Below are 56,027 nucleotides of genomic sequence, written 5' to 3'. Positions count from 1 at the left end.
GGGGACGCTGATCGCCCATTGCGGGTTCAACCGCAGCTACTATCTGGCGTCCGCGATCTTCGCCGCTGGCTGCGTCGGCTTGGGGCTCACCCTGGGATTCTGGAGCTGGCTGGCATGGCGATTCGTCGCAGGGATCGGCTGCGCCATGATCTGGGTGGTGGTGGAGAGTGCGCTCATGTGCAGCGGCAACGCGCGCAACCGGGGGCGCCTGCTCGCCGCCTATATGATGGTCTATTACGTGGGCACAGTGCTCGGGCAACTTCTGGTCAGCAAGGTGCCGACGGCGCTGATGGCGGTGCTGCCCTGGGTGACCGCTCTGGTGCTGGCGGCCATCTTGCCCCTGCTGTTCACCCGCATCGTCAACGCCCCCGGCGGGCATCAGGCAACGACCCAGGTCTGGCCCATGCTGCGCCTGCGTCAGGCGCGTCTGGGGGTGAGCGGCTGCATCATCTCCGGCATCGTATTGGGGTCGCTCTACGGCTTGATGCCGCTCTATCTGAATCATAGGGGGGTGAGCGATGCCGGCATCGGCTTCTGGATGGCGGTGCTGGTGAGTGCCGGCATCCTGGGGCAGTGGCCTGCCGGTCGCCTGGCGGATCGCTTCGGGCGCATGCAGGTGCTGCGGGTACAGGTGCTGGTGGTCATCCTGGGCTCAGTGGCAATGCTCGGCAGTGCGGCCATGGGGCCGACGCTGTTCATCCTGGGGGCTGCGGGTTTTACCCTCTATCCGGTGGCCATGGCCTGGGCCTGCGAGCAGGTCGAGCAGCATCAGCTGGTGGCCATGAACCAGGCGCTGCTGCTGAGCTACACCATCGGCAGCCTGCTCGGCCCGACCCTGACAGCGCTCCTGATGCAGCACTGTTCGGATCAGCAGCTGTTCATGGTGATCGCCGGGGTCTCCCTCGTCTATCTGCTGATGCTGCTGCGCAAGATGGGCGAACACCCGACGCCGATGGCCCATGCCTGAGACGGGCCTGTCCCGTGACCAAAGAGCGGTGCCATCTGTTGGCCGCTCTTGTCCACGAAGCGCGGGCTGGCCATCACTGTTGTGCCTTATATAAGGAAGAGGCGACCCCGGGGTCGCCTCTTGCATGTCCTGGGCCGGGGGGCGCCGCTCAACCAAAGCGGCGCCGCGCCTCCTCGAACAGGGAGAGGTGCAGCGGGATCAACTGTTGCCAGTCTCGCCGGTAACCGCCTCCCGGTACGGCTGCGATGGGCAGTCCGTTGCGAACGGCATAGTCAAAGACCATGGCATCGCGCTGGCGCACGCCGGCGTCGGTCAGGGAGAGGTAGCCGAGCTCGTCGTCCCGGTGCACATCCACCCCGGCCTGATAGAGGATGAGGTCGGGGGCGTGGAGCCTCAGCGCCAGGCTCAGCGCCTGGGCCAGGGTTTCGAGGTAGGCGTCGTCCCCCATGCCGCTTGGCAGGGCGAAATCCAGGTGGGAGGCTGGCTTGTGGCGTGGGAAGTTGTGCTCCCCGTGCAATGAGAGGGTGATGATGTCGCGGCTGCCTGCGCACAGCGTCGCACTGCCATCCCCCTGATGGACGTCGAGATCGACGATCAGCACCCGCTCGCAGCGTCCCTCGTCCAGGCAGGTCCGGGCCGCGATCACCAGATCGTTGAACAGGCAGAAACCGCTGCCAAAGTCCCGATGGGCGTGGTGGTAGCCGCCGGAGATCTGCAAGCCGCAACCCTGTTCGAGGGCGTGGCGGCTGGCGGCCAGGGTTGCGCCCACCGAGCGCAGGGTGCGTTCGATCAGCAGGGGTGACCAGGGAAAGCCGAGCCGACGGATGGCGGCTTGGTCGAGGCGCCCCTGGAGGGCGGCATCCACGTAGTCGGCATCATGAACCCGTGCTATCTGATCGCGGCTCGCGGGCGGAGCCTCTGCCAGCGGATAGCCGAGGTCGCCGAGTCGTTCAAACAGCGCCTGGTATTTGGCCAGGGGAAAGCGGTGGCGCTCGGGCAGCACCAGGGCGGAGTAGTGGGGGTGATAGAAGATGCGCAGTGACATGCAGCGTCGGCCTGAACGGATATGAAAAAGGGGAGCCAGGCTCCCCTTCATGCAGGCGTGCGAGGCGCCATTACTGCTGCTGGATCACCCAGATCTGGAAGGCCTTGCGGGTCTCTGCATCGGCCTTGTTGTACCAGCTCTGCAGCTGGGTCAGGGCTTCCGGATTGCTCTGGGCCTTGCTCGGGGCCACTTCGACCGGTGCGCTGGCGGCAGCCATGACGGCGGCACTGGAGACGGCGACCGTCTTGGGCTGGTTGAAGGCCTTGCCCATCTTGATCAGCTCCTGCTGATAGTCGCGGGTCAGCTGGAAGCCGCCCACTTTCGGCATGACGAACTGCTCGGTCTCGACGGCCTGGCCGCTGACCTTGTCCTTGAGGACGACTTTTTGCTCCTTGATAAAGGCCTTGGCTTCGTCTTCGTTGCGGGGCTTCTTGTAGTCCAGCACCAGGGTCTGGTTGTCACCAGCGGTGAAGTTAATCACCAGGGGCTCGGCGGTCACCAGCTTGATCTCGCTGCGATTGGAGTAGTTGCCCTCGAAGGCCACCACCACCTGGTGCTTGCCGGCGCTGATGGGGAAGCTGCTGGTCTTGTCGAGCAGCTTGGGGTTGATGGACTCGCCATCGATGAGCTGCACCACGTAGGGATTGGTTATTTCCAGTTGGCTATCAGCCAGGGCGCTACCTGCCCACAACAGACCAGCCAGGGCCGGCACCAGAACAGTCAGTTTCATTTCATCTCCTTGAACAGTCAGGCGATTGCCCACTGAAAAATAGGGGCTCATTTTTACAGGTTTGCCCTGGAGCGGCAATAGCCGTTTATGACACCGTCCGCCGTGAGGGGGAGGGAATCCTCCGCCAGCGAGTGGGTGGGCAGCCGCTTGCTCTCTCTTGCTCTTGCCTCCCGGGATCCCGCTCGGTTCGTCGGCCTGAGAGCCCCGAACCTTACTCGATGCGCCGGGTGAAGGGGGGCAGGGCGTCCAGCAGTCCCTTGCCGTAGCGTTTGGTCAGCAGGCGGCGGTCGAGTATGGTCACCCGGCCCCGGTCCGCCTCTTTGCGGATGAGGCGGCCACAGGCCTGGATAAGCTTGCGGGAGGCTTCAGGCACCGTCAGTTGCAGGAAGGGATTGCCGCCGCGCTGCTCTATCCACTCGGCGGTCGCCTCCTCCACGGGGGAATTCGGCACCGCGAAAGGCAGCTTGGTGATCACCAGGTTGGTAAGGTAGTGGCCGGGCAGATCCAGCCCCTCGGAGAAGCTGCCAGTGCCGAACAGGATGCTGGCCTGGCCGCCGTCACACTTCTGCTTGTGCAGGGTGAGCAGGGCGCTGCGGGACGCCTCCCCCTGCACCAGCAGCGACATGCCCTTGGCCCGCAGTCCCAGCGCTACCTCGTTCATCTGCCGGTAGGAGGAGAAAAGCACCAGGCTCGCCTCCTTGCCTGCCAGCAGGCGGGGTAGGGTGTCGATCAGTTCCTGGGTGAAGGCGGGGGCGCTGGGCTCATGGACCATTTTTGGTAGATAGAGTTCGGCCTTGTGATAGTCGAAGGGGGAGCGAAGGCGCAGATAGCGGGTGCCGTCGTGTTCTTTCAGCCCTACCTGATGGCGGAAATAATTGAAGGAGGAGAGGGCGGTGAGGGTGGCCGAGACCAGCACGGCGCCAAGGCACCTGGACCAGAGCCACTCCTCCAGCAGATAGCCCACCTCGATGGGGGAGGCGTGCAGCCAGATGTCCCCATCCTCGCTCCTGACCATCCAGCGGGCGAGGGGCGTCTTGCCGGTGGGCACATGGCGGCTCAGCATCTCCCACAGCGCGCAGAAGCTCTCCAGCCGTTGCAGGTGAAAACCGCTCTCCGCCAGCAGGGGCTCGGCTTCCTTGCGACGGATTTCGCCGTCTTTCAGGGCCTCGCCGATGGCGCCCTGCATTCTGTCCAGCGCCCGCAGCGCCTTCTTGCTCGCCTCTTTCAGGTTCTCCGCCAGCATGGGCAGGGGGTCGGGCAGGACGCCGTCGGCAAACCTGTGGTGTTGCTCGCTGCCAAACAGGTGCTCGTGGCTGGAGAGCCACTGCTCTAGCGCCTTGAGATCCGGCTGCAGGGAGGCGAGGGCATCCTGCAGCTTCAGCTGGGGGTCGAGTAGGCTCTCCTTGTTCAGCGTCCTGGCCAGCTTGCCCGCGCTCTGCGCCAGTTTCTCCAGCCAGCGGCGGGATCCCTTGATGCTGGCGCTGGCGGCGCCGTGGTCGCGGGCTATGGTGGGCAGGTGGTGGGCTTCGTCCAGCACATAGATGCACTCGTCCGGCGGCGGCAGAATGATGCCGCCCCCCATGGTGAGGTCGGAGAGCAGCAGGGCATGGTTGACCACCAGCACGTCGGCGGCATCCATGTCGTTTCTTGCCCGGTGGAAGGGGCAGTGCTGGTGGTGGCTGAGCGCCTTGTTGCAGGTGTGGCGATCGGCGGCGATGGGATCCCAGCTGGTGTCCGGGATGGGTTTGGGCCAGTTGTCCCGATCGCCGTCCCACTTGCCCTCGGTATAGGCCTGCCACAGAGCCTGGTAGCACGCCTTGTCGGCATCCGACGGCTTGTGTTTGCTCAGGGCGTCAAAGTCGAGCTCGAAGTTGGCCATGTCGCTGCCCTGGGCGGCCTGTTCCAGCAGATGCTCACAGCAGTAGCGCTGGCGGCCCTTGACCAGCATGAAGCGAAACGGCAGCTCGCTGTGGCGATGGTAGAACGGCAGGTCCTTGTGGATCAGCTGCTCCTGCAGGGCGACGGTGGCGGTGGAGATCACCAGCTTCTTCTGGGTCAGTCGTGCCACCGGGATGGCGCCCTGGGCATAGGAGAGGGATTTGCCGATGCCGGTGCCCGCCTCGGCCACCAGGATGCGGCGGCTTTTGTCATATTCACCGGTGAGGGTCTTGGCGATCTCGGCCACCAGAAAATTCTGCTCCTTGCGCGGCACAAAACCGGGTAAACCATCGGCAATCTGGCGATAGGTATTGCGGATGGTGGCTTTGAGACGAGTCGATAGCATAAAGGCGGTGTAACCCTGTGGGAGGTGAATCAGCACAGGATACCCGCAAGAGGTGACTCGGGTCGAGGCATAGGGGGAAGCAGTCGTCATGGAAGGGGGGCCGCACTTATGTCATGGGGTGGATGGCACGTGCAATAAACCACCAAAAAAGCGTGATTCAGGCAGAGAGTATCGCTGTAAACGTTTTCCCTGATGGTGCAAACATTGTGAGATTCAGCTCACAATTTTTTCCCTACGACTATGGTTTTCATAAAAAGTTCCAAGTTTTTTCATTGCGGATCGGAAAACCCGGTGATAGTCTCGGCGGCATAGTGATGCAAAGAACATCGCTAACACAGGGAATAACAAGGACTTAGTGTTTAATTACAGTAGGCATTGGAAACAACTATGAAAAAGACAATTCTGGCTATTGCTATCCCGGCTCTGTTCGCTTCCGCAGCCAACGCTGCTGTCGTTTACGACAAAGATGGCACCTCCTTTGATATCTATGGCCGTGTTCAGGCTAACTACTATGTTGACGCTGACGACGCCAGCCCCATCACTGCCAGCAACGCTGGTGATGCCGAGCTGATCGGTTCCTCCCGTCTGGGCTGGTCCGGCAAAGTTGCCCTGAACAACACCTGGTCCGGTATTGCCAAGACCGAGTGGCAGGTTGCTTCCGAGAACTCCAACAACAACGACTCCGACAGCGACACCTTCAAGGCTCGTCACGTTTATGTCGGTTTCGACGGTACCCAGTACGGCAAGATCATCTTCGGCCAGACCGACACCGCGTTCTACGACGTGCTGGAGCCGACCGACATCTTCAACGAGTGGGGCGATTACGGTAACTTCTACGACGGTCGTCAAGAAGGCCAGATCATCTACTCCAACACCTACGGTGGCTTCAAGGGCAAGCTGTCCTACCAGACCAACGATGATGAGGCTGTTGCCGTATCCGATGTTGGCAGTGACACCAACGTGACTATCTTCCCCAACACCAAGCGTAAATACGGCTATGCTGCTGCTGCCGGTTACGACTTCGACTTCGGTCTGGGCCTGAACGCCGGTTACGCTTACTCCGACCTGGAAAACACTGTCACTGGCGACAGCGGTGAGAAGTCCGAGTGGGCTCTGGGCGCGCACTACGCCATCAACGGCTTCTACTTTGCCGGTGTGTACACCGAAGGCGACCTGAAGAACGACGCCACCGGTAACAAGGGTGAAGGCCGTGGCTACGAGCTGGCTGCTTCCTACAACGTAGACGCCTGGACCTTCCTGGCTGGCTACAACTTCAAGGAAGCCAAGAACAACGTCACCAACACCGGTTATGCTGACCAAGTTGACGAAACCCTGCTGGGCGTTCAGTACAACTTCACTTCCAAGCTGAAGGCGTACACCGAGTACAAGATCCAGGGGATCGACGATCTGGACGACGAGTTCACTGTTGCCCTGCAATACAACTTCTAATCCAGTCTTAATCCGGATTTAGTTGATAAACGGCCAAGCTTGCTTGGCCGTTTTGTTTTGTTTGCCTTTCACCTCCTTCGCTTCCTTTTGACGTCTGGTGCTGCGCCAGGTCACGTTGTCTTCCTTGCCCCCTTGGCTCTCTTCTCGTAAATCGCTAGATTATTCAATTTGTTGAAACAGGGCAGGCCGGCAGGGAAGGATACCTTTTGATCGATTTCACCCACCCCGAGTGGCGCGCGCTGGCGCAGCAGTTGTTGAGCGGGGCCCCCCAGGTTATCCGCGGTCGCCAGTGGCAGCCCCTTGTCGGCATGCTGAGGGACAACCAGCTGCTACTCACCCTCGGCAACCATCGCTATGAGCTGACCCCGGCCGGACGGCGCTATCTCACCCGCGAGCTGATGCTGGCGGAGATGGCGTGCGCCCCCCCGGAGCCGGAGGAGTGGCTGCAGTCCCACGGCTGGCAGCTGGGGGAGAAGGTCAACGATCGGGTGCTGGCGGCCCTCTACCGCAAGGGGGAGGCGAGTTTCAGCCCCATCGAACAGATCGACTTCGAAGACAAGGGGATCCGGTTGTGCCGCGATCTGCCGCTTCGCCTGCGCTCTGCACGCCCGTTCAGCCTCTTCTTCAGCGGCGGCACCCTGCTCGATGCCACCCCCTGGCTCCAGACCCTGGGGGAGGTGGCGCTGCCGGCCCGCACCCTGACGGGGCTTGGCAAGATCCTCTGGGGGGAGGGGGAGATCCAGCGGGTGATCAGCACGGATTGCGTCGGCGCCTTTGCCGAACTGCGCCTGCCCGCAGACGCCCTGCTGGTCTGGCATCCCGCCGAGGATCCCGGCGCCCTGCAACCCCTGATTGCCGCCTTGCCTCCCCATACGCTCTGGAGTCACCTCACCGCCCTGGATCCGACCGGCGTCGACAGGGTGCTGATGCTGGCCCAGCGGCTGGGGCGCCCGGCGAGCTGGTGGCTGCCGCGGGATCTCGTGCCCATCAAGGCGGCCTACGGTGAGCCTCTGCAGGACAGCCGCCCGTGGGAGCCGAGCCGTCTCCCTCGCCCGCTGCTGGCGCTGTGCGCCGATCTGGTGGAGTCCAACCAGGGGCTCTCGGCCGAGGTGTGCGCCCTGGCGCCCGACTGGCACGCCGTTGGCTGACGGGCTGCCAACGGCATCGAGAAAGCGGTTTTCCCCTCTGGAAGGCGGTGGTATAAAGAGTTGACGGAGCGCTCGCCAGACGGGCGCTTTTGTTTGCCAACCTACTTTGCCAGCCAACGAACTCAACGGAATACAGGGAATACCATGTTTGAAAAGGTTGTTGCCGCCCCAGCGGATCCGATCCTGGGCCTGACCGAAGCCTTCCGTGCCGACTCTCGCAGCCACAAGATCAACCTGGGGGTCGGGATCTACAAGGACGAGACCGGTGCCACTCCTATCCTTCATTGCGTCAAGAAAGCCGAACAGAAGCTCTTGACCGACGAGAAGACCAAGAACTATCTCGGTATCGAAGGCAATATCGAATACGGCCGCATCGTGCAGCAACTGCTGTTCGGCCGTGACTCGGCGCTGGTGACCAGCGGTCGCGCCAAGACGGCGCAGGCGCCGGGTGGTACCGGTGCCCTGCGCATCGCCGCCGAGTTCGTGGTGCGCAACGGCCTGGCCAAGACCGTCTGGATCTCCGATCCCACCTGGGCCAACCACGTCAGCGTGTTCCAGGCGGCCGGTCTGACCGTCAAGTGGTACAAGTACTACGATGCCGCGACCAAGGGGCTCGACTTTGCGGCCATGCAGGCGTCACTCTCCGAGGCACAGGCCGGCGATCTGGTGCTGCTGCACGGCTGCTGCCACAATCCGACCGGCATAGACCCCACCAGCGATCAGTGGCGCGCCCTGGCCGAGCAGAGCGCCGCCGCCGGCTGGCTGCCGCTGTTTGACTTCGCCTATCAGGGCTTTGCCCGCGGTATCGAGGAAGATGCCGAAGGCCTGCGCATCTTCGCCGAGTGCCACGACGAGCTGCTGGTGGCGAGCTCCTTCTCCAAGAACTTCGGCCTCTACAACGAGCGGGTCGGTGCCTTTACCCTGGTCTGCGCGACCAAGGACGTTGCCGACGTCGCCTTCACCCAGGTGAAGACCGTCATCCGTGCCAACTACTCCAACCCGCCGTCCCACGGCGCCGCCGTCGTCACCGCCGTGGTGAGCGATCCGGCCCTCTATGCCGAGTGGGTGGAAGAAGTGGCTGCCATGCGGGTGCGCATTCGCGAGATGCGCGAGCTGCTGGTGGCGAAACTGGCGGAACGCGGCGTGAGCCAGGACTTCGGTTTCATCCGCGAGCAGAACGGCATGTTCTCCTTCTCCGGCCTCTCCAAGGATCAGGTGGAGCGCCTCAAGAGCGAGTTCGCCATCTACATCGTCGGCTCCGGCCGGATCAGCGTGGCCGGGATCACCCGAGCCAACATAGATCCGCTCTGCGACGCCATTGCCAAGGTGTTGTAAAGGAGGCGAACAGGCTGCGGATTGCATCACCCGCGTCAATATATAACTCCGCTCTGCGACGCCATCGCCAGGGTGCGGTAAGCGAGCCATGGGTATCCGTTCAATAAAAAGCCCGCCGGGGAGACTCGGCGGGCTTTTTCGTTCCTGCGGTTTTTACCTCAGCGGCGACGCTTGCCGCCCCCCAGCAGGGAGCCGAGCACCCCCCGTACCAGCTGGCGCCCCACCTCGTTGCCCAGGGTGCGGGCCACGCTCTTGGCGGCGGTCTGCACCACGCCGTCGTGCTGGCCACCGCGCGGGCCGGTGCGACCGAACAGGATGCCGTTGAGGGCATCGAGCAGACCGCCTTCCCCGTTGGATGGCTGCTCGCTGCCTTGCTCGCTTGTGGGGGTCACCTTGCCCCCATTGAGCCGCTCGAAGGCGGACTCCCTATCTTCCGGCGTCTCGTAGTGGCCGTAGAGCAATGAGCCCTGGATCAGGGCTTGCCGTTCGGGGTCGCTCAGGGGGCCGATGCGGCTGGCCGGGGGGGCGATGAAGGCGCGCTCCACCACGCCGGGGCGCCCCTTCTCGTCGAGCAGGGAGACCAGGGCTTCTCCGACCCCCAGCTCGGTGATGACGCCGGCGGCATCGAAGGCCGGGTTGGCGCGCAGGGTGTTGGCGGCGATGCGTACCGCCTTCTGATCGCTCGGGGTAAAGGCGCGCAGGGCGTGCTGGACCCGGTTGCCGAGCTGCCCCAGCACGCTGTCGGGAATGTCGGCCGGGCTCTGGGTCACGAAGTAGACACCCACCCCTTTCGAGCGGATGAGCCGCACCATCAGCTCTATCTTCTCCAGCAGCGCCTTGGGCGCGTCGTTGAACAGGAGGTGCGCCTCGTCGAAGAAGAAGACCAGCACGGGTTTCTCCGGATCCCCCACCTCAGGCAACTGTTCGAACAGCTCGGAGAGCAGCCAGAGCAGGAAGCAGGCATAGAGCCGGCTGGACTGGGTCAGCTTGCTCGCGGCCAGCACGTTGATATGGCCGTGACTGGCCTCGTCGGTCTGCAGCAGGTCCTGAATGTCCAGCATGGGCTCGCCGAAGAAGTGATCGCCCCCCGCGCTCTCCAGGGTGAGCAGGTTGCGCAGGATGGCGCCGATGGAGGCGGTGGACACGTTGCCGTAGCGGGTGGTGAGGGTCTTGGCGTTGTCCCCCGCGAACTGCACCATGGCGCGCAGGTCTTTCAGATCGAGCAGCAGCAGCCCCTCGTCGTCCGCCACCTTGAACACCAGTTCCAACACGCCGCTCTGGGTGTCGTTGAGGCCGAGCAGGCGGGCGAGCAGCAGGGGCCCCATATCGGAGACGGTGGCCCGCACCGGATGGCCTTGCAGGGCAAAGAGATCCCAGAACAGGGTGGGGCTGGCGGCAAAGGCGGGGGCGGGGATGCCGAGCTGGGCCAGGCGGGCGTTCAGCTTGGGGGATGGCATGCCGGCGGCGCCCAGGCCGCTCAGATCCCCTTTCACGTCCGCCAGAAAGACGGGAACCCCGAGGCGGGAAAAGCCCTCCGCCAGCACCTGCAGGGTGACCGTCTTGCCGGTTCCGGTGGCGCCCGTGATGAGGCCGTGGCGATTGGCCATGGTGGGCAGCAGGGAGAGGGGGTGGCCATTGGCATAGGCCAGCGTGAGCGGTTCGGCCATGGGGGGCTCCTTGTCTCGCATGAGGGACGACAAACAACGGGTTACAAGGAGTGTGGTGGCAGAGCCAAATGATGGCAAGCCGCGCCCGGTGGACGCGGCGTGACGGTGGGGATCCTCAGGAGGCGCGGATCCGTCTGCCCAGTTGCAGTGTCAGCAGGGTGAGCAGGGCGCCTGTGGTGGCGGTCAATATCGCCAGCAGCAGGCTGCCCAGCAGGAAGGGGGGCACCAGGGTGGCGGCCTCGTGCTCCAGCCAGTGCAGGGACCAGGTGAGGTGAAAGGGCTCCGGCGTCTCATGCAGCACCAGGCAGCCGGTACGATAGGCATAGAGGTACATGAAGGGGAGCGTCAGCGGGTTGTTGAACCAGACCGCCAGCAGGGCCAGCGGCAGGTTGAGGCCAAACGCCAGCGCCAGGGCGACGGCCACCAGGGAGTGCATGGGCACCGGGATCCAGCTGGCGAAGAGGCCGGCCGCCACGGCGCCGCAGAGGGCCCGGGGGGTGCTCTGCCAGAGGTCGGGGGTCAGCAGGCGCTCCCCAAACAGGGCGAACCACTTCTGCTGGCGCAGGGTGTCCGGGTCCATCTTGAAGCGGGCAAACCAGCGGCTCAGCATGCGCGTACCACCTTGCGTCTGTGCCACTGACGAACGGTGCTGATGCGCCAGCAGGTGCGAATGAGGGTGTAGCCGATCAGCGAGCTCAACAGGGCGAGCACCAGGGAGCCCAGCAAGAGCGGCGGGGCCACCGTCTCGAACACCGACACCAGCCAGGCCCAGGTGAACTCGATCTCGATGTGCCGGGAGGGTTGCCCCAGCAACTGGCAGCCGGTCAGATAGGCACCATAGAACATGGGCGGCATGGTGAAGGGGTTGGAGAGCCAGACCAGGGCCACGGAGAGGGGCAGGTTGACCCGGCAGGCGATGGCGCCGCCGGCCGCCAGCAACATCTGGCAGGGGAGGGGGATCCAGGCCATGAAGAGGCCGACCGCACAGGCGCCGGCGGCGGAGCGCCGGTTGAGATGCCACAGGTTGGCATCGAGCAGCAGCCTGCCGAACAGCCGCAGGTGCTTGTGCTCCTTGAGCTTATCCTGGTCGGGTAGCCAGCGTTTTATGATTCGTTTGGGCATGTTTTAAACCTTGCTAGATACTTGCTCCATGGATCTGCGTCTGCTGTCGTTTGCCCTAGGGGCAAGCTCCTCACTGCTCTGGCCATGGCTGCCTTCATGGGAATGGGGGGGCCTGGCGCTGCTGCTCGCGCTCCCCCTCGCCGGTTGTCGCTGCTGGCGGCTGCTGTTTCTGCTGCTCGGCATCCTCTGGATGCAGGGGAATATGCACCACCGGCTGGCCTGGCTGGATCAGCTGGGCAAAAAAACGAGCCACATCATAACCGCACAAGTGCAAAGTACGGAGCCCTCTGGCGATAAAGATCAGGATAAATTCGTGCGCCTGCTGCTGCGCCTCGAGACCCTGGACGATCGCCCCCTTGCCCCGTCGCCCCTGGTGCGGGTCAATGCCTACCAGGTGTTGCCGCCGCTGCCCGCCGGCAGTCGCGTCACCCTGGCGACCTCCCTCAAGCCCGCCCATGGTCTGGCCAACGAAGCGGGGATGGACGGGCGGCGCCTGCTGCTCGGCAAGGGGGTCACGGCCACCGGCAACCTGCGGCGGGTCATCGCCCTGGATGCCGTCCCCCCGGGCTTGCGCGAACGCTGGCTGGCAACGGCAAGCCGCGCCTGGGAGGGGCTGGCGCAGGCTCCCCTGCTGGCGGCGCTCACCTTCGGGGAGCAGGGGGGGATCACGGACGCCCAGTGGGAGCTCTTTCGCGGCAGCGGCCTGACCCACATCATCGCGATCTCCGGTCAGCATATCGCCCTGGTGGCGGTGCTCGGCTGGTGGCTTGGCCGGCTGTTCGGGCTGCGCGGGGCTATCGGCGTGTCGCTCCTGTTCGCGGCCACCTACAGCTGGCTGGCGGGGTTTGCGGTGGCCACCGAGCGGGCCCTCATCATGGTGCTGGTGTGGAGCCTGCTGCGCTGGCTGAAACGGGACTGGCCCAGCCACCGCATCTGGCTGTGGGCCTTCGTGGTATTGATCCTGTGGGACCCCTTCGCCCTCTACTCGGCGGGGTTCTGGCTCTCCTTTATGGCGGTGGCCCTGCTGTTGCTGGCGAGCCTGCTGCACGCGCGTCCCGGCCTGGTGCGGCTGCAACTCTTGCTGCTGCTCGGGTTGCTGCCATTGCAACTGCTGCTGTTCGAGGGGATGGCGCCCCTGGCGCTCCTGCTCAACCTGCTGGCGTTGCCGCTGTTCTGCCTCGGCATCATTCCGCTGGCGCTCATCGGCGTGCTGATGGCCCCGATCGCCAGCCCCCTGGCCCATGGCCTGTTCTGGCTGTCCGATCTGGGGCTGGAGTGGGTGCTCCGGGGGCTGGGATGGCTGGCTGACCACCTGCAGCTCTGGTGGCCTGTCCCCGGCTGGATGATGCCTGCCAGCGTCCTGCTGATCCTGCTGTGGGGGGCCTGGCATCTGCCGGGGGGCCGATTCCTGCTGCTTCCTGTGGTGGCGGCCCTGCTGCTGGCCGTCTGGCCCAGGCCCACCCCCTGGCAGGTGCGGGTGCTGGACGTGGGACAGGGGCTATCGGTACTTATCACCCGGGGGGAGCGAGCCATCCTGTTCGATACGGGGGATCGCTACCCCGGGGGCTACAACATGGCGGATGCGGCCATCCTGCCCCTGCTCAGCCGGCTCGGCGTCAGGGTGCTCGATACCCTGATCATCAGCCACAGGGACAGGGATCACGCGGGCAACCGGCAGGCGGTGCTGCAGAACATGCCGGTGCGCCGCGAGCTCTCCTCCTTCCCGTTTGCGCCGAGCACCCAGGCCTGTCGTCGTGGCCAGCAGTGGCGCTGGCAGGGGCTGAATCTTAGGGTGCTCTGGCCCCCGGGGCCCGGGGCGGGGCGCAACAACGACAGCTGCGTCCTGCAGTTGAGTGACGGACGCCATCGGCTGCTGCTCAGCGGTGACATCGAACAGCAGGCGGAACGGCGCCTGCTGGCCCTGGAAAGCGAGGAGGGCGGGGGAGAGGGGCTGGCCAGCACCCTGCTGGTGAGCCCTCACCACGGCAGCCGCACCTCCTCGACCCCGGCTTTTGTCGCCGCCGTGCAGCCGGCCTTAGTGGTGCACAGCGCGGGCTTCATGAACCAGTGGGGCTTTCCTCGCCCCGAGGTGGTGGCGCGTTACCAAGGGGCGCGGCAGTGGGTGACCGGCGAGGATGGCGCCATCCTGATCGAGCCGGTGGACGCGGGGCTCAGGATCCGGGCCGAGCGGGAGCAGGGTCCCTGGTACAGGCGCGGCGGAGCCTGGTGGCGACCCCAGGCATGGCGGGAGGAGTGAGCGGCCGGCAAGCCGCCCCTTGCCAGGAGGCCCCCCTTTGTGACCCGGGTTCGGCCCATCGCGCCGGCGGCGCTTGGTGAAGCTTCAAGGTTTGGCTAGAATAGCCCGTCATTTCCCTTATTAACGGCTATTCATGCAACAAGAAACCTCACAAGAGAGCTGGACCGTCTTCAAGCGCCTGCTCGGTTATGTCCGGGATCGCAAGCTGGGACTGGTTGGCGGCATCATCGGCATGCTGGGTTATGCGGCCGTGGATACCACCTTCGTCTACTCCATCAAGCCGCTCATCGATCAGGGGCTCAACGGCAACGACAGCAGCGTGCTGAAGTGGATGCCCTTCTTCGTGCTCGGCATCGTGGCCCTGCGCGGCTGCGCCGCCTTCCTCTCCAACTACTGCATGGCCTGGGTCGGCAACCACGTGGTGATGCGCCTGCAGCAGCAGGTGTTCAGCCACCTGATGGCGATGCCCATGAGCTTCTTCGATCGTCAGAACACCGGCAACCTGCTCTCCAAGGTGACCTATGACGCCGGCCAGGTGTCGTCTGCCGCCAGCTCCACCCTGGTCTCCCTGGTGCGGGAAGGGGCCACCGTCATCGGCCTGCTCGGCCTGATGTTTTGGCACTCCTGGCAGTTGTCGGTGATCTTCCTGGTGGTGGGTCCCCTGGTCGGGATCCTCATCAGCATCATCAGCCGACGTTTTCGCAAGATCAGCCGCCACATCCAGCAGGCGGTGGGTGACATTACTACCTCCACCGAGCAGATGCTCAAGGGGCACAAGGAGGTGCTGATGTTCGGTGGCCAGGAGGTGGAGGACAAGCGCTTCTACCAGGTGAGCAACCGGATGCGCCAGCAGACCATGAAGATGGTCGCCGCCGACGCCATCGGCAGTCCCATCGTCCAGATGGTGGCCTCCATCGCCCTGGCGGTCTTCCTCTATGTGGCCACCATCGACAGCGTCAAGGCGACCCTGACCGCGGGCACCTTCACCGTCATGGTCACCTCCATGATGATGCTGCTCAAGCCGCTCAAAAGCCTGACCGACGTGAACAACCAGTTCCAGCGCGGCATCACCGCCTGCCAGAGCCTGTTCGGCCTGCTGGACTCCACCCCGGAGCAGGACACCGGCACCCGCACCCTGGAGCGTGCCCGCGGCGAAATTGAATTCCGCAACGTCACCTTCACCTACCCGACCAAGGACACCCCGGCGCTGCACAACATCAGCTTCAAGGTGGAGGCGGGCAGGTCCGTGGCCCTGGTGGGCCGTTCCGGCTCCGGCAAGAGCACCATCGCGAGCCTATTGACCCGCTTCTATGACATCGAAGAGGGGGAGATCCTGCTGGATGGCGTCAACATACGCGAATACCGCTTGAGCGAGCTGCGCAAGCAGTACGCCCTGGTCTCCCAGCACGTGCACCTCTTCAACGACTCCGTGGCCAACAACATCGCCTACGCGGCGGAAGAGCGCTACAGCCTGGAGGAGATCCAGCAGGCGGCCCGCATCGCCCATGCGGACGACTTCGTGCGCAAGATGCCGGACGGCTATGACACCGTCATCGGCGAGAACGGCGCCTCCCTCTCCGGTGGCCAGCGCCAGCGTATCGCCATCGCCCGTGCCCTGCTGCGGGACTCCCCCGTGCTGCTGCTGGACGAGGCCACCTCGGCCCTGGACACCGAGTCCGAGCGCCACATCCAGGCGGCCATCGACGAGCTGTGCAAGGCGCGCACTTCGCTGGTGATCGCGCACCGCCTCTCCACCATCGAGAAGGCGGACGAGATCCTGGTGATCGACGAGGGTCACATCGTCGAGCGTGGCAACCACCAGGCGCTGATGGCCCGGCAGGGTACCTATGCCCAGCTGCGCGCCATCCAGTTCGGCCATGCGACGGCCGGCGCTGCCGTGGATAGCCAGGCCTGATGCTGGCGCGGCTCTGGTACGGAAACAGCGGCTGGCGCTGGTGGCTGGCCCCCTTCGCCCTGCTGTTTGCCCTGGTCAGCGGCGCACGCCGCCTGGGGTATCGCCGGGGCTGGCTCGCGAGCTATCGCGCCAGCCTGCCGGTCATCGTGGTGGGCAACCTGTCGGTGGGGGGCAACGGCAAGACCCCGGTGGTGGTCTGGCTGGTGGAGCAACTGCAGGCCCGCGGCTGGCGCCCCGGCGTGGTGAGCCGCGGCTATGGCGGCAAGGCCCCCTATTATCCCTATCGGCTCGATGAGACCAGCACCCCGACCGAGGCGGGGGATGAGCCCGTGCTCATCGCCAGACGTTGCGGCTGCCCCGTGGCGGTGGCCCCCAAACGGGCCGACGCGGTGCGCCTGCTGGAGCATAGCGGCGAGGTGGACATCATAGTCACCGACGACGGTCTGCAGCACTATGCCCTGGCCCGCGACATCGAGCTGGTGGTGGTGGATGGTGCGCGCCGCTTCGGCAATGGCTGCCTGCTGCCCATGGGGCCCCTGCGCGAGCCGATCACCCGCTTGAAGCGGGTGGATGCCATCCTCTGCAACGGCGGCGAGCCCGCGCCGGGCGAGTACGCCATGGGCCTGATCCCGGGCACCCCTCGCCGGGTGTGCGACGACGCGCCGCTCGAGGCACCTCTTTCGGGGCCTGTGGACGCCCTGGCGGGCATCGGCCATCCCCCCCGCTTCTTCGCGACCCTGACGTCCCTCGGCTACGAGCTGGAGCAGAGCGTCGGCTACGGGGATCACCAGGCGTTCGACGCCGCCGAACTGCTCGCCCGCTTCGGCCAGCGCCCCTTGCTGATGACGGAGAAGGATGCGGTCAAGTGCCGCCCCTTCGCGCCGCCCCACTGGTGGTACCTGCCGGTCAGCGCCGAGCTGCCGGATGCCCTGGGGGAGGCGCTGCTGCGTACCCTGCAGGGGGCGGGTGTGTCGGCCCCGACCGGCAACCGGAAAACATAGAGAGGGCGCACGGCCTGACCCCGCGCCCACGCACTGGAGCGGGCCCGGCAGCGGGCCCGGCACAGCATATCAATGGCCAGGCATCATCGCCTGCCCGACATCGTTAAAGGAGTTTGGTTGTGGCACTGGATATTAAACTGCTCGACATCATCGCCTGCCCGGTCTGCAAGGGTAAGCTGCACTATCAGGCTCACGCCGGTACCCAGGAGCTCATCTGCCGCTTCGACAGACTGGCCTATCCGCTGGAAGAGGGGATCCCGGTGCTGCTGGAGAACCGGGCCCGCCACCTGCCGCTGGAAGAGCTGAAGCCATGAGTTTCGTCGTCGTCATTCCGGCCCGTTACGCCTCCACCCGGCTGCCGGGCAAGCCGCTGGCCGACATCCACGGCAAGCCCATGGTGCAGCACGTGGTGGAGAAGGCCCTGCAATCGGGCGCCGATCGGGTGATCGTCGCCACCGATGACGAGCGGGTGCAGCAGGCCCTGGCCCCCTTTGCCGCCGCTGCCGGGGTCGAGGTGTGCATGACCTCACCGGATCACCAGTCCGGCACCGAGCGTCTGGCGGAGGTGTGCCGTCACTACGGCTTTGCCGCCGACACTATCGTGGTCAACGTGCAGGGGGATGAGCCCCTCATTCCCCCCGCCATCATCCGCCAGGTGGCGGACAACCTGGCCGTCGCCACGGCGCCCATGGCGACCCTGTCGGTGCCGATCCACGATGCCGAAGAGGTGTTCAACCCCAATGCCGTCAAGGTGGTGACCGACCGGGAGGGGTATGCCCTCTGCTTCAGCCGCGCCCCCATTCCCTGGGATCGGGATCGCTTTGCGGGGAGCCACGAGCAGATTGGCGCGCACTACCAGCGCCATATCGGCATCTACGCCTATCGCGCCGGCTTCATCCAGCGTTACGTGGACTGGGCGCCGAGCGCGCTCGAGCAGGTCGAGGCGCTGGAGCAACTGCGGGTGCTCTGGTACGGGGAGAAGATCCACGTGGCCCAGGCGCTCGAGGCCCCGCCGGTGGGGGTGGATACCCAGCAGGATCTGGACAAGGTGCGCGCGCTGCTGGCCGGATGAGGCCGGCTGAACGGGTTTGATGCATTACGGCGCCTCAAGGCGCCGTTTTTCTGTTGATTCTTTATATAGTAATTTGATTTAAAACGGATTTTACGAGCAGTTTCAAACTTTTCCCGGCCATGGTTTGCCAAATCGGCGAGTTTGGTTATGATGCAAGACGCCGTGTTAACCCTAACTGGCATATAACGAGATAAAAAACGGGGTGTTTGGGTGATTAATGTATTCCTGGTCGATGATCATGAGTTGGTGCGTACAGGGATAAGACGCATTTTGGAAGACGTCCGCGGGATCAAGGTGGTGGGCGAGGCGCAGAGCGGGGAGACCGCGGTGGCCTTCTGTCGGCAACATCACCCCGACGTGATCCTGATGGACATGAACATGCCGGGCATCGGCGGTCTGGAAGCGACCCGCAAGATCCTGCGGATCCGCCCCGATGTGCGCATCATAGTGCTGACCATTCATTCAGAAAATCCGTTCCCCACCAAGGTGATGCAGGCGGGCGCCGCCGGGTATCTCACCAAGGGGGCCGCGCCGGACGAGATGATCCACGCCATTCGCCTGGTGCACTCCGGCCAGCGTTACATCTCCCCTGAGATCGCCCAGCAGATGGCCCTGAGCCAGTTTGCCTCCGCCGACGAGAACCCCTTCAAGTCCCTCTCCGAGCGCGAGCTGCAGATCATGATGATGATCACCAAGGGGCAGAAGGTGACCGACATCTCCGAGCAGCTCAACCTGAGCCCGAAGACGGTCAACAGCTACCGCTACCGCCTGTTCAGCAAGCTGGGCATCAACGGCGATGTGGAGCTGACCCATCTGGCCATTCGCTATGGCATGCTGGATGCCGACACCCTGTAAGGGGGCGTGTGGACACCAAAGGCGGCCTGTGCCGCCTTTTTGCTTTTTGCCGCCCCGGCGCAGTATGCTCTGTGCCGTCTTCTGCTTTCACCCGTGAGCCGAGTTGCCGATGAGCCTCTTTTCCTATCCCTGTTTGCCGCAGGCGCTGACCCAGTCCCTTGCCCGTTGCCGGAGCCAGCATGGCCTCATCTGAACCTCTCTTCGACAGCAAGGCGTTTCTCGGCGCCGTTACCCACCAGAGCGGCGTCTACCGCATGTACGACAGCGGCGGCACCGTCATCTACGTGGGCAAGGCCAAGGATCTGAAAAAACGGCTCGCCTCCTATTTTCGGGCCAACGTCGACAGCATCAAGACCCGCACCCTGGTGCGCCAGATCGCCGACGTGCAGGTAACGGTCACCCACACCGAGACCGAGGCGCTGATCCTCGAGCACAACCTCATCAAGCAGTACCAGCCTCGCTACAACGTGCTGCTGCGGGACGACAAGTCCTACCCCTGGATCATCATCACCGACCATCAGCACCCGCGTATCGGTGTCCATCGCGGTGCCCGCAAGGTGAAGGGGGAGTATTTCGGTCCGTATCCTTCCGGCGGCGCGGTGCGCGAGAGCCTGCACCTGATGCAGAAGATCTTCCCGGTGCGCCAGTGCGAGGACGCCGTCTATGCCAACCGCACCCGCCCCTGCCTGCTCTACCAGCTCAAGCGCTGCGCCGGCCCCTGCGTGGCGGGGCTGGTGAGCGAGGTCGAGTATGCCCAGCAGGTGGCACTGGCCAAGCTGTTCCTCGCGGGCAAGAACCAGCAGGTGATAGGGGAACTGGTGGGCAAGATGGAGTCCGCCAGCGGCGATCTGCGCTTCGAGGAGGCGGCCCGCTATCGGGATCAGATCCAGGCCCTGCGTCGGGTCACCGAGCAGCAGTCGGTGAGCGGCAACGTGCTGGACGAGCTGGACGTGGTGGGGGTCGCCTTCGAGCAGGGGACCGCCTGCATCCACGTGCTCTTCATCCGCCAGGGCAAGGTGCTGGGCTCGCGCAGCTACTTCCCCAAGGTGCCGGCCGACACGCCGCTGGAGGAGGTGGTGCAATCCTTCCTGCTGCAGTTCTACCTGTCGGGGCAGGGGGGGCGGCAGATCCCGAGCGAGGTGCTGCTGGACGTGGCGCTCGAAGACGAGAACGTCATCGCCGACACCCTGAGCCAGACCGCCGGCTACAGGGTGCGGGTGGTGAGCCGGACGCGCAGCGAACGGGCGCGTTTCATCAAGCTCGCCGCCATCAACGCCCAGACCGCGCTGCGCTCGCGCCTCGCCCACAAGAGCACCATCACCGCCCGTTACGATCAGCTGGAGGAGCTGCTGGAGCTCGAGACCCCCATCGCCCGCATGGAGTGTTTCGACATCTCCCACACCATGGGGGAGCGCACCGTGGCCTCCTGCGTGGTGTTCAACCGGGAGGGGCCGCTCTCCTCGGAATACCGCCGCTTCAATATCGACGGCATCACAGGCGGCGATGACTACGCCGCCATGGAGCAGGCGCTGGAGCGCCGCTTTGGCAAGCAGCAGGAGCCGGACAAGGTGCCGGACGTGCTCTTCATCGACGGCGGTCTCGGCCAGTTGCGCCGCGCCGAGGAGATCCTGGCCCGCCAGTTGGAGTTTCTCGGCGGCAAGTATCCGCTCCTGGTGGGCATCGCCAAGGGGGTGACCCGCAAGGCGGGGCTGGAGACCCTGATCCTGGGGGACAGTCACGAAGAGCTGCACCTGCCGGCGGACATGCCCGCCCTGCACCTCATCCAGCACATTCGCGATGAATCCCACCGCTTCGCCATCACCGGCCACCGCGCCCGCCGTGCCAAGGCCCGCACCACCAGTACCCTGGAAGACATTCCTGGGGTGGGACCGAAACGGAGGCAGGCGCTGCTCAAATACCTGGGTGGCCTGCAGGAGGTGAAAAAAGCCGGGGTGGACGAGCTTGCCAAGGTGCCCGGCATCAGCCAGGAGTTGGCCCAGTCCATCCACGACGCCCTGCACTCGCTCTAGCTGTGATCTCTCTGTCGGTTGTTTACCCGGGGCATTCCCGGAGAGTGGGAGGCGCCCAACCAAGCATCCGAGGTGCCCGAGTGAACGACCATAGAGTGCGGTTTCGCCCAGGTTTGGATAGATAGCCGCCATGCCGGCGCGGGATGAGCCTGGCGATTCACGATCCGTCCCTCGTTTTGGTGCTCAGGCCTCGCACCAGACGCACAAGGGCCGTGACGCAGGGGGGCCGCAAATGCCATAATGGCCCGCATCCTGAGGTTATTGATGGATTAATAGACCAAGGCGGGCACCTGTCCGGTTGCATCGGCGATCGGCTTGGGGCTACCATGTAGCGGCATACAAGAAGTGGCTGAAAATAATGACAAATATTCCTAACCTGCTGACGTTCTTTCGGATTTTGCTCATCCCCGTCTTCGTCATCCTGTTCTACCTTCCCTACCAGTGGTCCTACATGGCGGCGGCCATCGTCTTCATCCTGGCGGCGGCGACCGACTGGTTCGACGGCTACCTCGCCCGCAAGCTGAATCAGTCCACCGCCTTTGGGGCCTTCCTCGATCCGGTGGCGGACAAGATCATGGTGGCGGCGGCCCTGGTGGTCATCGTCGAGCACTACAACACCATCTGGGTCACCATCCCCGCCATGACCATGATCGGCCGCGAGATCATCATCTCCGCCCTGCGCGAATGGATGGCGGAGCTCGGCAAGCGCTCCTCGGTGGCGGTCAGCTGGATCGGCAAGTGGAAGACCATGATCCAGATGGTGTCGCTCACCGGCCTCATCTGGCAATACGACATCTGGATGGTGTGGCTCGCCTATGTGCTGCTCTATGTGGCCACCGTGCTTACCTTCTGGTCCATGTTCCAGTACATGAAGGCGGCCTGGGGCGATCTGACCTACCACTCCCGCTTCTAGTCGCCGATGGGAAAATGGTCGTTTCTTTGCCACTGGGGCCGAGAAACGGCCATGAGTGCTGAAAGTGCGGGACAAGGGTAAAAAACACCCGAACGATCAGCGTATTAAATGTTTTTGGTTGACTGGACGAGGAACATCGCTAGAATGCGTTCTCACAGTCAGGCAGTCAGCCGGACCGATGCGGGAATAGCTCAGTTGGTAGAGCACGACCTTGCCAAGGTCGGGGTCGCGAGTTCGAGTCTCGTTTCCCGCTCCAAATTCAGACAATAGAGAGTTTCTCTCTTTTGCATGGCGCGTTAGCAAAGCGGTTATGCAGCGGATTGCAAATCCGTTTAGTCCGGTTCGACTCCGGAACGTGCCTCCATATTGACAAGCCCGCCGCGCGGACTTGATACCGATTGCGGTGCCTGAGTGGTGAAATCGGTAGACACAAGGGATTTAAAATCCCTCGACGTTCGCGTCGTGCCGGTTCGATTCCGGCCTCAGGCACCATTAAGATTAAAGAAAAATTTCTGACAGATTAAACAGATACGACGCCTCATGGCGTCGTTTTTGTTTCTGCTCCCCAGCGTTTCCCCTCTCTCACTTTTCTTTTTTGTTCATTTCTTGTCTACACAACTTGCAACTGGCGACACAGATCCCACCCGCTTTCCCCACATCGCTAGGGAGATGAGGCAATCCCACCTTAAGAGTGTGGGAATCACCGTTAGGCCACTACACTTGGAATCCAGGTGCAGCCTTCCAATGGTTGACGGGAAGTGCCATCAGACTCGCCAGTGCGCAATGGGAATCGCGCGGAGCAGGATACCTGATTGGAAAGAAGGAGACGGTGATGACTGAGATCAGACCACGCTGGGAGTGGCGTTCATTTGGAAGGCGCTTCGGGGCTGCAGAGGAGCGGCTGGCTCGGCTCGCTCCTAGCGGAGTCCAGGAAAGCGACGAGATCTACCTGCTATCCGGCGCTGGCGAGAACGTGAAAGTACGAGATGCGTTGATGGATATCAAGGTGTTGCGGGAGGTTAACGCCGATGGCCTGGAGCAGTGGACGCCCGTCATGAAGGCCGGTTTCCCGCTTCCTGGGGTTGAGGCCGTGAAAGTACTTGAGGCCCTCCGGCTGCCGGTGCCGACGTCGGTGCGTGAGAGCTATACGCTCGATGAATTCATTGGGCAGTTTGCCGCGCCGGGTGGGACAGTCCGAGCCGTGAGGGTGCACAAGCGACGAGTTCGCTATACGGTCGATGGCTGCATGGCAGAGCTCTCAGAGGTGGTGGCGGACGGCAAGTCGACCCGAACCCTTGCGGTCGAATCGGAGGACGCTGCCGGCGTAATGCGGGCTGTGCGGGGGCTTGGCCTGGAGGGTTACACGAACACCAGCTATCCCCGGGGTCTGGCCGCCCTGATAGACGATGTTAACGAACGCTACGCCGTGATAGACGCCGGCACCAACTCCATCAAGTTTCACGTCGGCGAGCGCAGCATCGACGGAAAATGGCGGACCGTCGTCGATCGGGCTGAGATGACCCGCTTGGGTGAAGGCCTTTCACAAGGGGGCAGAATCATCGAAGCGGCCATCGAGCGGACGATTGCAGCGATAGCAAGCATGGTTGGCGAAGCCAACCAGCATGGCGTACGGGCCATCGCCGCCGTCGGTACCGCCGGGCTGAGAATTGCATCAAATGGAGGTGACGTTGTAGATGCCATTCGAGCGCGTACCGGCATTCATATCGAAGTCATTTCGGGTGAAGAGGAAAGCCGGATGGCCTATCTGGCTGCCAAGGTCGGCCTGGGTCTGAACCGGGGTTCGCTGGTCGTCTTCGACACAGGCGGTGGCAGTTCCCAGTTCACCTTCGGGCACGATGCCGTGGTCGACACGCGTTTCAGCGTCAACGTCGGAGCGGTGAGTTACACCGAGCGTTTCGGGCTCGACCGTGCCGTCTCGCCCGAGGTGCTGCGCGAGGTCATGGCGGCCATTTCGGCCGACCTCTCGCGCCTTGACGGGCACCTGGTACCGGACGCGCTGGCCGGGATGGGCGGTGCGGTAACCAATATCACGGCCGTGATGCATCGTCTCGCGACCTATGACCCGGTAGTTGTTCAGGGCAGCATCGTCGATCGTGGGGAGCTTGACCGTCAGATCGAGCTCTACCGGTCGAGGGATGCGGATGCCCGTCGAGCCATCGTCGGCCTGCAGCCGAAGCGTGCGGAGGTGATCCTCGCCGGAGCCTGCGTGGTGCGAACGATAATGGAGAAACTGGGCAAGGACAGTTTCACCGTCAGCGATCGCGGTCTGCGTCACGGCGTGCTGGCCGAGCGTTTCGGAGACTGAATGTTGCTCTACTTGCAATGAGATAGGTTTTGGCGATCGAGCCGAATGGTTTGCTGAATGCAGCGAAGGGGATGTCATCATGATGAGCAAGGCGACCACAACACCCACACTGAGCGCGAAGCCTGTAAGTACCACCAAGGCCGTCGCTCCCCAGCAACAAGCACCAGCGCCCCACAAGACGGTGAAGCCAGCACTGGCCAAGCCCCTTACGAGCGAGCAGATAATCGAAATGTTCAGGCTCGTGAAGGGGTCTACCAGTGTTGAACTCAAGTTGTCGGTTCCCCTCACCAGCGCCCGTGCGACGATCAAGAGCATAGGGCTCGATCCGGTCGAGGCCCAGCCGCGACAGGCTTTCTTCTTCGATACACCCGATCTGGCCCTGTATAAGGCCGGCATCGTCGTCCGGGCGCGGCGCATCCAGGGGGGGGATGGAGACACTGTCATCAAGCTTCGCCCGGTAGATCCCTCCACCATAGATGCTGAGCTGCGCCGCGTGGCAGCGTTCAAAATCGAGGTGGATGCGATGCCGGGTGGATTCGTCTGCTCGGCTTCGTTCAAGGGGGTCTGTACCGGTCAGGAGGTGCTTGACGTGGCCTCGGGCGAGATGCCTTTGCGTAAGCTGTTCTCCAAGGAACAACGTGCCTTCTATGATGCCCATGCTCCTGCGGATATCCCGATGGACCAGTTGGTCCTCCTCGGACCCGCCTTCCTGCTCAAGGCCAAGCACACGCCGAAAACGACGGTGTTCGATCGCCCCATCGTCACCGAGGTCTGGCTCTATCCTGATGGCTCACACATCATGGAGCTGTCCGTCAAGAGCCTGCCGAAAGAGGCCTTCCAGGTCGCGGCCGATTTCAAGGCTTACCTGGCCAGCCACGGGATCGCCCTCGGCGCGGACCAGTCAGCAAAGACCCAGACAGCGCTGAAGTTTTTCAGCGCCAGACTCAAGAAGGAGGGATTAGCCGGCTGAGAAGCTGCGTGACAGGTTGACGGGCCTGTATTCAAAATCGGTCTGCCAAAGGCTGTTGGGGTCTTGATCGTGCCTGTGATGAGACTCAAGGACGCATTTTTCTGTAGACGACCCTGAACAGCCAGCTGGCACGAGGACTCGGGGGAGATTCGGTCACCGCCGCCTTGTTCTCCTTCGCGGCCGGGGCATTCAGCCTTGGGATCTTCTCGCTGCTGCGCGGCGGATTATTCACCTCCCTTGCGGCTATTCCGTCACAGCCTCTGTGGAGTCTGGCTGGCGGCCTGATCGGTGCATGCGCCCTGTTCAGCTATGTCGTGCTGGCACCGAAAGTCGGGTTTTCGGCCCTGTTTGGGCTGGCCATCGTCGGACAGCTGCTGTCATCCCAGGCCATCGACCATTTTGGTCTGCTGGGCATTATCCAGCGGCCGGTATCTGTGATAAGGCTGGGGGGAATGCTGGTCATGCTGACCGGGCTCGTCGTCATGCTGTTCGGTGATCGGCTAGCAGATCGTTTTCTGCACTGACGAAATGGCATTCCGGCTCGGTTGCCATGGCCTGAATAAGCCTGGCCACAGAGAGGATCGCCTGACCTGGTCAGGCGATCCGGCTCATATCGCGTCAGTCATCACCCCTGGACATTGACCAGGATCCGGCCGCGCACCTGGCCTGCCAGGAAGGCATCCCCCAGGGCCACGACCTGGGAGAGGGGCACTTCCCGGGTGAGGAGATGGAGGCGGGTCAGGTCGAGGTCTTCGGCCAGCCGGGCCCAGGCCTGCTGGCGCAGCGGACGCGGCGCCATCACGCTGTCTATGCCATAGAGGGTGACGCCGCGCAGGATGAAGGGCATGACGGTGGAGGGGAAGTCCATCCCCCCTGCCAGGCCGCAGGCGGCCACGGCGCCGCCGTAGCGGGTAGTGGCGCAGGCGTTGGCCAGGGTATGGCTGCCGACGGTGTCGATGACGCCGGCCCAGCGCTCCTTGCCCAGAGGCCGCCCCGGCGCGGCCAGCTCGGCACGATCGATCACCTCGGCGGCGCCGAGGGACTGGAGATAATCCGCCTCGTTCAGACGTCCGGTGGCGGCCACGACCCGATAGCCCAGCTTGGCCAGGAGGGCGATCGCCACGCTGCCCACGCCGCCGTTGGCGCCGGTCACCAGAATGTCACCGTCCCCGGGGGCCACGCCGTGCTTCTCCAGCGCCATCACGCAGAGCATGGCGGTGTACCCTGCGGTGCCGATGGCCATGGCATCCCGGGGGCTCAAGCCAGAGGGCAGAGGCACCAGCCAGTCGCCCTGGACCCGTGCCCGCTCCGCCAGCCCGCCGCTGTGGGTCTCACCCACGCCCCATCCGTTCAGCACCACCTTGTCGCCGGGGCGCCAGTCGGGGTGCTGGCTCTCCAGCACGGTACCGGCAAGGTCGATGCCGGGGATCAGGGGGAAGCGGCGCACCACGGGGGCGGCACCGGTGAGGGCCAGGCCGTCCTTGTAGTTGAGGGAAGACCACTCCACCGCCACGGTCACATCCCCGGCAGGCAGCACCTCCTCGGGAATGCTCTGGTAACTGGCGCGATAACCCGCCTCGTCTTTCTCGATCAGAATACCCTTGAACATCTTGTTTCCTCGCATTAATTGGACTGCGTGACTATTAATGAACGTTAAAAAATTTACTTGGCTAACTTCATGAAAAAATTGAGAAAAGAGAGCATCGGCTCGGTATTGCCCACCAGGCGTGCGCGCAGTACGGCGCCTTCCCAGCCGATCCAGAACTGATGGGCGAGGGCGGGGCAGTCGCTGTCGTGAGGCAGATCCCCCGTCGTCACCGCCTCCCTCAGGCACTGGGCGAGCAGCGCCTCCCAGTCGAGCAGGATCTGCTCGAGGCGAAGGCGCAGCTCGGGGGAGAGTTGCACCACCTCCTGGCCCAGGTTGCCCACGAGGCAGCCACGCTGGAACGCGAAGCGGGTCATGCCCAGGCAGGCGCTGTCGACGAAGGCGCCAAGGCGCGCCAGGGGGGGCAGGCTCGCATCCCCCAGATAGCGCGTCAGCTTGCGGCAGAAGTAGTGGTGATAGGCATCCATGACCGCCAGGGTGAAGTCGTGCTTGGTGGCGAAGTAGTGATAGAAGGAGCCCTTGGGGATCCGGGTCGACTGCAACACCCGCTCGATGGAGGTGGCGGCGATGCCCTGCTCGGTCAGCAGCTCCATGCCCCGGCGGATCAGCAGATCCCGGGTGTCGGCATAGGTGTGTCCGTGCTGGGCAGGGCGGCCGCGGGGGCGGCGGGGCAGGGCGTCATTGGGTTGCATGGGGTTATTAGACGCCACGTCTAGAAATAATGCAAGCCAGGGGCTGAAGGGATGGGGCGGGGCGAAAAACAGCGAGGGCGCCAGTGGCGCCCTCGCATCGATGTGTAGCTGCGTCTTAACTGCGCAGCTTGTTGTAGACAAACAGCACTATCAAGGCGCCGACGGTGGCGATGATGATGCTCGGCAGGTTGAAGCCGGTGACGGTTCCCATGCCGAGCAGGGTGCTGACATAGCCTCCCACCATGGCACCGACCACCCCCAGGATCACCGTCATGAAGAAACCGCCGCCATCCTTGCCCGGCATGATCCACTTGGCCAGGATGCCGACGATCAATCCCAATACCACCCAGGTAAGAAATCCCATGGTCATCTCCTCGTTGTGTGCAAAGAACCAGAGTATACGCAGGGATCCGGGTTGTATCCCGCCGCGGGTCGGCGTGAGTCAGAAATGGTCATATGAGGCTCTCACTCTGCCCCTTCCCGGCAGGAGACCTCAGCCCAGGGTGCGGGTGTCGAGGCGCTGCCCGGCGGGGGAGCACACCAGCACCGAGCCCTGCTCGAACCAGTCTCCCAGCACGATGCGCCGCGCCGGTCGACCGTCCAGGGGGAAGTCGTGGATGGCGGGCCTGTGGGTGTGGCCGTGGATCATCAGGCGGCAGCCGTGCCGGCGCAGCATTTCGTCCACCGCTTCCGGGGTCACGTCCATGATGGTCTGGCTCTTGTGAGCATTTTCCATCTGGCTCTGGCCGCGCATCTTGTGGGCGATGGCCTGTCGGCGTGCCAGCGGCAGGCGCAGGAAGAGCCAGCGCAGCCATTTCTGCTGGGTGATGCGGCGAAACTTCTGATAGCCCTCATCCCGGGTGCAGAGCAGATCGCCGTGACTCAGCAGCACCCGCTCGCCATAGAGCTCGATGACGCAGGGGTCGCCGAGCAGGGTCATGCCGGCCCGCCTGGCAAACTGGCGCCCCAGCAGGAAGTCGCGGTTGCCGTGGATAAAGTAGACAGGCACGTTCTGCTTGCTCAGGGCGAGGAAGGCATCGGCCACCTCGCGGTGGAGCGGGTTGGGGTCGTCGTCGCCAATCCAGAATTCGAACAGATCCCCCAGCACATAGAGGGCGTCGGCACCTGGCGCCTCCTCGGCGAGAAAGCGCACCAGGGCGGCGGTCATGTCGGGCCTGCCTTGGCTGAGGTGAATGTCACTGATAAAGAGGGTGCTCATGAGGTCCTGGGCATCATGGTAAGAGAGTCCCGCCGAGGCGAATCGCAGGGGCCGTTGGCCGGGTGGATGAGGGGAGACCAGCAAAGCCCCGCGAGAGTGCGTCCCTCCAGGGCCAGCAGCGCCTCGTAGGGGTCGCCGGACAGGCCCAGCAGGCGGCACATGGCCGCTTCCCCCTTGAGCCCTTCATCAAAGCGAAGACGCACTACCTCGGCATGGAAGGGGGCGCCGAAGTGCGCCAGCAGGGCGGCCATCAGGCTGAGGTGGCGCCAGCCGTTGAGGTGCTCGAGGGGATCTGGGGTGATATAGAGCTCAAGGGACCAGCACTGGCCATCGGGCCCGCGACGGCTCTGCTCGGCGATCCAGACCTGCTCGCCCTTGCTTCGTACCTGCCAGCCTTGGGTTGCCAGCGTCGCGGCAAGAGAGGCCGGGTCCGGGTGCTGGCAGAGGATGTCGAGATCGCTGCCGGGCCGGTCGAGCCCGATGGCGACCGTGCTCACCAGGGCCATATCGTCGCACAGGCGGCCAAGCTCATCCCACAGGCCGGCACTCAGCAGGGCATGGGCCGAGCGCTGGCGTGCGTTGCCACGGGCCAGATAGTCGAGGCGGCGCCAGTTCGGGGCGGCAGATGGAAAAACTGCGGCCGGGGCCGCAGTGGTATCAGAGCCTGGCCGGCAGGGATTACTCGGCAAGGGTCACCTTGGTGATCACCACGTCTTCGGTCGGGACGTCCTGGTGCATGCGGCCGTAGTTGCCGGTCTTCACGCCCTTGATCTTGTTGACCACGTCCATGCCGGCGGTCACTTCACCGAACACGCAGTAGCCGAAGCCCTGGGTGGTGGCGGACTTGAAGTCCAGGAAGTCGTTGTTGTTCACGTTGATGAAGAACTGGGCGCTGGCGGAGTGCGGCTCCATGGTGCGGGCCATGGCGATGGTGCCGACCTTGTTGGACAGGCCGTTGGCCGCCTCGTTCTTGATGGGGGCGCGGGTCTCTTTCTCTTCGAAGCCCGGGGCATAGCCGCCGCCCTGGATCATGAAGCCGTCGATGACGCGGTGGAAGATGGTGTTGTCGTAGTGGCCGTCACGGCAGTATTGCAGGAAGTTGGCCACGGTTTCCGGGGCTTTTTCCGCGTTCAGGGTGAGGGTGATGTCGCCGTGGTTGGTGTGCAGAGTGACCATGAGTTGTCCTTTCATTTTGACGCGAGCGGCAAGGTGCTCGCAGGTGTATGGCATAAAGTGGTGGCAATTCTAGCCCATCAGGGCCCTGCGGCATAGATGGCAGGGGGGAGAGTCGGCTTTTGCGCCTCGTTTTCTATACCGGATGCGGGTAGAATGGCAGGCCATTTTACTCACAGGCAGTGGTCATAAGATGCTGAAGATATACAACACACTCACTCGTCAAAAAGAAGAATTCAAACCTATCCACCCGGGCAAGGTGGGCATGTATGTGTGTGGCGTCACTATCTATGATCACTGTCATATCGGCCACGGTCGCACCTTCGTCGCCTTCGACGTCGTCGCTCGCTACCTGCGCTACAGCGGCTACGAGCTGAACTATGTGCGCAACGTCACCGACGTGGACGACAAGATCATCAAGCGCGCCGCCGAAACGCACGTGACCTGTGACGATCTCACCGAGCGCCTCATCGGCGACATGCACCAGGATTTCGACGCCCTCGGCATGGTGCGCCCTGACATCGAACCCCGCGCCACCCAGCACATCCATGAAATCATCGCCCTGGTCGAAATCCTGCTGGAAAAAGGGCACGCCTACGTGGCGGACAACGGCGACGTCATGTTCATCGTCGACTCCTACGCCGACTACGGCAAGCTCTCCGGCCAGGATCTGGAGCAGCTGCAGGCCGGCGCCCGGGTCGACGTGGTGGATGCCAAGAGGAACCCGCTGGACTTCGTGCTGTGGAAGATGTCCAAGCCCGGCGAGCCGACCTGGGACAGCCCCTGGGGCCCGGGTCGCCCCGGCTGGCACATCGAGTGCTCCGCCATGAACTCCAAGCACCTTGGCAACCACTTCGACATCCACGGCGGCGGCTCCGATCTGCAGTTCCCCCACCACGAGAACGAAATAGCCCAGTCCTGCTGCGCCCACGGCGGCGACTACGTCAACACCTGGATGCACAGCGGCATGGTGATGGTGGATAAAGAGAAGATGTCCAAGTCCCTCGGCAACTTCTTCACCATTCGCGACGTCCTGGCCCACTACGACCCGGAGACCGTGCGCTACTTCCTGATGTCCGGCCACTACCGCAGCCAGCTCAACTACTCGGAAGACAACCTGAAGCAGGCCCGCGCCGCCCTGGAGCGCATGTACACCGCTCTGCGGGATCTGCCGGTGGCTCCCGCCGCCGGTGGCGAGGAGCAGGTGGCCCGCTTCAAGGAGGCCATGGACGATGACTTCAACACCCCGGAAGCCTACTCCGCCCTGTTCGACCTGGTGCGCGAGATCAACCGCCAGAAGGGTGAAGACATGGCCGTGGCCGCCGGCCTCGGTGCCCGTCTGCGCGAGCTCGGCGCCGTGCTCGGCATCCTGCAACAGGATCCGGATGCCTTCCTGAAGGGCAACGAAGCGGACGAAGAGGTCGCCGAGATCGAGCGCCTGATTGCCGAGCGCAACCAGGCCCGCGCCGACAAGAACTGGGCCGCGGCGGATGCCGCTAGAGCCCGTCTCACCGAGATGGGCATAGTGCTGGAAGACAGCGCCGGCAAGACCAGCTGGCGCCGTGCCTAAGGCCGGTGGCGCTGCTCGCGCCAACCGGTTAAGCAAATAAAAAACCGCAGCCCTAGGGCTGCGGTTTTTGTTTCAGGATACTAATTTATGCCAACTGTTTTATATCTGAATATAAATTCTTTAGATGCAAAATTCCCAAATCCAAAATTGGCTCATACATGAATGAATTTAGGTGGATGTTTTCTGGGGTCATTAAATTCACTTGTTCAAGAAGCAAAACATCTTGCGCTGTGCCCAAACCCAATCTTTTATACTCTTGTAACAATTTAATAGTCTGGTTCTCTTTTATTGCGTCTACAAATGCTGGGTTGTTAATGTTTTTAATCAGGAACCTTTCTGCCAAAAGTCTTATGGCAATAGATAACACAATCTTGCCTTCGAGTTCGATACTCTCTTCTTGAGCGTTGAAGACGGCCTCAGCTTCTTCATTTATTACATCTATAACTAGCTTTGTTGCTGGAATTAATGATAAGTTCTGCTTATCAACTAATACTTTCTTAAAGGTCACGGCTAAATCATCAAGCGTTACGGCATCTGTATCATCTTTAATGTGCAGCAAGGAGGTCAGCTTCAAAAATTCTGCATGTAGACCGCAATATTCTGCTAGGTTTCTGACAAATGGGATTGCTGAAATGCAAAAGGCTGGTGTCGTCAGATTGTCTTTCCAGTGATTGAATGGGTTTTTTTGATACTTCTCTTGAGTAAGCTTCAATTTTCTACCTGACTTTGTTGCCAAAAGCTTACACTCCCTTTTTAAACCTAGTCTCCCACTTATGCTTCTATAGAAATCGAAATTATGGGAAAGGAATAGACAACGAAACTGACCAGAAGTACATATGTCTTTTAGGTATTCTATGATTGCATATTTATTTTTGTAATCAAATGAATCTGCAATATCATCTACTACCAAGATGGTATTGACTCCTTGCCTAACCCTAGTCTGAATTTCGAACAATACGTTCAATATATAAAGTGCTCTTCTCTCACCTTGGCTTAAAACTTTAAGCAAGGAGTCTTTTGCCACATCACCTTCACTCTCACCATCTGCGAATTTGAATGTAATGCTTGGTTGAGAACCTTTCAAAATTACATCATCTTGATTTGATACACTCATTTTGAATGGGACTGAAAAACGTTGATTGAATATATCAACAACTGCTTCCCATTCCGTTCGTTCACTCTTTGCTTGCTGAATAGCTCCTTCTATGGTGACCTTACTGCTTCTGTACGCATCAAGATATTGACTGTAGAGTTCATTCTGATCAACAAGATAGGCTAACCACAAATTCCTTTGCAGCAGCTTAAAGTCTTTTAAGAAAGGAAGAATATGCTGGTTATCAAATAGATAGTCGCGGAAATTTCTTAATTCAGCATTTTGTATTTTCTTATCAATAGCATCAAACTTTGAAGCAAGGTCTTTGTCTGTAAGAATTCTTTTTCTTTCCTCCTCGATTTTACCAGAAAGCTCATCAAAAGAAGTTATTTCTTGCATCCCTTTTTTTGTTTTCAAGTTCACAGTGTGTTTAGCCTCAAAAAAGCCGTTATCTTTAAGCTGTTTATTGATGGTGTTCGCACTGTAATGATTGAACTGCTTACTAAGGACATCAGATTTGGAAACCAGTTCATTGTATTTTTGAATGTACTCTTCTAACTGATCTTTGATTGATCCTGATTCCAATAAACCAACAGTTTTTTCATTGAATACTTCTGCATAAACCACGGATGAAAGCTGGCTTTGACTACCCAATTTTACCTGTTCTTCCAACGACTCCATTAGTTCTGAAAGTGACTCCATACCGAAGCATTTCAAAATCTCTTTATCAGGGGTAACTGTTCTACCCGTCAATCCAGATAACTGCTTAAGTTTTCCAAAAAGATCGGACTGTTTATCTACAATTTTTTTCAGAGCATCATCATATTTCTGTTTAACATCTCTATTTACTAGAAGTAGCGATGTTTTCTCAGAAGAAAAATCTTGGTTATAAGGTTCAACAACAAAAACTGTTTCAGAAGCAATGCTGTTACCAGCCTCATCTCTAATGACTCTGCTTGTTACCCTTTCTGGAAAAATAAGATCCTTTGTGTCTTTTCCTTTAGCAAGATCATCAAACGCTTTGGAGAAGGAAGTTTTCATAAAGCCGTTTGGTGCATATATGGCATAGCCATTAGTAACATCAAAATCAAATTCATGTACCAATTCACTGATGCCATAGCAGTTTTTAAAATCAACAGATAGTTTCATAGTCATCCCTGGTTAGTTAATCTCATATGTTGGACTTCGCAGGATCAACGCCAACCTACCGCGCAGCAACCATCGATGCTAGGCTGCCCAACCTTATTTCGTCCTGACCCAATAAGCTCATGGCAAATCGGTTAATCAACAGTCGCAACATGATCATGCAAGCGAGGCTCTGGTTTGCGGCAAAAATTGCTGAGTTCTTTGCCGAACTCTCGGCATTTCAGCAGCGAATTTGAGCGGTCAGTATCACTTCCGGCCGTTTTACCGATACTTTTCTCGTCAATGTAGATAGCTTCGATGAACCCATGAAGTGGATGATCTGCAATGCCGAGATACTGCTGCGAATCGATGATATTAAGCCCGCGCAAGTAATCCAGTTCGATCTGGGTGGCATCAGCTATCGACAATTGCGTATCAAATAGCGCGCCATAACGCTGAGCAGGGGCGGGCATTTAGCTAAGCGCCGTGCCCCTTGCGACCAAGTTATAAGCCTCCGGCAATCTGCGGGGCTAAACGCTGGGGTTTTGTTTCCCCCTCTTGTTCGCCGAGGCGATGGCACAAGGTCAGGAGCGCCGTCATGGACGACGGCGCAGACGCAGGCGGTACAGGGATGTACCGTCTGCGTCGTTCCGCCAGACCTTTTGCCTGAACCGAGGGAACCCGACGTAGGAGGGCGAACAAGCGGGGGTGGCCTTTCTTTTGGTGACTTTTCTTTGGCCACGCAAAGAAAAGTCACTCGCCCAAGCCCGAAGGGCGGGCGAAACCCTGTCGAGGGCAGCGCCCTCGTGCCCTGCATGGCGAAGCCGTGCCAATCAGGCTAGTGACCCCTCACCCTAGCCCTCTCCCGCAAGGGGAGAGGGGACGGTTACTATGGTGCAATGTGCTCTGCTTATTGCACCCTATGCCTCACCCTGACCCTCTCCCCCAAGGGGAGAGGGAACGTTTACCGCGGACGATTACGCTTCGCTAATCGACCCTACATGGTGGCGCCGTGCCAATCAGACGAGTGACCCCTCACCCTGACCCTCTCCCCCAAGGGGAGAGGGGACTGTTACCGCGGACGATTACGCTTCGCTAATCGACCCTACGCCGCTGGGGGAGGGGCGGGGAGCTCCGTCGAGGGTGACACCCTCGCCCCTTGCCGCAGGCGCGGGATGCCGGGCTGGCATCCGCCGAGACCCGGGAATTCGGCCAAATTCCGTCGCTGCCGCCCCTGGCTCTCGCTACCACAATGCGCCGCTGACCCGACGGGACGAAACCGGGGCCAACGGGCACCCGTTACCATCCTACGGAGCCGACGGGGCCCGATCCACGGCTATTGCTGAGGGATGTGTCAGAAATGATGGGTTTTTTGCGCTGGTTCAAAGTTATGGCCCGGGGCGGGCCGCCGGGGGGGCCCCGGGCATGGCGGCGCGCCCGCCAGGCCGTGAGCGGGTGGGTGTTTTCCCGGCCTACCCCTTTCTCGCACTTGTCTGGCGTGCCCCGAGTTGGCTAAGGTGTGCGGCAATCGCATGCAAGCCGGGAGAGAGGCATGGACAAGATATTGCAGGCTCTGTCAGTACGGGTCACCGGGGCACGGGATCTGGAGAGTCTGACCCGCCCCCTGCTGGAGATGCTGGAGACGGTGACCGGGCTGGAGTCGACCTACCTCACCGAGATCGATCTCGAGCAGGGCACCCAGCATATCCGCTATGCCCGCAACGTGGCCGGGCTGCAGATCCCGGAGGGGGCGGCGGTGGAGTGGAGCGATACCCTGTGCCGCCGGGCCATCGACGAGGAGAGGCGCTATACCGACGACGTCGCCGCCAACTGGGGGGATTCGCAGGCGGCGCAGGCCCTGGGCATCCGTACCTATCTGAGCAGCCCGGTGCGCACCTCGTCCGGCTCCCTCTATGGCACTCTGTGCGGCGCCAGCGCCGAGCGCAAACCCCTGGTGGAGGGGGCGGAGCAGCTGATCGCCTTCTTCGCGCGCCTCATCGCGGAGCAGGTGGAGCGCGAGCACCTGCTGCTGCAGTTGCAGCGGGCCAACGACGAGCTGTCACGCCAGGCCCTGTCCGATCCCCTGACCGGGCTGCCCAATCGCCGGGCCCTGATGCTGGAGCTCACCCGGCTGTTCTCCCTGTCGGATCGGGCCGGGCACCCCGTCTTCATCGCCTTTATCGATCTCGACGGCTTCAAGGCCATCAACGACACCCACGGCCACGACGCGGGGGATCGGCTGCTCACCACCATGGCGCTGCAGCTGAGCGGGACCCTGCGCAGCGGCGACATGCTGGCGCGCTTCGGCGGCGACGAGTTTGTCGCCGTGGGCATGGGGCCCATCCCGGGGGCCCGCTCGGTCGAGGCGGCGGTGCAGACCTTCCAGCGCCGCCTGTTCGAGCAGAGCGTGCTGCAGCTGCCGATGGGGGATCGGGTGCTCCACTACCCCGGCGCCAGCGTGGGCGCGGTGGCGGTCGATCCGGCACGGGTCAGCGTCGAGGAGGCCCTGCGCCGGGCCGATGCGAGCATGTATGCGGTCAAGCGCCAGCGCCGCGGCGCAGGGGACGGCCCCATCCCGCCTGCGACCCATTGACGGGCCCGGCCCGCGAGGGCCCTGGGGCCGGTTTGATGCGGCGCATGGCGAGGCCGCTCCCCCGATGCTAGGATGCCCATCCCTTTCCAAGACGGAGCCCAGTCGTGGCCAATCCCTTCATTCGCACCCTGCGCGCCCTGGCGGCGCAGGCGACCGCCCTGATCGCCGGGCTCTCTGAGTTTCAGCAGCGCATCTGGGTGGTCAGCATCATCAAGGATGCCTATACCGACACCTTCATCGTCAACGAGGGGAGCTTCGAGGAGCCCATGCAGTGGATGCACCGCAAGGGCTACAGCGCCGAGATGCTGGCCCGGGTCGAGGCCATGGCCCGCTCCCAGGTGATCCAGCTCGAGCTGGGTGGGCAGCACCACCGCCTGATGCGGGTGAAGTAGGGACGGCGCCGGGCTCAGGGGGCGGGGAAGTACTTGTGCTGGATCTGCTGGAACTCGCTGCTGGCCAGCACCTGGGTCAGGCCGTGCTGGAACTCCTTGACCAGGGCATCGTCCACCGGGTGGCTGAAGGCGAAGCAGAACTGCTCCGAGCTCAGCACCCAGCGCACCGCGAACCGGGCGGGATCCAGCTGCTGGGCCTTGATGAGGTCCATCAGGGTGGACTTGTTGCTGGAGATGAGGTCGACCCGGCCCGAGGTGAGCATCTTGAGCGCCTGGGGGAGGCGGTTCGCGGTCATGATCTTCTGCTCGTCGAAGCCGCCGTTGAGCAGCAGTTGCTCCCCCACGTCGGCGCGCACCGCGCCTATGGTGTACTGTTGGGCATCCTCGGGTCGGGTGAGGGTCAATGGGCGGCTGGCGAGGCCCATCAGCACTATCTCGGCATAGCCGATGGGGCAGGCCCACTTGAACAGCGGGTTGCGCGCCTCGGTTCGGGCGGTGGAGAAGAGCACCACATTGGGCTTCTGGGTCAGCAGGTAGTAGCCCCTGGCCCAGGGCAGGATGCTGACGGGCTGGGGCGGGGTGCCTGTCTTCTGCCACACCAGGTGCAGCAGGTCGATGGCGAAGCCGCTGGGGGTGCCCCCTTCCCCGGCGAAGTTGTAGGGTTTGTACTCCTCGGTGAGGTAGTGCAGCTTGGCGAGCGCCGGGCTGGCCTGCAGCGGGCCAGCCCAGAGCGTCGCCATGAGGGCGGTGCCCGCGAGGGTGGCGAGCCTGCCCCTGATCCCTGACATCCCTGTTCTCATCCTGACCGTCCTGCTCCGAGTGTCCAGTTTCAAGTGTTGCCAAATCATGGGGTTTCGCCACCCAGGGGGGAAGGGGAGGGCGGGGGGGCCGCCCTTTTCAGGAGGCATCACCAGGCCGGGCGGCTGTGGCCGATGGGCTTGAACGCCTCATCGCGCAGGCCCACCAGCAGGGTGTCACCATCTTCCTGCAGGCGGAATTCGCCGTAGCGTGCCTGCTCATACTGAGCCCCCGCCCCCTCCTCGAAGAAGAAGGCATCCGGCCCGATCCGCCATTGACCCTGGACGTTGCGCACCCTCAGCAGGCGCTCGCCCGGGGCCAGGGCCTCGGGGTTGCCTTGCGCCACCCAGTGCGCCACCTGATCCCCGTCGAGGCGAACGACCAGGGTATGGGCGCCGGCAGCCTCCTGACGGCCCGCCAGCTGGCGGGCGAGGGCATAGTCCAGCCGCATGTAGTCCCCCTGCATCAGGGAGCGGGGATCGACCGGGGCGAGCTCGAGCAGCACCACCTCGCCGGCGTTCATGGCGCGCTCGAAGCGCCAGACGCCGGCATTGATGCCCACCAGGATGGCGAGGCCGGTCAGCAAGAAACCAAGGCGTCTCATGCGGTATTCCTCCCATGAAGGGGCATGTGCCCTTGAGCGTCGCCGAGCGACAGGGCGCCGAAGCCCGGCGATGCGATGAGGCCGATCAGCAAGAAGGCGAGGCGTCTCATGAGGCTATCTCCCTGCCGAGGGTCTTCAGCAGATGGCGGGTGCCGAGCAGCAGGGCACCCGAGCCCAGCAGCAACCAGGACTTGGTCATCAGGGTCAGCCCCAGATCGTAGTAATAGAGGGAGCCGAAGCCGAGCAGCAGCAGGACGGCCAGGGTCATGAGCGCGAGGCTGCCGCCGTAGAAGCCGAGCACCAGCACCAGGGCGCCGGCGCCCATGCCGGGGATGAAGGCGCTGAGCAGCACCAGGGGCAGGCCGGCGAACAGCGGCAGCCTGAGGCGCACCATGACCCCCAGCAGCAAGGCGGCGCAGAGCAGGGGATTGAGCCAGTGCGGCAGCCGGGAGGGGCTGAACTCGTCCAGCACGCTGGCGCCGCCGTCCCAGAGCGGGTGGTGCAGCCGTCCCAGCACCAGCAGGGAGAGGGCCAGTCCCAGGGTCAGGGACTCGTAGAGCTGATGGCGAACGGGATCCCGCTCGGCCTGTAGCCAGCACAGGGTGACGGCCCCCATCACCAGCGGCAGGGCCAGCAGGTGCAGGCCGAGGCAAGCCAGTCCAAGCGTGAGCAGGATGGCGGCGGCGAAGCTGTGGAACAGGCGCACCAGCCAGTGCTCGAACAGGGCGGCAATCCCGAGGGAGAGGGTGCAGAGGCCGAACCAGAGGGGGGCAGCGTCCAGATCCAGCCTGTCCAGCAGGCCGTAGAGCAGCCAGGCATCGGCCGCGAGCGCCAGCGCCAGCACGAACTGATCCCAGAGATCGGTGCGCCGGGCGGTGCGATTGAGGCCGAGGGCGGCGATCATCAGGACGGCGCCCATGGCGAGGGCGTGGTCCGCCTCCCGGGTCAACTCCTCGAACGCCATGAACAGGAAGAAGAGCAGGAAGAGGGCGGCAATCCAGCCCACCATGCCGAGCAGGAAGCGGCTCGACCAGTGGGGCTGTTCGTCCCTGGGGCACTCCCCCTCCACCAGACGGGCGGCCCTCAGGCGCTCCCAGATCACAGGATCAGACATGTGGCCTCCGTTGTTGTTGCAGCCAGCGGCTGGCCAGCACCGACAGGCCGATGGCGATGAGACAGAGCAGCAGGAAGCCGTTCATGTCGGGCTCCATCCACTTGCCGAGCGCCGCCAGGACGACGGCGATGAGGCTCAGGCAGCCCATGGCGAGACCGGCGATGAACCTGTGGTGCCAGCGCAGGTAGGCGGCGGCGAGCCAACCTAGCCAGGCGGGCCAGACCCAGGGGGAGGCGGCATCGAACAGCGCCAGCAGGGCCAGCAGGGTGACCCCGAGCCCGGCGGCCAGCCCCGCCAGCCAGGAGGGCATCAGGGCGTAGCGGGCGGGGGCCAGCATGAGCAGCCCCCAGAGGGCGGCGTTGAGCAGGGTCAGGCACCAGCCGAGGGCCTCCTCGTCGAAGGAGAAGAAGAGATCGATGAGGCCGAGTCGCCAGTAGAGCACCAGGGCGAGCTGGCCGAGCAGCCAGGCGAGCGTCCAGAGCAGCGGGCTCCTCCCGAGCGCCGCCAGCGGCAGCAGCAACAGGGCCCAGGTGGCGAACAGTTGCCAGGGATCGGCACCGGTCTGGTAGGTCTGGCCCACCAGGGCCAGCAGGGCGCCGAGGTTGAGGGCCAGGGTCAGCAGCAGGGCCTGGCGCGGGGTGTCGGCCAGGGGCTTGCGCCAGAGTACCAGCAGCATGGCGAGCAACGGCAGCTCCAGCAGGGCGAGGCGCGAGAGGCGGCCCAGGGCCTGCCAGTTGAAGGCGACGAAGAACACCAGGCCGGCACCGAGGCAGAGACAGCCGAGCCAGAGCAGCAGGCGGTCGAACAGCCAGCGCCAGCGGGCGGGGCCCGGGGGCAGATCGCACAGGGCGAGAGCGGCGGACAGGGACTCCCGGGGGAGGCGGCCGCGTCTGACCCAGTCGAGCAGGGCCTGTCTTGAGGTGAGGTGCATGGCGAGGCTCCTGAAGCCGTCGTGCCTGAAAGATAAGGCATTATGGCACGGCGCCGCGCTCCGGGGCAGCATCCGCGGTGGGGATGCGACATCGACACCGGGCACAAAAAAGCCCCCGCCGGGAGGAGGGGGCCGGAATGACGGCCGGGGCGGCGGTGTCGATCAGTGCTCACGCTGATCCCACCCCCTTGTCCCTTGGGTGTCAGACGAAGATCAGGGTGCTGACGCCCAGGCCCACGAACAGCGCGGCGCAGGCGATGCGGATCCCCTTGAGGGGCAGCCTGTCGGCGCCGAGCTTGCCGAGCAGCACCACGGGGACGTTGGCCAGCATCATGCCGAGGGTGGTGCCCGTGATGACCTGGACGAGGGAGTCGTACTTGGCCGCCAGCAGTACCGTGGCTATCTGGGTCTTGTCGCCGATTTCGGCGATGAAGAAGAGCACGAAGGTGGCCATGAAGGGGCCGTATTTGTCCAGCGAGCTCTCCTCGTCGTCCATCTTGTCCGGCACCAGGATCCAGGCGGCCATGGCGATGAAGGCGCCGGCGACCAGCCAGGTCATCACCCTGGGGTCCATCCAGCGACTGATGAACTCCCCTATCCAGGCGGCGCCCGCATGGTTGAGCAGGGTGGCGGCCAGCATGCCGGCGATGATGGGCCAGGGTTTGCGAAAACGACAGATGAGCAGCAACGCCAGCAGCTGTGTCTTGTCGCCGATCTCGGCGATGGCAACGCTGATGGTGGAGGTTAACAAGGCTTCCATAAAGATGACCGGGGGACGGAATTGTTATAAACCAAAGACAAGCCTGCGCCATCCGTCCCCGGTTCTGGCACTGGCCCGTCAAAGGTCTTGTCAAATCCGGCATTGCCCGGATCACCCTGACCATGGTGAGTTGGCACCAAGTATGTTGATCAGGATCGCGCACCGGGTTGGCACCCGTGGCGAGACTACTCCCCCTCGATGGGAGCCGGCATTCTAGGGAAAAAGCGCGGGAGAGACAAGCAGATCAACCGCCCACCAGCTTGACCTGAAAGCCCGCCTTCTCCAGTTCGGCCTTGATCAGGTCCCGTTTGTCCCCCTGGATCTCGATGATCCCCTCCTTGAGGCCGCCGCCGGTGCCGCACTTCTTCTTGAGCAGGGTGGCGAGGGCCTTCTGCTGATCGGCGGGCACGCCGTGGATGCTGATGACCCCGGCCCCCTTGCGCCCCTTGGTCTCGCGCCGGATGCGCACGACCCCGTCGGCGGGGAAGGGGGAGGCGCTCTGGGTGGGGGCGGATTCCTTGATCATGCCGCCGTCCGTGCTGTAGACCAGGCGGCTGTTGTTGTCGTGACTCATGGCAATACTTTGTCGGTTAGCTAAGCGGAGTTTGATTTTACGCAAATAAATGTTGGGGGCACAGCTTATAATCCTCCCACTAAAAGCGAATTATTCTTGTTTAACTTCAGGGGCCCGTCATGGTACTCACACAGCTGTCGCCGGGACAGAGTGCTCGCATCAAGAACATGAACCAGTTGACGCGTCCATTGCGACGCAAGCTGATGGTGATGGGGCTGCTGCCCCAGACCGAAGTCCTCTATCTGCGGGCCGCCCCCCTGGGGGACCCGCTCCAGATCCAGTGCCAGGGCATCTGCCTCTCCATGCAGCGGAGCCTGGCCCAGCAAATCGAGGTGGAGCCGGTATGAGCTACAACCTGGTCACGGTCGGCAATCCCAACAGCGGCAAGACCTCCCTGTTCAACGCCCTGACCGGCTCCCGCCAGCAGGTGGGCAACTGGAGCGGGGTCACCGTCGACAAGAAGATGGGAACCTTCTCTGCCGAGGGGCAGGACTACAGCCTGGTGGACCTGCCCGGCATCTACGCCCTGGCAAACCAGGAGGCGAGCCTGGACGAGCAGATCGCCAGCCGCTTCGTCCAGAGCCAGCAGCCGGATCTGCTGCTCAACGTCATCGACGCCGCGAACCTGGAGCGCTCCCTCTACCTCACCCTGCAACTGCGGGAGCTGGGCCTGCCCATGGTGGTGGTGCTCAACAAGATGGATCTGCTGGAGAAGCGCCGCATCGCCATCGACGAGGCGCTGCTCGCGAAGGCGCTGGGCTGCCCCGTGGTCTCCTTGTCCGCCCACAACCGCCAGCAGGTGGCGGCCTTCAAGGCCCGTATCCACCAATTCATCGGCCAGTCCCAGCCCGCCCTGGTGCTCGACTACGGCCAGCCCCTGGAGGCGGACATCGCCGAGCTGGAGACCCTGCTCGCCCACCACCACCTGAGTACCCGCGGTCGCGCCCTGCGCCTGCTGGAGGAGGACGTCGCCATGCAGGCGACCCTGGCGGCGGGCCAGCAGGCCGCCGCCGCCAACCTGGTGGGCCGCGCCCACCACGCCCAGGACATCGACCTGCAACTCGCTGATTTGCGCTACGGCCACATCCACCACTGGTGCCAGCAGGCGTGCCAGCAGAAGGGCAGACTCACCGTCGCCCAGAGCGAGCGGCTGGACAGGGTGCTGCTCAATCGCTGGGTGGGCATCCCCTTCTTCCTGCTGGTGATGTACCTGATGTTCATGTTCGCCATCAAGGTGGGCAGTGCCTTCATCGACTTCTTCGACATCCTGGGGGGGGCCCTCTTCGTGGACGGGGTGCACCACCTGCTGGGGCTGGTGTCGGCCCCCGACTGGCTGGGAGCCGTGCTCGCGGACGGCATAGGCGCCGGTCTGCAGACGGTGGCGACCTTCATCCCTGTGGTGGGCTGCCTCTTCCTGTTCCTCGCGGTGCTGGAGAGCTCGGGCTATCTGGCCCGCGCCGCCTTCGTGGTGGATGCCCTGATGCGCCGCCTCGGCCTGCCCGGCAAGGCGTTCGTCCCCATGCTGATGGGCTTTGGCTGCACAGTGCCCGCCGTGATGGCGACCCGCACCCTGGGGTCGGAGCGCGAGCGGCTGATGACCTCGGCCATGGCCCCCTTCATGTCCTGCGGTGCCCGCCTGCCGGTCTACGCCCTGTTCGCGGTGGCCTTCTTCCCCGAGTCGGGGCAAAACCTGGTGTTCGGTCTCTATCTGTTCGGCATCCTGGTGGCGGTGCTCACCGGCCTCTTCCTGCGCAGCACCCTGCTGCCGGGCAAGAGCGACTCCATGGTGATGGAGATGCCCGATTACGAGTGGCCCCGTCCGGTGGACGTGGGGCTGCGCACCTGGCAGAAGCTCAAGGGCTTCATCTTCGGCGCCGGCAAGACCATAGTACTGATGGTGGCGGTGCTGAGCGTGCTCAATTCGCTCGGCACCGACGGCAGCTTCGGCAACCAGGATCAGGAAGACTCGGTGCTGAGCAAGCTGAGCCAGTCCGTGACCCCGGTGCTGCATCCCATAGGCGTGCGGGACGACAACTGGCAGGCCACGGTCGGCATCCTCACCGGCATCTTCGCCAAGGAGGCGGTGGTCGCCACCCTCAACAGCCTCTACGCCGGCGGCGCCGGTGACGAGGAGCAGAGCGAGTACTCCCTGCTCGGCAGCCTGAAGGAGGCGCTGGCCACCATTCCCGCCAACCTGGCGGACATCGATCCCGCCGATCCCATGGGGCTCAAGGTGGGGGAGCTGGCGGACAAGCAGGCGGCGGCCGAGGCCCAGGAGGTGGACACCTCCACCTACGGCAACATGCAGACCCACTTCGACGGGGTGGCCGGCGCCTTCGCCTACCTGCTGTTCGTGCTGCTCTACATGCCCTGCGCCGCCGCCATGGGCGCCCTGGTGCGGGAGACCGGTCGCCAGTGGGCCCTGTTCACCGCCGCCTGGTGCAACTACGTGGCCTTCCTGTGCGCCACCCTCTTCTATCAACTGGCGACCTTCGCCGCCCACCCGGAGCAGAGCCTGATCTGGACCCTGAGCTATCTGCTCTCCCTGGGGCTGCTGTGGTGGCTGGGCCGGCGCCACGGCGATCTCATCGCCCGCAGGGTGGTGACCCTGTGATACTGCGCGAGCTGGGGGATTACCTTGCGAAGAGCAAGCGGGCGAGCCGGCGGGAGCTGGCCCGCCACTTCCACACCTCGGAGGATGCGGTGGAGGCCATGCTCGGCGTCTGGATGCGCAAGGGGCGCGTCGTCAAGCGGGAGACCCGGCTGTGCGGCGGCAGTTGCTGCGGCAGCAGCGAGGAGGTGACGTTCGAGTGGTGCGAGCCCGGCCGGATAGGGCTGGTGCAAAAAGGCTGACGCCACCTGAGATGAAAAAGGGAACCCCAGGGTTCCCTTTCTTGTGGGCAGCGGGCGGGGCAGAAACGGCACCCTGGTGCTTGCTCGGGGCCAGCGGCTGGGCGCCCTCTTCGCCGTCATGCCAGCCTGGCCAGCATCTCCCTGGTGACCAGCACTATGCCCTGCGCCGAGCGGTGGAAGCGGCGAGCATCCTCGTCGGCATTTTCACCTATCACAGTGCCTTCCGGCAGCTTGCAGCCCTTGTCGATCACCACCCGGCGCAGCCGGCAGCCAGCCCCGATCTCGACCCCGGGGAAGATCACCGCCTGATCCAGGGTGCAGAAGGAGTCGACCCGCACGTTGTTGAACAGCAGCGAGCTCATGATGAAGGAGCCGCTGACGATGGTGCCGCCGGCGAACATGGAGTTGATGCTCATGCCGTGCTGGCCATTCTGATCCTGCACGAACTTGGCGGGGGCCGTCATGTTCTGGCTGGTCCAGATGGGCCAGTGCTGATCGTAGATGTCGAGCTCGGGCGTCACCGAGGCGAGATCCATGTTGGCCTCCCAGAAGGAGTCCACCGTGCCCACGTCGCGCCAGTAGGGGCGCTGCTGCTCCCCGCAGCCGACGCAGGACATGCTGAACGGGTGGGCGTAGGCGGTGCCCTCCCTGACCACCCGCGGGATCACGTCCATGCCGAAGTCGTGATGGGACTGCTCGTCGGCCAGATCCTCTTCCAGCAGCTGGTAGAGATAGGCGGCCTCGAAGATGTAGATCCCCATGGAGGCGAGCGCGGTGTCGGGGCGCCCCGGTATGGCCGGCGGGTCGGCGGGCTTCTCGACGAAGGCGTTGATCTTGCGCTCCCCGTCCACCGCCATCACGCCGAAGGCGCTCGCCTCCTGGCGCGGCACCTCGATGCAGGCCACTGTCATGCGGCTGCCCAGGTTGACGTGATCGAGCAGCATGGCGGCGTAGTCCATCTTGTAGATGTGATCCCCCGCCAGCACGATCACGTACTTGGGGCCGTGCTGGCGAATGATGTCGAGATTCTGGTAGACCGCATCGGCGGTGCCGCGATACCAGCTGACCTCGTCCACGCGCTGCTGGGCCGGCAGCAGCTCGATGAACTCGTTCATCTGGTAGCGCAGGAAGGACCAGCCCGACTGCAGGTGACGCAGCAGGCTGTGGGACTTGTACTGGGTGACCACACCGATCCGGCGAATGCCGGAGTTGACGCAATTGGAGAGGACGAAATCGATGATGCGGAACTTGCCGCCAAAATGGACGGCCGGTTTCGCCCGATCGTCCGTCAACTGCTTGAGGCGGCTGCCTCGCCCTCCTGCGAGCACCAGGGCCATGGTCTCGTTCAGCAACTGTCTGGCCTTCGCGGTGTTGGCTGGTTGTAGCGACATGGAATACCTCTTTATTGATATGTCGCCTCAATAGTGCCTCCTTTGAGGCCTGTGCGAAAGGGTTTTCAGCTCCTTTTGCCCGGCTGGGGACGGAAGACCCGCCCTGTCGTCATCCTGAGTGACGAGAGTTGTCGTGGTGGGAGGGGCTGACCGAGGTTGCGGCCGGGCAGGGGAGGGAGGTGAAAAAAGCCCCGCGAGGGCGGGGCCGGGTGCAACGGGGGTCGGGGCAGGGGGCTAGATGAGATCCCCTTCGTCCTTGGTGGGCTCCAGGCTCCAGCCGCTGGCCGCCGCGCTGTTGCCTATCTGTCCCTTCTCTCGCCACAGCTTGATCTTGAGGCGCAGGTTGTTCTGGGAGTCGGCGTTCTTCACCGCCTCCTCCTCGTCGATCACCCCCTCCACCACCAGATCGAACAGGGTGCTGTCGAAGGTGACCATGCCAAGGGCCCTGGATTTCTCCATGATCTCCTTGAGGCCGCCAAACTCGCCACGCTTGATGAGATCGCGCACCGTGTGGGTGCCGAGCATGACCTCCACCGCCGCCCGGCGCCCCCCATCCGTGGTCTTCACCAGCCGCTGGGAGACGAAGGCCTGGAGGTTGTTGCCAAGATCGTTGAGGAGCTGGGGCCTGCGCTCCTCCGGGAAGAAGTTGATGATGCGATCCAGCGCCTGGTTGGCGTTGTTGGCGTGCAGGGTGGAGATGGCCAGATGCCCGGTCTCGGAGAAGGCAAGGGCATGCTCCATGGTCTCCCGATCGCGGATCTCGCCGATCAGGATGACGTCCGGCGCCTGGCGCAGGGTGTTCTTCAGCGCCGCGTGGAAGCTGCGGGTGTCCACCCCCACCTCCCGCTGGTTGATGATGCACTTCTGGTGGCGATGGACGAACTCCACCGGATCCTCGATGGTGATGATGTGGCCGCCGCTGTTGCGGTTGCGATGGTCGATCAGCGCCGCAAGCGAGGTAGACTTGCCCGAGCCGGTGCCGCCGACGAACAGCACCAGGCCGCGCTTCTCCATGATGGTGTCGAGCAGCACGGGGGGCAGTTTCAGATCCTCGAAGCGGGGGATCTCGGTCTTGATGTTGCGCGCCACCAGCGACACTTCGTTGCGCTGCTTGAAGATGTTGACCCGGAAACGGCCTGTCTGGGGCAGGGAGATGGCGAGGTTCATCTCCAGCTCCTTCTCGAACTGCTGCTTCTGCTCGAGATCCATGATGCCGTCGGCGATGCGGGCCACCTCACCGGGTTCGAGCGGTTCCTGAGTGAGGGGGCGCAGGGCGCCGTTGAACTTGGCGCAGGGGGGGGCGCCGGTCGAGAGATAAAGGTCGGAGCCATCCTGCTTGGCCAGGATCTGTAGCATGTCTCTCAATTCCATGGAGTGCCTCGTCGCTCAAAGGGAAGGGGGGGATGGATGTGCTTGAGTGTACAGCCTCAGGCACCGGTCAGTTTTTCGCGGAACACAAAAAACACCGCGCCCAGGATGCACAGGCCGGCCCAGAGGTAGTCCCACTTCAGATCCTCTTTCAGATAGAAGATGGAGAAGGGCACGAACACGGTGAGGGTGATCACCTCCTGCAGGATCTTGAGCTGGCCGACCGACAGCACTGTGTGGCCGATGCGGTTGGCGGGCACCTGCAACAGGTATTCGAACAGGGCGATCCCCCAGCTTACCAGGGCGGCGATGATCCAGGGTTTGTGATTCATGCTCTTGAGGTGGGCATACCAGGCAAACGTCATGAAGACGTTGCTGCAGATCAGCAGACCGATACTGGTCATGATAGGGTTCATTAGGTTCTCCTTTGAAATCAATGCATTTTATCTCGACTCCACGGGTTTTCATAAGTGGGGCTTGCGGGTATTTTTAACCCACAAGGATGTGACAACAAAGGTTGAACTGGATGGGCAAGACAAGCTGGAGTGTGCTTGGTCTGCTGTTTGTCGGCTGGATAGCGGGGGCGCAGGACGCGCAAGAGACGCAGGGGCAAGGCATGCCGACGCTGACGGTGGCGACCGAGTTCTGGCCGCCGTTTCGCATGGCTGACGAGGATGGCCGGATCCGCGGCCTGGACATCGATATTCTGCACCGGTTGCAGGCGCACAGCGGTATCCGGTTCGAGGTGAAGCGGGTGCCCTGGGGGCGGGCCCTCAAGCAGATGCAGACCGGCAAGACCGACCTGATGATCGGGCTGGCTCATACCCCGGAGCGGGCCGCTTATATCGACTACCTGCAACCGTCCTACTACCAGTGCCATCCCGCCTTCTACGGCAAGGCCCAGGTGGCCGCCTCCCTGCGCGACTATCGGGATCTGCACGGACAGAAGGTGGGCTATGTGCTGAGCTCGGCCTATTTCGAGCGTTTCGATAACGACGAGGGCCTCGACAAGCACGGCGTGTTGACCGAGGACCAGCTGCTGCGCATGGTGGAGCGGGGCCATCTGCCCTTGATGGTGGGCACCGACTGCCAGGTGGATTACGCCCTGAGCCAGCGCAATGACACAGGCCTCGTGAAGGCGGCCTATCGGCCGGCGCACACCTCGGCGCTCTACCTTGGCATGAGCAAGCACTCACCCCACCATGAGCTCGGTCCCAGGCTGGCGAAGGCGTTGCAGGTCATGGTGGAGAGCGGCGAGATTGAGGCGCTGGCCAAGCCCTACCGTCCTTGACCTTGGGTGGTAACGCGCTGTTATCATGCAGCTTTCCTGCTGCCCCTGGGGCGGCCTCTCTCATCTCGGGGATCTCGTGTATCTCGCTCTCCTCCATCGCCAGCAGCGCTGGCAGCGCCACTGGCTGCTGGGCCTGTCGCTGCTGACCCTGGCCCTGTTCCTGCTCTCCCTCGTCCTCGGGGAGTTCGTGCTGCTCCCCTGGTACCCGCTCGGGGAGCTGGAGCTGCGCATCCTGCTGGATCTGCGCCTGCCGCGGGCCCTGCTGGCCCTGCTGGCGGGGGCGGCGCTCGCCTGCGGCGGTGCCGTGCTGCAGGTGATGCTGCACAACCCGGTGGCCGAACCCGGCCTGCTCGGGGTGTCGAGTGGTGCCGGTCTCGCCGCCATGGTGGCCATGGCGGTGGCGAATGCCCTCGGGCTCTACCTCCCGGGCTGGGGGCTGTCGCTGGCGGCCTTCGGCGGTGCCCTGCTGGTGACCATGCTGCTGATCCGGCTGGCGCGTCGGGCACGGCTCGGCCACACCCGGCTGCTGCTGTTCGGGGTCGCCATCGGCATTCTCACCAACGCGGCCATGACCTGGCTGATGTACTTCGCCGATGACGGCGCCCTGCGCGAGTACATGTTCTGGATGATGGGGAGCCTGGCCTATGGCAGCCAGCAGTTCGCCTGGTGGTGGCTGGTGCTGCCGCTCACCCTCTTCTGGCTTGGCTGGCAGGGGCGGGCGCTGCAGCAGTTGCTGCTGGGGGAGACCCAGGCCCGCCTCATGGGGATGAACGTGGAGCGCATGCGGGTGCGGCTGGTGCTGGCGGTCTGTCTGCTCACCGGGGTGGCGGTGTCGCTCTGCGGTGTCATCGGCTTCGTCGGCCTGGTGGTGCCCCACCTGCTGCGGCTGTGCGGCGGCAGCGATCAGCGCTTTTTGCTGCCCGCCTCGGCGCTCGGCGGCGGCGCCCTGCTGCTCGGGGCCGATCTGGTGGCCCGCTCCGTGCTGCAGGCCGGGGAGCTGCCCATCGGCGTCATCACCGCCTCTGTGGGGGCGCCGCTCTTTATCTCTCTGTTGCTGAGGCAGGATGATGCTGGACGTTGATCCCATGCTGGAAGCCCGCGCCCTGGCCATCCCGGAACGGCTGGCTCCCCTGGATCTCGCCTGGGCCGGCGGTCAGCTGGTGGCCCTGCTCGGCCCCAACGGCAGCGGCAAGTCGAGCCTGCTGGGAGCCCTGGCCGGCATATTGCCTGCCGACGGCGCCGTGCGGATCGAAGGGGACGAGATCGTCGCTCTCGGCTGGTCCGAGCTTGCCAGGCGGCGCGCCATGCTGCCCCAGCGCCAGCCCCAGCTGTTCCATATCCCGGTGTTCCAGGTGTTGAGCCTGGGGCTAGACGAGCAGGGGCCGCGGGAGGCGCAAAACGGGGCCGTGGCCGAGATCTGCCGCGCGCTGGAGCTGGAGGCCCTGCTGGCACGGGACTTCAGCCGTCTGTCGGGGGGCGAGCAGCAGCGGGTGCTGATCGCCCGTACACTGCTGCAGCTGTGGCCCGGCCTCAACCCGGCCGGGCGGCTCCTGCTGCTGGACGAGCCGCTGGCGGGGCTGGATCTGCACCATCAGCTGGCGCTGCTGCGGCTGCTCAAGGAGCTGGCCGCTCAGGGCCTGTTGGTGGTGGTCGCCATCCACGACATCAACCTGGCCATCGACTGGGCGGATCGCGTTCTCTGCCTGCAACAGGGCCGCGTGGTGGGCGAGGGGGGCGTCGGGATCATCGACGAGGCGCTGCTGGAGCGGGTGTTCCAGATCCGCACCGACCGCGTCGAGTTGGCAGGCCGGGTCTGGTTTATGCCGAGCCTGTGAGGAACGGGCGGCGACGCCCGGGACGTGAAAAACAGAAGGGGCAGGATATCGCGGATATCCGGCCCCTTCTCGTTGCATTGGCGATTCAGGCCGACAGCTTGTCCAACCGCACCTTGGCGGCCTCGGCCAGCATGGCCAGCAGGGTCTCGGTGTCGCCCCAGGAGAGGCAGGCGTCGGTGATGCTCTGACCGAAGGGTGATGACGCAGCCGTTAACCCTGGCGGATTTTTTCCAGACGCACCTTGGCGGCCTCGGCCAGCATGGCCAGCAGGGTCTCGGTGTCACCCCAGGAGAGGCAGGCATCCGTGATGCTCTGACCGAAGGTGGCGGCGCAGCCGTTCTCCACGTCCTGACGCCCCTCCACCAGGAAGCTCTCGGCCATGATGCCGGCGATGCCGGTGCGGCCGCGGCGCAGCTGATCGCAGATATCCTGGGCCACCAGCAGCTGGCGGCGGTGATCCTTCATGCTGTTGCCGTGGCTGAAGTCCACCACCAGGCGCTCGGGCAGGCCCACCTGGGCCAGGGCCTCGCATGCTTCGTCGATGCTGGCGGTGTCGTAGTTGGGCCTGTGGCCGCCGCGCAGGATCACGTGGCCATAGGGATTGCCGGCGGTACGGTAGATGGTCATCTTGCCGTCCTTGTCCGGGGAGTAGAAGATGTGGCTGTGGCGGGCGGCGCGCACCGCATCGATGGCGATGCGGGTGTTGCCGTCGGTGCCGTTCTTGAACCCCACCGGGCAGGAGAGGGCGGATGCCATCTCGCGGTGTACCTGGGATTCGGTGGTGCGCGCCCCGATGGCGCCCCAGGTGATGAGGTCGCTGATGTACTGGCCGGTCACCATGTCGAGGAATTCGGTGGCGGTGGGCATGCCCATCTCGTTGATGTCCACCAGCAGCTGGCGGGCCAGCTTCAACCCTTCATTCACGTCGAAGCTGCCGTCCAGGCGCGGATCGTTGATGAGCCCCTTCCAGCCGACTATGGTGCGCGGCTTCTCGAAGTAGGTGCGCATCACGATGCACAGGCTCTCCTTGTACTGCTCGCGCAGGGCATTGAGGCGCTGGGCGTATTCGCGGGCGGCGGCGGGATCGTGGATGGAGCAGGGGCCGACGATGACCAGCAGGCGCTGATCGTCACCGGCCAGAATGGCTTCTACATCGTGGCGGGCATCCAGCAGGTTCTGGGCGACGGTGTCGGTTAACGGGAAGGCGTGCGCCAGCTCGCTGGGCGTGATCAGGGACTCCAGGCGACGGGTGCGCAATTCATCGGTGTGAATGGACATACGACTCAATTCTCGAGTGGATAAGAGGGGCGGGACGCCAAAATGCAAGGGAATAAAATAAAGCAAAACGCCCCCGATGGAAACCTCGGGCGGCTCTGATAGGATGTGAGCCCAAAAGCCATTTCAAATGAGGTAGTTATCGTGGCAAAGCCAGGCGCGACCGGGATCACCCGCATCATCAACGCAACCGGTTACAGCATGAAGGGTCTCAAGTCGGCCTGGATCAACGAGGCCGCCTTCCGTCAGGAGCTGGTGCTGATCCTGCTGCTGATGCCGCTGGCGTTCTGGATTGGTGACTCCCTCAACGAGATCCTGCTGCTCGTCTGCATCAGCTGGCTGGTGGTGATCGTCGAGGTGCTCAACTCTGCCATCGAGGCGGTGGTGGATCGCATCGGCTCCGAGCATCACGAACTCTCGGGCCGCGCCAAGGATCTGGGCTCCGCCGCCGTCTTTATCGCGCTGGCCCTGAACGCCCTGGTATGGGGGGCCCTGGTGGGCCGCAATCTGTTGGGATGGTGGTAGGTTGCGAGAGCAACCTTTCTTCTGACATAAAAAAGCCCGTCATCACGACGGGCTTTTTACTGCGCAGATAAGGGCTTATCAGTGCAGGATACGGGCACGGATGGTGCCGCCTATCTCCTTGAGACGGGAGAGCGCCTTCTCGCTGTGCTCGGTTTCCACGTCGATCACCACGTAGCCGATCTCGCTGCTGGTCTGCAGGTACTGACCGGCGATGTTGATCCCCTCGTCGGCGAAGATCTGGTTGATCTGGTTCATGACCCCGGGCTGGTTGCGGTGAATGTGCAGCAGGCGGCTGGAGCCCTTGTGACCCGGCAGGGAGACTTCCGGGAAGTTGACGGCGGAGAGGGTGGAGCCGTTGTCGGAGTACTTGACCAGCTTGTTGGCCACTTCCAGACCGATGTTCTCCTGGGCTTCCTGGGTTGAGCCACCGATGTGAGGGGTCAGGATCACGTTGTCCAGGCCGCGCAACGGGGTGAGGAACTCCTCGTCGTTGGACTTGGGCTCCACCGGGAAGACGTCGATGGCGGCGCCCGAGAGGTGACCGCTCTTGATGGCGTCGGCCAGGGCGTCGATGTCCACCACTGTGCCGCGGGAGGCGTTGATGAAGATGGCGCCCGGCTTCATCATGCGCAGCTGCTCTGCACCGATGAGATCCTTGGTGGAGGCGGTCTCCGGCACGTGCAGGCTGATGACGTCGGACATGTTGAGCAGCTCCACCAGGTTAGGCACCTGGATGGCGTTGCCTAGGGAGAGCTTGTTCTCGATGTCGTAGTAGTAGACCTTCATGCCGATCATCTCGGCGATGATGCCAAGCTGGGTGCCGATGTGGCCGTAGCCTATGATGCCGAGCTTCTTGCCGCGGGCTTCGACGCTGCGGTTGGCGAGCTTCTCCCAGACGCCGCGATGGCACTTGGCGTTCTTCTCCGGGATGCCGCGCAGCAGCAGCAAGATCTCCCCCAGCACCAGTTCGGCCACGGAGCGGGTGTTGGAGAAGGGGGCGTTGAAGACGGGGATGCCGCGCACGTGGGCGGCGTCCAGGGCGACCTGGTTGGTGCCGATGCAGAAGCAGCCGATGGCCACCAGCCTGGTGGCGGCATCCAGCACCTTCTCGGTGATCTGGGTGCGCGAGCGCAGGCCCACGAAATGCACGTCACGAATGCGCTCGATCAGTTCCTCTTCCGACAGGGACGTCTTCAGATATTCCACATTGGTGTAACCGGCGGCCCGAAAGGTCTCCACCGTGTTGGGATGGACTCCCTCCAGCAGCAGTACCTTGATCTTATCCTTGTCCAGCGAAAACTTGGCTGTCATGACGTTCCCTCTATTGTTTTTGAAAAATGCGCTCAGGCTTGCAGTGTGAAGAAAACCGTAAAGTAGCAAAAACGTTTGGGAGAGGGAATATTTGTGACGAAAGTCAAATTCTTTGAAGTTATCAACGTTTTTTGCAGCAGTGCTGCTACAAGCCATTGAGGGATAAATAGAAACGGCGCCATCAGGCGCCGTTGTCATATCACGGGAGCAAAGAAGAGGGATCTGATGACCCCGCTCGCCCTCCCGCCGTCACCCTTGCTGGGTCACGACGCCATCCGGCGTGCCGATCAGCACCACGTCGGCGCCACGGTGGGCGAACAGGCCGTTGGTGACCACGCCCACTATGCTGTTGAGCTGGGTTTCCAGCTGCTTGGCGTCGGTGATGGCCATGCCCTTGACGTCCAGGATGATGTTGCCGTTGTCGGTGATCACCCCTTCACGCCAGACCGGGTTGCCGCCGAGCGCCCGGATCTCGCGGGCCACGTACTCGCGGGCCATGGGGATCACTTCCACCGGCAGCGGGAAGGTGCCGAGCACGTCCACCGTCTTGGTGTTGTCGATGATGCAGATGAACTGGTCGGCCACGGCGGCGACGATCTTCTCGCGGGTCAGGGCGGCGCCGCCCCCCTTGATCATGTCGCGGGTGGCGTTGATCTCGTCGGCGCCATCCACGTAGACGGAGAGGGTATCGACGTCGTTGAGGTCAAACACCGGGATGCCAAAGCCCTTGAGGCGCTCGGTGGAGGCGACGGAGCTCGATACCGCGCCCTTGATCTCGTCCTTCATGGTTGCCAGCGCATCGATGAAGTGGTTGACGGTAGAGCCGGTGCCCACACCGACGATGGAGCCGGGTACCACGTATTTGAGCGCAGCCCAACCGGCCGCCTTCTTCATTTCATCTTGAGTCATGATGGATCCTTATGGAAAAAGCGGGCGCATTATATCCAAGCCGCCCCCCCGGGGCGACCATGGCGCTCACGTTCCGGGGCAAAAATCCCCAAGATGTAAATCGTTTGCCTGTTTATTGAGCCGAGGGGCGTGGAAGGGGCGATCCCGCGCCGTCACGGGAAGAGCCAGCTGCGGCTGGGGGTGATGATCTGGGGCAGCGGCACGTCCCACTCCTCCCGGGGCACGGCCTCCACCTGCTGGCAGTCGTGGGCAAGGCCGAGCGGTCTTGGGCCCAGTCCGTGCTTGTGCCAGCAGGCCAGGGTGCGATCGTAGTAGCCGCCCCCCATGCCGAGCCGGTTGCCCGCCTCATCGAAGGCCACCAGGGGGGTGCAGATGAGATCCAGCATGCTGTGGGGCACCACCTGCAGCACATCGAGCTCGGGCTCGGCGATACCGAAGCGGTTGCGGGTCATGGGGCTGGTGGCGGTGTAGCGCAGGAAGAGCAGGTGGCCCGGGGTGAAGGGGTGCAGCACCGGCAGATAGACCTCCTTTTGCTGGGCCCAGAGCCAGTGAATGGCGGGCAGGGGATCGAGCTCGCCGTCGTTGGCCAGATAGAGGGCGATGCGTCTGGCCGCGAGGATCCCGGGGTCTTCCTGGAAACGGCTGACCAGTTGCTGGGCCGCCGCCTGCTGGTCTGCCTGGCTCAGGCGCCTTCTGCGCTCTCGGACAAGCTGGCGCAGGGAGTGGCGCATATCGGGGTGCTCGGGCTGAAGGTCAGGCATGGGGGCTCCTGTGGTGGTGCGAAAAGGCAGGCTTACCTTAACAAGGGCGCCGGGGGATGAAAAGCGCAGGGGCTTCCCTGTCTCGGCGGGATGAGAGACGAGACAGGGCGCGGCCCGATGGCGGCGCCCGAGGGGGGAACGGCGAAGACTCAGGCGACTTGGCGGTTATCGGCGTCGGCGCGTACCTGGTGCTTGATAAAGACCGCGATGAGGGCGGCCAGTCCCAGGGTCATGGGGTAGAAACTCATGCTCACGACCAGCAGCGGCGAGAGGGCAAATATGGAGCCCAGCAGCAGCGCCTGGGCACCCCAGGGGATGAGCCCCTGTACCACGCAGGAGAAGATGTCCAGCATGGAGGCGGCGCGGCGCGGGGTGACGCCGTGGTGATCCGCGAGATCCCGCGCCACCTTGCTCGCCACTATGATGGCCACGGTATTGTTGGCGGTGCAGAGGTTGGTGAGGCTCACCACCCCGGCGATGCCGAGCTCGGCCGCCTTCTCGTTCTGCTCGCCATCATGATGACGGGTGAAGCGGGCAATCAGGGCGGCGATTCGCTCGCTTATCCAGGCCAGCCCCCCCTGGCGCTCCATCAGGGCGCCGAGGCCGCCGATCAGCATGGAGAGCAGGAAGATCTCCTGCATGCTGGTGAAGCCCTGATAGATGTCCTTGCTGAACTGGCCGAGGGGATAGCCGCCCATCATCCCCACGCCACCGGCGGCGATGATGCCGAGCCCCAGCACCATGAAGACGTTCATGCCCGACAGCGCCAGCACCAAGATGAGCAGATAGGGGGCCACCTTGAGCAGGTCCGCCTCGGCGGCGGGCGCCGGTGCCGCGCCGGTGGAGCCCAGCAGCAGATAGAGCAGGATCACCAGCACGGCGGCGGGGGCGGCAATCTTGACGTTCTCGCGGAACTTGTCCTTCATCTCGCAGCCCTGGCTGCGGGTGGCGGCTATGGTGGTGTCGGAGATGATGGAGAGGTTGTCCCCGAACATGGCGCCGGAGAGGATGGTGCCCGCCATCAGCATCGGATCGATGCCGGCCGCCTGGGCGACGCCCAGCGCCACCGGTGCCACGGCGCCTATGGTGCCCATGGAGGTGCCCATGGCGGTGGCCACGAAGGCGGAGATGAGGAAGAGCCCCGGCAGCAGGCACCAGCCCGGGATGAGGGAGAGGCC

53 protein-coding genes and 3 tRNA genes (2 of these 56 only partly in view) are annotated in these 56,027 nt (G+C 63.3%); 28 read left to right on the top strand and 28 right to left on the bottom strand.

Translation table 11 applies throughout. The features are described 5' to 3' along the window. A protein-coding gene (locus tag R2B70_RS12520) for an MFS transporter (protein WP_318161628.1) crosses the window boundary here: on the top strand, positions 1-967 show its 3' portion. Its footprint begins 182 nt before the window's first position; only the last 967 of its 1,149 coding nucleotides appear in the window; its start codon lies off the left edge, out of view; the stop codon is at positions 965-967. A 148-nt stretch (positions 968-1,115) separates the two neighbouring features. Here the strand turns inward: R2B70_RS12520 and R2B70_RS12515 are convergent, their stop codons facing one another. From R2B70_RS12515 to dinG, 3 genes are all read right to left on the bottom strand, one after another. Next, positions 1,116-2,012 carry a histone deacetylase gene (locus tag R2B70_RS12515; RefSeq protein WP_318161627.1) on the bottom strand — a complete coding sequence of 299 codons (897 nt, stop codon included), beginning with the start codon at positions 2,010-2,012 and terminating at the stop codon, positions 1,116-1,118. A 70-nt stretch (positions 2,013-2,082) separates the two neighbouring features. Continuing rightward, a complete protein-coding gene (locus R2B70_RS12510) occupies positions 2,083-2,742 on the bottom strand; it encodes a DUF2057 domain-containing protein (protein ID WP_042076431.1) in 660 nt (219 codons plus the stop codon). Between the two features lie 211 nt (positions 2,743-2,953). Next, a complete protein-coding gene (gene dinG, locus R2B70_RS12505) occupies positions 2,954-5,026 on the bottom strand; it encodes an ATP-dependent DNA helicase DinG (protein WP_318161626.1) in 2,073 nt (690 codons plus the stop codon). A 387-nt stretch (positions 5,027-5,413) separates the two neighbouring features. Here dinG and R2B70_RS12500 point away from each other — a divergent pair, with 387 nt between their 5' ends. From R2B70_RS12500 to R2B70_RS12490, 3 genes are all read left to right on the top strand, one after another. Beyond that, positions 5,414-6,475, top strand: a complete 1,062-nt coding sequence (locus tag R2B70_RS12500; RefSeq protein ID WP_318161625.1) for a porin — start codon at positions 5,414-5,416, stop codon at positions 6,473-6,475. Positions 6,476-6,681: 206 nt separating this feature from the next. Continuing rightward, the gene (locus R2B70_RS12495; protein WP_318161624.1) at positions 6,682-7,623 is read left to right on the top strand and encodes a hypothetical protein; all 942 of its coding nucleotides are present in this window, start codon (positions 6,682-6,684) and stop codon (positions 7,621-7,623) included. A gap of 144 nt (positions 7,624-7,767) precedes the next feature. Next, a complete protein-coding gene (locus R2B70_RS12490) occupies positions 7,768-8,958 on the top strand; it encodes an amino acid aminotransferase (protein ID WP_318161623.1) in 1,191 nt (396 codons plus the stop codon). Between the two features lie 158 nt (positions 8,959-9,116). On the opposite strand, the gene R2B70_RS12485 is transcribed toward R2B70_RS12490, so the two are convergent. The 3 genes from R2B70_RS12485 to R2B70_RS12475 all read right to left on the bottom strand — a co-directional run bounded on the left by R2B70_RS12485 (position 9,117) and on the right by R2B70_RS12475 (position 11,747). Continuing rightward, positions 9,117-10,625: a helicase HerA-like domain-containing protein gene (locus tag R2B70_RS12485; RefSeq protein WP_318161622.1), complete on the bottom strand. Its 1,509-nt coding sequence runs from the start codon at positions 10,623-10,625 to the stop codon at positions 9,117-9,119. A gap of 115 nt (positions 10,626-10,740) precedes the next feature. Beyond that, positions 10,741-11,235 (bottom strand): DUF2062 domain-containing protein, encoded by a 495-nt coding sequence (locus R2B70_RS12480; RefSeq protein WP_318161621.1) that lies wholly within the window; start codon positions 11,233-11,235, stop codon positions 10,741-10,743. Then, complete coding sequence (locus R2B70_RS12475; RefSeq protein WP_209792941.1) at positions 11,229-11,747, bottom strand: DUF2062 domain-containing protein; 519 nt, start codon at positions 11,745-11,747, stop codon at positions 11,229-11,231. The genes R2B70_RS12480 and R2B70_RS12475 overlap by 7 nt, the downstream gene beginning before the upstream one ends. Positions 11,748-11,775: 28 nt before the next feature. On the opposite strand from R2B70_RS12475, the gene R2B70_RS12470 reads away from it, so the two are divergent. The 14 genes from R2B70_RS12470 to R2B70_RS12405 all read left to right on the top strand — a co-directional run bounded on the left by R2B70_RS12470 (position 11,776) and on the right by R2B70_RS12405 (position 25,610). After that, the gene (locus tag R2B70_RS12470; protein ID WP_318161620.1) at positions 11,776-14,004 is read left to right on the top strand and encodes a DNA internalization-related competence protein ComEC/Rec2; all 2,229 of its coding nucleotides are present in this window, start codon (positions 11,776-11,778) and stop codon (positions 14,002-14,004) included. A gap of 133 nt (positions 14,005-14,137) precedes the next feature. Then, positions 14,138-15,919 carry a lipid A ABC transporter ATP-binding protein/permease MsbA gene (msbA, locus tag R2B70_RS12465; RefSeq protein WP_209792938.1) on the top strand — a complete coding sequence of 594 codons (1,782 nt, stop codon included), beginning with the start codon at positions 14,138-14,140 and terminating at the stop codon, positions 15,917-15,919. Next, positions 15,919-16,920 carry a tetraacyldisaccharide 4'-kinase gene (gene lpxK, locus R2B70_RS12460; protein WP_318161619.1) on the top strand — a complete coding sequence of 334 codons (1,002 nt, stop codon included), beginning with the start codon at positions 15,919-15,921 and terminating at the stop codon, positions 16,918-16,920. The genes msbA and lpxK overlap by 1 nt, the downstream gene beginning before the upstream one ends. 119 nt (positions 16,921-17,039) lie before the next feature. After that, complete coding sequence (locus R2B70_RS12455) at positions 17,040-17,234, top strand: Trm112 family protein (protein ID WP_209792934.1); 195 nt, start codon at positions 17,040-17,042, stop codon at positions 17,232-17,234. Further along, a complete protein-coding gene (gene kdsB, locus R2B70_RS12450) occupies positions 17,231-17,992 on the top strand; it encodes a 3-deoxy-manno-octulosonate cytidylyltransferase (protein WP_318161618.1) in 762 nt (253 codons plus the stop codon). Before R2B70_RS12455 ends, kdsB begins: the two co-directional genes overlap by 4 nt. A 210-nt stretch (positions 17,993-18,202) precedes the next feature. Next, positions 18,203-18,847, top strand: coding sequence for a UvrY/SirA/GacA family response regulator transcription factor (uvrY, locus tag R2B70_RS12445; RefSeq protein ID WP_010675231.1), 645 nt, complete (start codon positions 18,203-18,205; stop codon positions 18,845-18,847). Positions 18,848-19,026: 179 nt separating this feature from the next. Next, the gene (uvrC, locus tag R2B70_RS12440; protein WP_318161617.1) at positions 19,027-20,877 is read left to right on the top strand and encodes an excinuclease ABC subunit UvrC; all 1,851 of its coding nucleotides are present in this window, start codon (positions 19,027-19,029) and stop codon (positions 20,875-20,877) included. 358 nt (positions 20,878-21,235) lie between these two features. Beyond that, entirely contained in the window at positions 21,236-21,790 is a 555-nt protein-coding gene (pgsA, locus tag R2B70_RS12435) for a CDP-diacylglycerol--glycerol-3-phosphate 3-phosphatidyltransferase (RefSeq protein ID WP_017786221.1), read from the top strand. A gap of 180 nt (positions 21,791-21,970) precedes the next feature. Next, positions 21,971-22,046 (top strand) — tRNA-Gly (locus tag R2B70_RS12430). 34 nt (positions 22,047-22,080) lie between these two features. After that, positions 22,081-22,154: transfer RNA gene (locus R2B70_RS12425), tRNA-Cys, on the top strand. Positions 22,155-22,195: 41 nt separating this feature from the next. Next, positions 22,196-22,282, top strand: a tRNA-Leu gene (locus tag R2B70_RS12420). Between the two features lie 340 nt (positions 22,283-22,622). Then, positions 22,623-24,116, top strand: coding sequence for a hypothetical protein (locus R2B70_RS12415; RefSeq protein ID WP_318161616.1), 1,494 nt, complete (start codon positions 22,623-22,625; stop codon positions 24,114-24,116). A 79-nt stretch (positions 24,117-24,195) separates the two neighbouring features. After that, positions 24,196-25,086 carry a hypothetical protein gene (locus R2B70_RS12410; RefSeq protein ID WP_318161615.1) on the top strand — a complete coding sequence of 297 codons (891 nt, stop codon included), beginning with the start codon at positions 24,196-24,198 and terminating at the stop codon, positions 25,084-25,086. A gap of 113 nt (positions 25,087-25,199) precedes the next feature. Beyond that, positions 25,200-25,610, top strand: a complete 411-nt coding sequence (locus R2B70_RS12405; RefSeq protein ID WP_318163351.1) for a DMT family transporter — start codon at positions 25,200-25,202, stop codon at positions 25,608-25,610. 101 nt (positions 25,611-25,711) lie between these two features. Here R2B70_RS12405 and R2B70_RS12400 read toward each other — a convergent pair whose 3' ends face one another. The 6 genes from R2B70_RS12400 to R2B70_RS12375 all read right to left on the bottom strand — a co-directional run bounded on the left by R2B70_RS12400 (position 25,712) and on the right by R2B70_RS12375 (position 29,779). After that, complete coding sequence (locus R2B70_RS12400) at positions 25,712-26,695, bottom strand: MDR family oxidoreductase (protein WP_318161614.1); 984 nt, start codon at positions 26,693-26,695, stop codon at positions 25,712-25,714. A 53-nt stretch (positions 26,696-26,748) separates the two neighbouring features. Beyond that, a complete protein-coding gene (locus R2B70_RS12395) occupies positions 26,749-27,384 on the bottom strand; it encodes a TetR/AcrR family transcriptional regulator (protein WP_318161613.1) in 636 nt (211 codons plus the stop codon). Positions 27,385-27,499: 115 nt separating this feature from the next. After that, entirely contained in the window at positions 27,500-27,748 is a 249-nt protein-coding gene (locus R2B70_RS12390) for a GlsB/YeaQ/YmgE family stress response membrane protein (protein WP_010675223.1), read from the bottom strand. 129 nt (positions 27,749-27,877) lie between these two features. Continuing rightward, complete coding sequence (gene lpxH / locus R2B70_RS12385) at positions 27,878-28,603, bottom strand: UDP-2,3-diacylglucosamine diphosphatase (RefSeq protein WP_318161612.1); 726 nt, start codon at positions 28,601-28,603, stop codon at positions 27,878-27,880. Continuing rightward, a complete protein-coding gene (locus R2B70_RS12380; protein ID WP_318161611.1) occupies positions 28,600-29,292 on the bottom strand; it encodes a DUF4269 domain-containing protein in 693 nt (230 codons plus the stop codon). Before R2B70_RS12380 ends, lpxH begins: the two co-directional genes overlap by 4 nt. Further along, positions 29,282-29,779 (bottom strand): peptidylprolyl isomerase, encoded by a 498-nt coding sequence (locus tag R2B70_RS12375; protein WP_010675220.1) that lies wholly within the window; start codon positions 29,777-29,779, stop codon positions 29,282-29,284. The genes R2B70_RS12380 and R2B70_RS12375 overlap by 11 nt, the downstream gene beginning before the upstream one ends. 190 nt (positions 29,780-29,969) lie before the next feature. On the opposite strand from R2B70_RS12375, the gene cysS reads away from it, so the two are divergent. After that, complete coding sequence (cysS, locus tag R2B70_RS12370) at positions 29,970-31,346, top strand: cysteine--tRNA ligase (protein ID WP_318161610.1); 1,377 nt, start codon at positions 29,970-29,972, stop codon at positions 31,344-31,346. An 85-nt stretch (positions 31,347-31,431) separates the two neighbouring features. On the opposite strand, the gene R2B70_RS12365 is transcribed toward cysS, so the two are convergent. Further along, a complete protein-coding gene (locus R2B70_RS12365; RefSeq protein WP_318161609.1) occupies positions 31,432-33,588 on the bottom strand; it encodes a hypothetical protein in 2,157 nt (718 codons plus the stop codon). 131 nt (positions 33,589-33,719) lie between these two features. Continuing rightward, positions 33,720-34,037 (bottom strand): hypothetical protein, encoded by a 318-nt coding sequence (locus tag R2B70_RS12360; RefSeq protein ID WP_318161608.1) that lies wholly within the window; start codon positions 34,035-34,037, stop codon positions 33,720-33,722. A gap of 1,079 nt (positions 34,038-35,116) precedes the next feature. Between R2B70_RS12360 and R2B70_RS12355 the strand changes: the two genes are divergently transcribed. Both R2B70_RS12355 and R2B70_RS12350 read left to right on the top strand, forming a co-directional pair. Then, entirely contained in the window at positions 35,117-36,157 is a 1,041-nt protein-coding gene (locus R2B70_RS12355; protein WP_318161607.1) for a sensor domain-containing diguanylate cyclase, read from the top strand. Positions 36,158-36,261: 104 nt separating this feature from the next. Beyond that, positions 36,262-36,549, top strand: a complete 288-nt coding sequence (locus tag R2B70_RS12350) for a hypothetical protein (RefSeq protein WP_216990543.1) — start codon at positions 36,262-36,264, stop codon at positions 36,547-36,549. 14 nt (positions 36,550-36,563) lie between these two features. Here R2B70_RS12350 and R2B70_RS12345 read toward each other — a convergent pair whose 3' ends face one another. The 6 genes from R2B70_RS12345 to R2B70_RS12320 all read right to left on the bottom strand — a co-directional run bounded on the left by R2B70_RS12345 (position 36,564) and on the right by R2B70_RS12320 (position 41,330). After that, entirely contained in the window at positions 36,564-37,289 is a 726-nt protein-coding gene (locus tag R2B70_RS12345; protein ID WP_408854807.1) for a substrate-binding periplasmic protein, read from the bottom strand. Positions 37,290-37,456: 167 nt separating this feature from the next. Continuing rightward, positions 37,457-37,951, bottom strand: coding sequence for a GDYXXLXY domain-containing protein (locus tag R2B70_RS12340; protein ID WP_318161605.1), 495 nt, complete (start codon positions 37,949-37,951; stop codon positions 37,457-37,459). Between the two features lie 106 nt (positions 37,952-38,057). Beyond that, the gene (locus R2B70_RS12335; RefSeq protein WP_209792904.1) at positions 38,058-39,065 is read right to left on the bottom strand and encodes a DUF4401 domain-containing protein; all 1,008 of its coding nucleotides are present in this window, start codon (positions 39,063-39,065) and stop codon (positions 38,058-38,060) included. Further along, on the bottom strand, positions 39,058-39,996 hold the full coding sequence (locus R2B70_RS12330; RefSeq protein ID WP_318161604.1) for a DUF2157 domain-containing protein: 939 nt from the start codon (positions 39,994-39,996) through the stop codon (positions 39,058-39,060). The genes R2B70_RS12335 and R2B70_RS12330 overlap by 8 nt, the downstream gene beginning before the upstream one ends. A gap of 202 nt (positions 39,997-40,198) precedes the next feature. Next, complete coding sequence (locus tag R2B70_RS12325) at positions 40,199-40,756, bottom strand: TMEM165/GDT1 family protein (RefSeq protein ID WP_041213111.1); 558 nt, start codon at positions 40,754-40,756, stop codon at positions 40,199-40,201. Between the two features lie 244 nt (positions 40,757-41,000). After that, positions 41,001-41,330, bottom strand: a complete 330-nt coding sequence (locus tag R2B70_RS12320; protein WP_318161603.1) for a stress response translation initiation inhibitor YciH — start codon at positions 41,328-41,330, stop codon at positions 41,001-41,003. Positions 41,331-41,449: 119 nt separating this feature from the next. Here R2B70_RS12320 and R2B70_RS12315 point away from each other — a divergent pair, with 119 nt between their 5' ends. The 3 genes from R2B70_RS12315 to R2B70_RS12305 are packed head-to-tail and all read left to right on the top strand — an operon-like array spanning position 41,450 to position 44,183. Continuing rightward, positions 41,450-41,677, top strand: coding sequence for a FeoA family protein (locus R2B70_RS12315; protein WP_041213109.1), 228 nt, complete (start codon positions 41,450-41,452; stop codon positions 41,675-41,677). Then, entirely contained in the window at positions 41,674-43,944 is a 2,271-nt protein-coding gene (gene feoB / locus R2B70_RS12310; protein ID WP_216990540.1) for a Fe(2+) transporter permease subunit FeoB, read from the top strand. Before R2B70_RS12315 ends, feoB begins: the two co-directional genes overlap by 4 nt. Next, complete coding sequence (locus R2B70_RS12305; RefSeq protein WP_216990539.1) at positions 43,941-44,183, top strand: FeoC-like transcriptional regulator; 243 nt, start codon at positions 43,941-43,943, stop codon at positions 44,181-44,183. Before feoB ends, R2B70_RS12305 begins: the two co-directional genes overlap by 4 nt. A gap of 116 nt (positions 44,184-44,299) precedes the next feature. On the opposite strand, the gene glgC is transcribed toward R2B70_RS12305, so the two are convergent. From glgC to R2B70_RS12290, 3 genes are all read right to left on the bottom strand, one after another. Further along, positions 44,300-45,574 carry a glucose-1-phosphate adenylyltransferase gene (glgC, locus tag R2B70_RS12300; RefSeq protein WP_318161602.1) on the bottom strand — a complete coding sequence of 425 codons (1,275 nt, stop codon included), beginning with the start codon at positions 45,572-45,574 and terminating at the stop codon, positions 44,300-44,302. Positions 45,575-45,808: 234 nt separating this feature from the next. Further along, positions 45,809-46,945 (bottom strand): PilT/PilU family type 4a pilus ATPase, encoded by a 1,137-nt coding sequence (gene tapW / locus R2B70_RS12295; protein ID WP_209792896.1) that lies wholly within the window; start codon positions 46,943-46,945, stop codon positions 45,809-45,811. 56 nt (positions 46,946-47,001) lie between these two features. Beyond that, complete coding sequence (locus R2B70_RS12290; RefSeq protein WP_010675200.1) at positions 47,002-47,358, bottom strand: DMT family protein; 357 nt, start codon at positions 47,356-47,358, stop codon at positions 47,002-47,004. Positions 47,359-47,468: 110 nt separating this feature from the next. Between R2B70_RS12290 and R2B70_RS12285 the strand changes: the two genes are divergently transcribed. The 3 genes from R2B70_RS12285 (at position 47,469) to R2B70_RS12275 (ending at position 50,068) form a co-directional block, all read left to right on the top strand. Beyond that, positions 47,469-48,233: a transporter substrate-binding domain-containing protein gene (locus R2B70_RS12285; protein ID WP_318161601.1), complete on the top strand. Its 765-nt coding sequence runs from the start codon at positions 47,469-47,471 to the stop codon at positions 48,231-48,233. Between the two features lie 76 nt (positions 48,234-48,309). Then, positions 48,310-49,314, top strand: coding sequence for a vitamin B12 ABC transporter permease BtuC (gene btuC / locus R2B70_RS12280; protein WP_318161600.1), 1,005 nt, complete (start codon positions 48,310-48,312; stop codon positions 49,312-49,314). After that, complete coding sequence (locus tag R2B70_RS12275; protein WP_412055169.1) at positions 49,301-50,068, top strand: ATP-binding cassette domain-containing protein; 768 nt, start codon at positions 49,301-49,303, stop codon at positions 50,066-50,068. The genes btuC and R2B70_RS12275 overlap by 14 nt, the downstream gene beginning before the upstream one ends. Before the next feature lie 210 nt (positions 50,069-50,278). On the opposite strand, the gene R2B70_RS12270 is transcribed toward R2B70_RS12275, so the two are convergent. Continuing rightward, positions 50,279-51,346 carry a 3-deoxy-7-phosphoheptulonate synthase gene (locus R2B70_RS12270; protein WP_209792890.1) on the bottom strand — a complete coding sequence of 356 codons (1,068 nt, stop codon included), beginning with the start codon at positions 51,344-51,346 and terminating at the stop codon, positions 50,279-50,281. A 141-nt stretch (positions 51,347-51,487) separates the two neighbouring features. Between R2B70_RS12270 and R2B70_RS12265 the strand changes: the two genes are divergently transcribed. Continuing rightward, the gene (locus R2B70_RS12265) at positions 51,488-51,868 is read left to right on the top strand and encodes a diacylglycerol kinase (RefSeq protein ID WP_042078148.1); all 381 of its coding nucleotides are present in this window, start codon (positions 51,488-51,490) and stop codon (positions 51,866-51,868) included. Between the two features lie 78 nt (positions 51,869-51,946). On the opposite strand, the gene serA is transcribed toward R2B70_RS12265, so the two are convergent. The 4 genes from serA to R2B70_RS12245 form a co-directional block, all read right to left on the bottom strand. Then, complete coding sequence (gene serA, locus R2B70_RS12260; RefSeq protein ID WP_042078149.1) at positions 51,947-53,179, bottom strand: phosphoglycerate dehydrogenase; 1,233 nt, start codon at positions 53,177-53,179, stop codon at positions 51,947-51,949. Positions 53,180-53,428: 249 nt separating this feature from the next. After that, the gene (gene rpiA / locus R2B70_RS12255; protein ID WP_042078150.1) at positions 53,429-54,088 is read right to left on the bottom strand and encodes a ribose-5-phosphate isomerase RpiA; all 660 of its coding nucleotides are present in this window, start codon (positions 54,086-54,088) and stop codon (positions 53,429-53,431) included. A 152-nt stretch (positions 54,089-54,240) separates the two neighbouring features. Continuing rightward, complete coding sequence (locus tag R2B70_RS12250; RefSeq protein WP_318161599.1) at positions 54,241-54,849, bottom strand: 5-formyltetrahydrofolate cyclo-ligase; 609 nt, start codon at positions 54,847-54,849, stop codon at positions 54,241-54,243. 149 nt (positions 54,850-54,998) lie between these two features. Then, positions 54,999-56,027, bottom strand: the 3' portion of a protein-coding gene (locus R2B70_RS12245; RefSeq protein ID WP_318161598.1) for a Na+/H+ antiporter NhaC family protein. 318 nt of this gene lie beyond the right edge of the window; the window shows 1,029 of its 1,347 coding nt (coding positions 319-1,347); its start codon lies off the right edge, out of view; it ends in the stop codon at positions 54,999-55,001.

The organism is Aeromonas sp. XH (genome assembly GCF_033348475.1).
In the GTDB taxonomy this organism is placed as follows: domain Bacteria; phylum Pseudomonadota; class Gammaproteobacteria; order Enterobacterales; family Aeromonadaceae; genus Aeromonas; species Aeromonas sanarellii.
The sequence above is the reverse complement of the archived record's forward strand: the minus strand, read 5'-3'. Positions and strand labels throughout refer to the sequence as shown.

What these genes read in the sequence shown, in the direction of transcription:
- R2B70_RS12390 (WP_010675223.1), bottom strand. Translation starts at nt 27,748, where the DNA reads ATGGGATTTCTTACCTGGGTGGTATTGGGATTGATCGTCGGCATCCTG.
- R2B70_RS12395 (WP_318161613.1), bottom strand. Translation starts at nt 27,384, where the DNA reads ATGCAACCCAATGACGCCCTGCCCCGCCGCCCCCGCGGCCGCCCTGCC.
- R2B70_RS12360 (WP_318161608.1), bottom strand. Translation starts at nt 34,037, where the DNA reads ATGCCCGCCCCTGCTCAGCGTTATGGCGCGCTATTTGATACGCAATTG.
- R2B70_RS12250 (WP_318161599.1), bottom strand. Translation starts at nt 54,849, where the DNA reads ATGCCTGACCTTCAGCCCGAGCACCCCGATATGCGCCACTCCCTGCGC.
- R2B70_RS12400 (WP_318161614.1), bottom strand. Translation starts at nt 26,695, where the DNA reads ATGTTCAAGGGTATTCTGATCGAGAAAGACGAGGCGGGTTATCGCGCC.
- uvrC (WP_318161617.1), top strand. Translation starts at nt 19,027, where the DNA reads ATGGCCTCATCTGAACCTCTCTTCGACAGCAAGGCGTTTCTCGGCGCC.
- R2B70_RS12475 (WP_209792941.1), bottom strand. Translation starts at nt 11,747, where the DNA reads ATGCCCAAACGAATCATAAAACGCTGGCTACCCGACCAGGATAAGCTC.
- R2B70_RS12365 (WP_318161609.1), bottom strand. Translation starts at nt 33,588, where the DNA reads ATGAAACTATCTGTTGATTTTAAAAACTGCTATGGCATCAGTGAATTG.
- R2B70_RS12330 (WP_318161604.1), bottom strand. Translation starts at nt 39,996, where the DNA reads ATGCACCTCACCTCAAGACAGGCCCTGCTCGACTGGGTCAGACGCGGC.
- R2B70_RS12485 (WP_318161622.1), bottom strand. Translation starts at nt 10,625, where the DNA reads ATGGCCGAACCGCTCACGCTGGCCTATGCCAATGGCCACCCCCTCTCC.
- R2B70_RS12275 (WP_412055169.1), top strand. Translation starts at nt 49,301, where the DNA reads ATGCTGGACGTTGATCCCATGCTGGAAGCCCGCGCCCTGGCCATCCCG.
- kdsB (WP_318161618.1), top strand. Translation starts at nt 17,231, where the DNA reads ATGAGTTTCGTCGTCGTCATTCCGGCCCGTTACGCCTCCACCCGGCTG.
- R2B70_RS12470 (WP_318161620.1), top strand. Translation starts at nt 11,776, where the DNA reads ATGGATCTGCGTCTGCTGTCGTTTGCCCTAGGGGCAAGCTCCTCACTG.
- R2B70_RS12285 (WP_318161601.1), top strand. Translation starts at nt 47,469, where the DNA reads ATGGGCAAGACAAGCTGGAGTGTGCTTGGTCTGCTGTTTGTCGGCTGG.
- R2B70_RS12335 (WP_209792904.1), bottom strand. Translation starts at nt 39,065, where the DNA reads ATGTCTGATCCTGTGATCTGGGAGCGCCTGAGGGCCGCCCGTCTGGTG.
- cysS (WP_318161610.1), top strand. Translation starts at nt 29,970, where the DNA reads ATGCTGAAGATATACAACACACTCACTCGTCAAAAAGAAGAATTCAAA.
- R2B70_RS12510 (WP_042076431.1), bottom strand. Translation starts at nt 2,742, where the DNA reads ATGAAACTGACTGTTCTGGTGCCGGCCCTGGCTGGTCTGTTGTGGGCA.
- tapW (WP_209792896.1), bottom strand. Translation starts at nt 46,945, where the DNA reads ATGGAATTGAGAGACATGCTACAGATCCTGGCCAAGCAGGATGGCTCC.
- serA (WP_042078149.1), bottom strand. Translation starts at nt 53,179, where the DNA reads ATGACAGCCAAGTTTTCGCTGGACAAGGATAAGATCAAGGTACTGCTG.
- R2B70_RS12320 (WP_318161603.1), bottom strand. Translation starts at nt 41,330, where the DNA reads ATGAGTCACGACAACAACAGCCGCCTGGTCTACAGCACGGACGGCGGC.
- R2B70_RS12315 (WP_041213109.1), top strand. Translation starts at nt 41,450, where the DNA reads ATGGTACTCACACAGCTGTCGCCGGGACAGAGTGCTCGCATCAAGAAC.
- pgsA (WP_017786221.1), top strand. Translation starts at nt 21,236, where the DNA reads ATGACAAATATTCCTAACCTGCTGACGTTCTTTCGGATTTTGCTCATC.
- lpxK (WP_318161619.1), top strand. Translation starts at nt 15,919, where the DNA reads ATGCTGGCGCGGCTCTGGTACGGAAACAGCGGCTGGCGCTGGTGGCTG.
- R2B70_RS12490 (WP_318161623.1), top strand. Translation starts at nt 7,768, where the DNA reads ATGTTTGAAAAGGTTGTTGCCGCCCCAGCGGATCCGATCCTGGGCCTG.
- msbA (WP_209792938.1), top strand. Translation starts at nt 14,138, where the DNA reads ATGCAACAAGAAACCTCACAAGAGAGCTGGACCGTCTTCAAGCGCCTG.
- R2B70_RS12340 (WP_318161605.1), bottom strand. Translation starts at nt 37,951, where the DNA reads ATGAGACGCCTTGGTTTCTTGCTGACCGGCCTCGCCATCCTGGTGGGC.
- R2B70_RS12375 (WP_010675220.1), bottom strand. Translation starts at nt 29,779, where the DNA reads ATGGTCACTCTGCACACCAACCACGGCGACATCACCCTCACCCTGAAC.
- R2B70_RS12480 (WP_318161621.1), bottom strand. Translation starts at nt 11,235, where the DNA reads ATGCTGAGCCGCTGGTTTGCCCGCTTCAAGATGGACCCGGACACCCTG.
- R2B70_RS12325 (WP_041213111.1), bottom strand. Translation starts at nt 40,756, where the DNA reads ATGGAAGCCTTGTTAACCTCCACCATCAGCGTTGCCATCGCCGAGATC.
- R2B70_RS12515 (WP_318161627.1), bottom strand. Translation starts at nt 2,012, where the DNA reads ATGTCACTGCGCATCTTCTATCACCCCCACTACTCCGCCCTGGTGCTG.
- feoB (WP_216990540.1), top strand. Translation starts at nt 41,674, where the DNA reads ATGAGCTACAACCTGGTCACGGTCGGCAATCCCAACAGCGGCAAGACC.
- R2B70_RS12270 (WP_209792890.1), bottom strand. Translation starts at nt 51,346, where the DNA reads ATGTCCATTCACACCGATGAATTGCGCACCCGTCGCCTGGAGTCCCTG.
- glgC (WP_318161602.1), bottom strand. Translation starts at nt 45,574, where the DNA reads ATGTCGCTACAACCAGCCAACACCGCGAAGGCCAGACAGTTGCTGAAC.
- R2B70_RS12345 (WP_408854807.1), bottom strand. Translation starts at nt 37,289, where the DNA reads ATGGCGACGCTCTGGGCTGGCCCGCTGCAGGCCAGCCCGGCGCTCGCC.
- lpxH (WP_318161612.1), bottom strand. Translation starts at nt 28,603, where the DNA reads ATGAGCACCCTCTTTATCAGTGACATTCACCTCAGCCAAGGCAGGCCC.
- R2B70_RS12355 (WP_318161607.1), top strand. Translation starts at nt 35,117, where the DNA reads ATGGACAAGATATTGCAGGCTCTGTCAGTACGGGTCACCGGGGCACGG.
- R2B70_RS12415 (WP_318161616.1), top strand. Translation starts at nt 22,623, where the DNA reads ATGACTGAGATCAGACCACGCTGGGAGTGGCGTTCATTTGGAAGGCGC.
- R2B70_RS12290 (WP_010675200.1), bottom strand. Translation starts at nt 47,358, where the DNA reads ATGAACCCTATCATGACCAGTATCGGTCTGCTGATCTGCAGCAACGTC.
- R2B70_RS12410 (WP_318161615.1), top strand. Translation starts at nt 24,196, where the DNA reads ATGATGAGCAAGGCGACCACAACACCCACACTGAGCGCGAAGCCTGTA.
- dinG (WP_318161626.1), bottom strand. Translation starts at nt 5,026, where the DNA reads ATGCTATCGACTCGTCTCAAAGCCACCATCCGCAATACCTATCGCCAG.
- R2B70_RS12500 (WP_318161625.1), top strand. Translation starts at nt 5,414, where the DNA reads ATGAAAAAGACAATTCTGGCTATTGCTATCCCGGCTCTGTTCGCTTCC.
- rpiA (WP_042078150.1), bottom strand. Translation starts at nt 54,088, where the DNA reads ATGACTCAAGATGAAATGAAGAAGGCGGCCGGTTGGGCTGCGCTCAAA.